This is a genomic window from Spirillospora sp. CA-128828, from assembly GCF_050945415.1.
In the GTDB taxonomy this organism is placed as follows: Bacteria; Actinomycetota; Actinomycetes; order Streptosporangiales; family Streptosporangiaceae; genus Spirillospora.
Genome location: NZ_CP191986.1, coordinates 4,806,015 through 4,860,643, shown reverse-complemented (window position 1 = coordinate 4,860,643; position 54,629 = coordinate 4,806,015). Strand labels below are relative to the sequence as shown.

At 75.8% G+C, this 54,629-nt stretch carries 57 protein-coding genes (2 of these 57 cut by a window edge); 34 read left to right on the top strand and 23 right to left on the bottom strand.

The annotated features are described in order from the left end of the window. The 7 genes from ACQPXG_RS23895 to ACQPXG_RS23865 form a co-directional block, all read left to right on the top strand. Positions 1-494, top strand: the 3' portion of a protein-coding gene (locus tag ACQPXG_RS23895) for a response regulator transcription factor (RefSeq protein WP_433461335.1). It extends 247 nt beyond the left edge of the window; 494 of the gene's 741 nt are visible here — the last part of the coding sequence; its start codon lies beyond the left edge, outside the window; it ends in the stop codon at positions 492-494. Next, complete coding sequence (locus ACQPXG_RS23890) at positions 491-1,966, top strand: sensor histidine kinase (RefSeq protein ID WP_433461334.1); 1,476 nt, start codon at positions 491-493, stop codon at positions 1,964-1,966. Before ACQPXG_RS23895 ends, ACQPXG_RS23890 begins: the two co-directional genes overlap by 4 nt. 118 nt (positions 1,967-2,084) lie before the next feature. Continuing rightward, on the top strand, positions 2,085-3,380 hold the full coding sequence (locus ACQPXG_RS23885) for a glycosyltransferase (protein WP_433461333.1): 1,296 nt from the start codon (positions 2,085-2,087) through the stop codon (positions 3,378-3,380). After that, on the top strand, positions 3,377-5,533 hold the full coding sequence (locus tag ACQPXG_RS23880) for a glycosyltransferase family 39 protein (protein ID WP_433461332.1): 2,157 nt from the start codon (positions 3,377-3,379) through the stop codon (positions 5,531-5,533). The genes ACQPXG_RS23885 and ACQPXG_RS23880 overlap by 4 nt, the downstream gene beginning before the upstream one ends. Positions 5,534-5,551: 18 nt before the next feature. Further along, positions 5,552-7,624 carry an ArnT family glycosyltransferase gene (locus tag ACQPXG_RS23875; RefSeq protein WP_433461331.1) on the top strand — a complete coding sequence of 691 codons (2,073 nt, stop codon included), beginning with the start codon at positions 5,552-5,554 and terminating at the stop codon, positions 7,622-7,624. A 75-nt stretch (positions 7,625-7,699) separates the two neighbouring features. Further along, a complete protein-coding gene (locus ACQPXG_RS23870) occupies positions 7,700-7,999 on the top strand; it encodes a 4a-hydroxytetrahydrobiopterin dehydratase (RefSeq protein ID WP_433461330.1) in 300 nt (99 codons plus the stop codon). A gap of 7 nt (positions 8,000-8,006) precedes the next feature. Then, positions 8,007-8,489 carry a TIGR00725 family protein gene (locus ACQPXG_RS23865; RefSeq protein ID WP_433461329.1) on the top strand — a complete coding sequence of 161 codons (483 nt, stop codon included), beginning with the start codon at positions 8,007-8,009 and terminating at the stop codon, positions 8,487-8,489. Positions 8,490-8,502: 13 nt separating this feature from the next. Here ACQPXG_RS23865 and ACQPXG_RS23860 read toward each other — a convergent pair whose 3' ends face one another. From ACQPXG_RS23860 to ACQPXG_RS23850, 3 genes are all read right to left on the bottom strand, one after another. Then, entirely contained in the window at positions 8,503-9,294 is a 792-nt protein-coding gene (locus ACQPXG_RS23860) for an SDR family NAD(P)-dependent oxidoreductase (protein ID WP_433461328.1), read from the bottom strand. A gap of 11 nt (positions 9,295-9,305) precedes the next feature. Beyond that, the gene (locus ACQPXG_RS23855; RefSeq protein ID WP_433461327.1) at positions 9,306-10,235 is read right to left on the bottom strand and encodes a hypothetical protein; all 930 of its coding nucleotides are present in this window, start codon (positions 10,233-10,235) and stop codon (positions 9,306-9,308) included. Between the two features lie 87 nt (positions 10,236-10,322). Then, a complete protein-coding gene (locus ACQPXG_RS23850; RefSeq protein ID WP_433461326.1) occupies positions 10,323-10,847 on the bottom strand; it encodes a pyridoxamine 5'-phosphate oxidase family protein in 525 nt (174 codons plus the stop codon). Between the two features lie 99 nt (positions 10,848-10,946). On the opposite strand from ACQPXG_RS23850, the gene ACQPXG_RS23845 reads away from it, so the two are divergent. Further along, positions 10,947-11,417, top strand: a complete 471-nt coding sequence (locus ACQPXG_RS23845) for a PPOX class F420-dependent oxidoreductase (protein ID WP_433461325.1) — start codon at positions 10,947-10,949, stop codon at positions 11,415-11,417. A gap of 11 nt (positions 11,418-11,428) precedes the next feature. Here ACQPXG_RS23845 and ACQPXG_RS23840 read toward each other — a convergent pair whose 3' ends face one another. Continuing rightward, a complete protein-coding gene (locus ACQPXG_RS23840) occupies positions 11,429-13,738 on the bottom strand; it encodes an ATP-binding cassette domain-containing protein (RefSeq protein ID WP_433461324.1) in 2,310 nt (769 codons plus the stop codon). Positions 13,739-13,800: 62 nt separating this feature from the next. Between ACQPXG_RS23840 and ACQPXG_RS23835 the strand changes: the two genes are divergently transcribed. From ACQPXG_RS23835 to ACQPXG_RS23825, 3 genes are all read left to right on the top strand, one after another. Further along, a complete protein-coding gene (locus ACQPXG_RS23835) occupies positions 13,801-14,769 on the top strand; it encodes a helix-turn-helix transcriptional regulator (protein ID WP_433461323.1) in 969 nt (322 codons plus the stop codon). A 70-nt stretch (positions 14,770-14,839) separates the two neighbouring features. Then, on the top strand, positions 14,840-15,175 hold the full coding sequence (locus ACQPXG_RS23830) for a hypothetical protein (RefSeq protein WP_433461322.1): 336 nt from the start codon (positions 14,840-14,842) through the stop codon (positions 15,173-15,175). 58 nt (positions 15,176-15,233) lie between these two features. Continuing rightward, on the top strand, positions 15,234-15,605 hold the full coding sequence (locus ACQPXG_RS23825; protein WP_433461321.1) for a VOC family protein: 372 nt from the start codon (positions 15,234-15,236) through the stop codon (positions 15,603-15,605). A 16-nt stretch (positions 15,606-15,621) separates the two neighbouring features. Here ACQPXG_RS23825 and ACQPXG_RS23820 read toward each other — a convergent pair whose 3' ends face one another. Further along, positions 15,622-16,983 carry a cytochrome P450 gene (locus ACQPXG_RS23820; protein ID WP_433461320.1) on the bottom strand — a complete coding sequence of 454 codons (1,362 nt, stop codon included), beginning with the start codon at positions 16,981-16,983 and terminating at the stop codon, positions 15,622-15,624. A 32-nt stretch (positions 16,984-17,015) separates the two neighbouring features. Continuing rightward, positions 17,016-17,900, bottom strand: a complete 885-nt coding sequence (locus tag ACQPXG_RS23815; RefSeq protein ID WP_433461319.1) for a LysR family transcriptional regulator — start codon at positions 17,898-17,900, stop codon at positions 17,016-17,018. A gap of 84 nt (positions 17,901-17,984) precedes the next feature. Between ACQPXG_RS23815 and ACQPXG_RS23810 the strand changes: the two genes are divergently transcribed. From ACQPXG_RS23810 to ACQPXG_RS23770, 9 genes are all read left to right on the top strand, one after another. After that, positions 17,985-19,067 (top strand): aminotransferase class V-fold PLP-dependent enzyme, encoded by a 1,083-nt coding sequence (locus tag ACQPXG_RS23810; protein ID WP_433461318.1) that lies wholly within the window; start codon positions 17,985-17,987, stop codon positions 19,065-19,067. Between the two features lie 83 nt (positions 19,068-19,150). Next, positions 19,151-20,176 (top strand): NAD-dependent epimerase/dehydratase family protein, encoded by a 1,026-nt coding sequence (locus ACQPXG_RS23805; RefSeq protein ID WP_433461317.1) that lies wholly within the window; start codon positions 19,151-19,153, stop codon positions 20,174-20,176. A 37-nt stretch (positions 20,177-20,213) separates the two neighbouring features. Next, positions 20,214-20,882: a glycosyltransferase family 2 protein gene (locus ACQPXG_RS23800; RefSeq protein WP_433461316.1), complete on the top strand. Its 669-nt coding sequence runs from the start codon at positions 20,214-20,216 to the stop codon at positions 20,880-20,882. After that, the gene (locus ACQPXG_RS23795) at positions 20,879-21,529 is read left to right on the top strand and encodes a TIGR04282 family arsenosugar biosynthesis glycosyltransferase (protein WP_433461315.1); all 651 of its coding nucleotides are present in this window, start codon (positions 20,879-20,881) and stop codon (positions 21,527-21,529) included. The genes ACQPXG_RS23800 and ACQPXG_RS23795 overlap by 4 nt, the downstream gene beginning before the upstream one ends. Beyond that, positions 21,526-22,143 (top strand): class I SAM-dependent methyltransferase, encoded by a 618-nt coding sequence (locus ACQPXG_RS23790; protein ID WP_433461314.1) that lies wholly within the window; start codon positions 21,526-21,528, stop codon positions 22,141-22,143. Before ACQPXG_RS23795 ends, ACQPXG_RS23790 begins: the two co-directional genes overlap by 4 nt. Beyond that, positions 22,119-23,279 (top strand): molybdopterin-dependent oxidoreductase, encoded by a 1,161-nt coding sequence (locus ACQPXG_RS23785; protein ID WP_433461313.1) that lies wholly within the window; start codon positions 22,119-22,121, stop codon positions 23,277-23,279. The genes ACQPXG_RS23790 and ACQPXG_RS23785 overlap by 25 nt, the downstream gene beginning before the upstream one ends. Next, the gene (locus ACQPXG_RS23780) at positions 23,276-23,743 is read left to right on the top strand and encodes a hypothetical protein (protein WP_433461312.1); all 468 of its coding nucleotides are present in this window, start codon (positions 23,276-23,278) and stop codon (positions 23,741-23,743) included. Before ACQPXG_RS23785 ends, ACQPXG_RS23780 begins: the two co-directional genes overlap by 4 nt. Next, positions 23,740-25,110 (top strand): hypothetical protein, encoded by a 1,371-nt coding sequence (locus ACQPXG_RS23775; protein WP_433461311.1) that lies wholly within the window; start codon positions 23,740-23,742, stop codon positions 25,108-25,110. The genes ACQPXG_RS23780 and ACQPXG_RS23775 overlap by 4 nt, the downstream gene beginning before the upstream one ends. 53 nt (positions 25,111-25,163) lie before the next feature. Next, on the top strand, positions 25,164-25,766 hold the full coding sequence (locus tag ACQPXG_RS23770) for a DUF6058 family natural product biosynthesis protein (RefSeq protein WP_433461310.1): 603 nt from the start codon (positions 25,164-25,166) through the stop codon (positions 25,764-25,766). Between the two features lie 33 nt (positions 25,767-25,799). On the opposite strand, the gene ACQPXG_RS23765 is transcribed toward ACQPXG_RS23770, so the two are convergent. Next, entirely contained in the window at positions 25,800-26,552 is a 753-nt protein-coding gene (locus ACQPXG_RS23765; protein WP_433461309.1) for an SDR family oxidoreductase, read from the bottom strand. A 70-nt stretch (positions 26,553-26,622) separates the two neighbouring features. On the opposite strand from ACQPXG_RS23765, the gene ACQPXG_RS23760 reads away from it, so the two are divergent. Both ACQPXG_RS23760 and ACQPXG_RS23755 read left to right on the top strand, forming a co-directional pair. Next, a complete protein-coding gene (locus ACQPXG_RS23760; RefSeq protein ID WP_433461308.1) occupies positions 26,623-27,504 on the top strand; it encodes a LysR family transcriptional regulator in 882 nt (293 codons plus the stop codon). 113 nt (positions 27,505-27,617) lie between these two features. Further along, complete coding sequence (locus ACQPXG_RS23755; protein ID WP_433461307.1) at positions 27,618-28,055, top strand: DoxX family protein; 438 nt, start codon at positions 27,618-27,620, stop codon at positions 28,053-28,055. A gap of 98 nt (positions 28,056-28,153) precedes the next feature. Here the strand turns inward: ACQPXG_RS23755 and ACQPXG_RS23750 are convergent, their stop codons facing one another. Further along, a complete protein-coding gene (locus ACQPXG_RS23750; protein ID WP_433461306.1) occupies positions 28,154-29,113 on the bottom strand; it encodes an SgcJ/EcaC family oxidoreductase in 960 nt (319 codons plus the stop codon). A 136-nt stretch (positions 29,114-29,249) separates the two neighbouring features. After that, positions 29,250-30,275, bottom strand: coding sequence for a 3-oxoacyl-ACP synthase III family protein (locus tag ACQPXG_RS23745; RefSeq protein WP_433461305.1), 1,026 nt, complete (start codon positions 30,273-30,275; stop codon positions 29,250-29,252). Positions 30,276-30,430: 155 nt separating this feature from the next. Here ACQPXG_RS23745 and ACQPXG_RS23740 point away from each other — a divergent pair, with 155 nt between their 5' ends. The 3 genes from ACQPXG_RS23740 (at position 30,431) to ACQPXG_RS23730 (ending at position 34,010) form a co-directional block, all read left to right on the top strand. Next, positions 30,431-31,462 carry an ACP S-malonyltransferase gene (locus ACQPXG_RS23740; RefSeq protein ID WP_433461304.1) on the top strand — a complete coding sequence of 344 codons (1,032 nt, stop codon included), beginning with the start codon at positions 30,431-30,433 and terminating at the stop codon, positions 31,460-31,462. Further along, complete coding sequence (locus ACQPXG_RS23735; protein ID WP_433461303.1) at positions 31,459-33,264, top strand: acyl-CoA dehydrogenase family protein; 1,806 nt, start codon at positions 31,459-31,461, stop codon at positions 33,262-33,264. Before ACQPXG_RS23740 ends, ACQPXG_RS23735 begins: the two co-directional genes overlap by 4 nt. Before the next feature lie 170 nt (positions 33,265-33,434). Further along, entirely contained in the window at positions 33,435-34,010 is a 576-nt protein-coding gene (locus ACQPXG_RS23730) for a TerD family protein (RefSeq protein ID WP_433461302.1), read from the top strand. An 84-nt stretch (positions 34,011-34,094) separates the two neighbouring features. Here the strand turns inward: ACQPXG_RS23730 and ACQPXG_RS23725 are convergent, their stop codons facing one another. Then, the gene (locus ACQPXG_RS23725; protein ID WP_433461301.1) at positions 34,095-34,517 is read right to left on the bottom strand and encodes a RidA family protein; all 423 of its coding nucleotides are present in this window, start codon (positions 34,515-34,517) and stop codon (positions 34,095-34,097) included. 72 nt (positions 34,518-34,589) lie between these two features. Further along, a complete protein-coding gene (locus ACQPXG_RS23720) occupies positions 34,590-36,323 on the bottom strand; it encodes a class I adenylate-forming enzyme family protein (protein ID WP_433461300.1) in 1,734 nt (577 codons plus the stop codon). A 166-nt stretch (positions 36,324-36,489) separates the two neighbouring features. Here ACQPXG_RS23720 and ACQPXG_RS23715 point away from each other — a divergent pair, with 166 nt between their 5' ends. Beyond that, positions 36,490-37,269 carry an HAD-IIA family hydrolase gene (locus ACQPXG_RS23715; protein ID WP_433461299.1) on the top strand — a complete coding sequence of 260 codons (780 nt, stop codon included), beginning with the start codon at positions 36,490-36,492 and terminating at the stop codon, positions 37,267-37,269. A 40-nt stretch (positions 37,270-37,309) separates the two neighbouring features. Further along, on the top strand, positions 37,310-37,933 hold the full coding sequence (locus tag ACQPXG_RS23710; RefSeq protein ID WP_433461298.1) for an IMPACT family protein: 624 nt from the start codon (positions 37,310-37,312) through the stop codon (positions 37,931-37,933). Positions 37,934-37,993: 60 nt separating this feature from the next. Here ACQPXG_RS23710 and ACQPXG_RS23705 read toward each other — a convergent pair whose 3' ends face one another. Next, on the bottom strand, positions 37,994-38,785 hold the full coding sequence (locus ACQPXG_RS23705; protein ID WP_433461297.1) for an alpha/beta fold hydrolase: 792 nt from the start codon (positions 38,783-38,785) through the stop codon (positions 37,994-37,996). Between the two features lie 122 nt (positions 38,786-38,907). Continuing rightward, complete coding sequence (locus tag ACQPXG_RS23700; protein ID WP_433461296.1) at positions 38,908-39,258, bottom strand: YciI family protein; 351 nt, start codon at positions 39,256-39,258, stop codon at positions 38,908-38,910. 193 nt (positions 39,259-39,451) lie between these two features. Between ACQPXG_RS23700 and ACQPXG_RS23695 the strand changes: the two genes are divergently transcribed. Continuing rightward, positions 39,452-40,216, top strand: coding sequence for a sulfite exporter TauE/SafE family protein (locus tag ACQPXG_RS23695; RefSeq protein ID WP_433461295.1), 765 nt, complete (start codon positions 39,452-39,454; stop codon positions 40,214-40,216). A 47-nt stretch (positions 40,217-40,263) separates the two neighbouring features. Here the strand turns inward: ACQPXG_RS23695 and ACQPXG_RS23690 are convergent, their stop codons facing one another. Next, entirely contained in the window at positions 40,264-41,199 is a 936-nt protein-coding gene (locus tag ACQPXG_RS23690; RefSeq protein ID WP_433461294.1) for a GlxA family transcriptional regulator, read from the bottom strand. A 12-nt stretch (positions 41,200-41,211) separates the two neighbouring features. Further along, a complete protein-coding gene (locus ACQPXG_RS23685) occupies positions 41,212-41,811 on the bottom strand; it encodes a cysteine hydrolase family protein (protein WP_433461293.1) in 600 nt (199 codons plus the stop codon). Positions 41,812-41,987: 176 nt separating this feature from the next. On the opposite strand from ACQPXG_RS23685, the gene ACQPXG_RS23680 reads away from it, so the two are divergent. Genes ACQPXG_RS23680 through ACQPXG_RS23665 form a run of 4 tightly spaced genes read left to right on the top strand, consistent with a single transcriptional unit; the run spans position 41,988 to position 45,385 of the window. Continuing rightward, positions 41,988-43,277, top strand: coding sequence for a carboxylate-amine ligase (locus tag ACQPXG_RS23680; protein ID WP_433461292.1), 1,290 nt, complete (start codon positions 41,988-41,990; stop codon positions 43,275-43,277). Positions 43,278-43,290: 13 nt separating this feature from the next. Next, positions 43,291-44,442, top strand: a complete 1,152-nt coding sequence (locus ACQPXG_RS23675; RefSeq protein ID WP_433461291.1) for an iron-containing redox enzyme family protein — start codon at positions 43,291-43,293, stop codon at positions 44,440-44,442. Positions 44,443-44,457: 15 nt separating this feature from the next. Beyond that, entirely contained in the window at positions 44,458-45,171 is a 714-nt protein-coding gene (locus ACQPXG_RS23670) for a HemK2/MTQ2 family protein methyltransferase (protein ID WP_433461290.1), read from the top strand. Beyond that, a complete protein-coding gene (locus ACQPXG_RS23665; RefSeq protein WP_433461289.1) occupies positions 45,146-45,385 on the top strand; it encodes a CDGSH iron-sulfur domain-containing protein in 240 nt (79 codons plus the stop codon). Before ACQPXG_RS23670 ends, ACQPXG_RS23665 begins: the two co-directional genes overlap by 26 nt. 2 nt (positions 45,386-45,387) lie before the next feature. On the opposite strand, the gene ACQPXG_RS23660 is transcribed toward ACQPXG_RS23665, so the two are convergent. The 6 genes from ACQPXG_RS23660 to ACQPXG_RS23635 form a co-directional block, all read right to left on the bottom strand. Next, positions 45,388-45,636: a hypothetical protein gene (locus ACQPXG_RS23660; RefSeq protein ID WP_433461288.1), complete on the bottom strand. Its 249-nt coding sequence runs from the start codon at positions 45,634-45,636 to the stop codon at positions 45,388-45,390. A 97-nt stretch (positions 45,637-45,733) separates the two neighbouring features. Beyond that, the gene (locus tag ACQPXG_RS23655; RefSeq protein WP_433461287.1) at positions 45,734-46,810 is read right to left on the bottom strand and encodes an NAD-dependent epimerase/dehydratase family protein; all 1,077 of its coding nucleotides are present in this window, start codon (positions 46,808-46,810) and stop codon (positions 45,734-45,736) included. 90 nt (positions 46,811-46,900) lie between these two features. Next, the gene (locus ACQPXG_RS23650) at positions 46,901-47,680 is read right to left on the bottom strand and encodes a methylated-DNA--[protein]-cysteine S-methyltransferase (RefSeq protein WP_433461286.1); all 780 of its coding nucleotides are present in this window, start codon (positions 47,678-47,680) and stop codon (positions 46,901-46,903) included. Further along, positions 47,677-48,351 carry an RNA polymerase sigma factor gene (locus tag ACQPXG_RS23645; RefSeq protein ID WP_433461285.1) on the bottom strand — a complete coding sequence of 225 codons (675 nt, stop codon included), beginning with the start codon at positions 48,349-48,351 and terminating at the stop codon, positions 47,677-47,679. The genes ACQPXG_RS23650 and ACQPXG_RS23645 overlap by 4 nt, the downstream gene beginning before the upstream one ends. A gap of 83 nt (positions 48,352-48,434) precedes the next feature. After that, positions 48,435-49,100, bottom strand: coding sequence for a response regulator (locus ACQPXG_RS23640; protein ID WP_433461284.1), 666 nt, complete (start codon positions 49,098-49,100; stop codon positions 48,435-48,437). After that, complete coding sequence (locus ACQPXG_RS23635) at positions 49,097-50,392, bottom strand: sensor histidine kinase (RefSeq protein WP_433461283.1); 1,296 nt, start codon at positions 50,390-50,392, stop codon at positions 49,097-49,099. The genes ACQPXG_RS23640 and ACQPXG_RS23635 overlap by 4 nt, the downstream gene beginning before the upstream one ends. A 126-nt stretch (positions 50,393-50,518) precedes the next feature. Between ACQPXG_RS23635 and ACQPXG_RS23630 the strand changes: the two genes are divergently transcribed. Together ACQPXG_RS23630 and ACQPXG_RS23625 are read left to right on the top strand one after the other, a co-directional pair. Continuing rightward, positions 50,519-52,276: a histidine kinase gene (locus ACQPXG_RS23630; RefSeq protein ID WP_433461282.1), complete on the top strand. Its 1,758-nt coding sequence runs from the start codon at positions 50,519-50,521 to the stop codon at positions 52,274-52,276. Then, the gene (locus ACQPXG_RS23625) at positions 52,273-52,941 is read left to right on the top strand and encodes a response regulator (RefSeq protein ID WP_433461281.1); all 669 of its coding nucleotides are present in this window, start codon (positions 52,273-52,275) and stop codon (positions 52,939-52,941) included. Before ACQPXG_RS23630 ends, ACQPXG_RS23625 begins: the two co-directional genes overlap by 4 nt. 40 nt (positions 52,942-52,981) lie before the next feature. Here ACQPXG_RS23625 and ACQPXG_RS23620 read toward each other — a convergent pair whose 3' ends face one another. Beyond that, complete coding sequence (locus ACQPXG_RS23620) at positions 52,982-53,791, bottom strand: ABC transporter permease (protein ID WP_433461280.1); 810 nt, start codon at positions 53,789-53,791, stop codon at positions 52,982-52,984. Between the two features lie 3 nt (positions 53,792-53,794). Beyond that, positions 53,795-54,629: the 3' portion of an ATP-binding cassette domain-containing protein gene (locus ACQPXG_RS23615; RefSeq protein WP_433461279.1), read on the bottom strand. The gene runs 83 nt beyond the window's last position; the window shows 835 of its 918 coding nt (coding positions 84-918); its start codon lies off the right edge, out of view; its stop codon occupies positions 53,795-53,797.

Sequence of the window (54,629 nt, the reverse complement as noted above, 5' to 3'; positions counted from 1 at the left end):
TGCCCGTCCTCATGCTCACCGCCCGCGACATGGTCGGCGACCGCGTCACCGGGCTGGACGCCGGCGCCGACGACTACCTCGCCAAGCCGTTCGAGCTGGACGAGCTCCTCGCCCGCGTCCGCGCCCTGCTGCGCCGCGCCGCCATGAGCGGCACCGCCGCCGACACCGGCGACACCCCCGGCGAGGACGTCCTGTCCTTCGACGACCTGCGCATGAACACCCTCACCCGCGAGGTCACCCGCGCCGGGAAACCCGTCGAACTGACCCGCACCGAGTACATGCTGCTGGAGATGTTCCTCGCCCACCCCCGCCAGGTCCTCACCCGCGAGCAGATCCTGGAGACCGTCTGGGGCTTCGACTTCGAACCCGCGTCCAACTCCCTGGACGTGTACGTGATGTACCTGCGGCGCAAGACCGAGGCGGGCGGGCTGCCGCGGCTCGTGCACACCGTCCGGGGCGTCGGGTACGTGCTGCGCACGGCGGCGTCCCCGTGACCACCCGGGCACCGGTCACGCGGCGGCTCACGCTGCGCGCCCGCATGGCGCTGCTGACCGCCGCGGCCGTCGCGCTCGCCGTCGCCGCCTGCGCCAGCGCCGGATGGCTCCTCACCCGCAACCAGCTGTACCACGAGCTCGACCGCCGGCTCGGCGCCGTGTCCGGCGGCCCGCCCCCCGGCCAGGACCGCGACCGCGACGGCGCGCCGCCGTTCCACGGGCGCATGGCCTGGCAGGTCGAGACCGCCCTGGCCGCCTGCACCCAGGACCCCACCGGGACCGGCAGCGAGAACCGGCCCCCCGGCCCCTACGAGATCATGCAGCTGGTCAACGCCGAGGGGCGGCGCTGCACCGTCCCCGGCACCGGCGCCCTGCAGGTCACCTCCGAGGACGTGCAGGTCGCCCGCGGGGAACGCGACCACGTCTACCACGACGGCACCGGTGTCACCTCCTCCGGGACCAAGGGCGACGTCCGGATCCTCACCCGGTCCTTCCGCACCGCGGACGGCACCCCCGCCGCGGTGTCCTTCGCGATCTCCCTGGACGAGGTCGAGGGGCCCCTGGACAACCTCGCGCTGCTGCTCACCGCCGTCACCGCCCTCGGCGTCCTGGTCTCCGCCGCCGCCGGGCTCATGATCGCGCGCGCGTCGCTGCGGCCCGTGGACGAGCTGACCGGCGCCGTCGAGCACATCGCCCGCACCGAGGACCTCGGCACCCGCATCCCCGAGGAGGGCACCGACGAGATCGCCCGCCTCAGCCGCTCCTTCAACAGCATGACCGCCGCCCTGGCCGCGTCCCGGGAACGGCAGCAGCAGCTCATCGCCGACGCCGGGCACGAACTGCGCACCCCCCTGACCAGCCTGCGCACCAACATCGACCTGCTGCTGCGCTCGGAGGCCACCGGACGCGATCTGCCGCAGGCCACCCGCCACAACCTCCTCGCCAGCGTCAAGGCGCAGATGCAGGAACTGTCCAGCCTCGTCGGCGACCTCCTCGAACTCGCCCGGCCCGCCGAGGCCGAACCCGTCCGCGAGACCGTCGCCCTCCACGACGTCGTCGCCCGCGCCGTGGAACGCGCCCGGCTGCGCGGACCCGGCCTCACCGTCGAATCCGACACCCAGCCCTGGCATGTGCTGGGCGACCCGGCGTCCCTGGAACGCGCCGTGGTCAACCTGCTCGACAACGCCGTCAAGTTCAGCCCGCCCGGCGGGACCGTCACCGTCCGACTCAAGGCCGGCGAGCTGACCGTCCGCGACCACGGCCCCGGCATCCCCGCCGACGACCTCCCGCACGTGTTCGAACGGTTCTGGCGGTCCCCGTCCGCGCGGAGCCTGCCCGGATCCGGGCTCGGGCTGTCCATCGTCGCCCGCGTCGTCGCCGAATGCGGCGGGGACGTCGCCCTCGAACCCGCACCCGGCGGCGGCACCCTCGCCCGCGTCCGCCTCCCCGGCACCGCCACCCCCGGCGACTGACCGCCCCTCCCGGCGGCCCTGCCGGGCGGCGCGGGCGGCCGGTCCGAGGCCGCGATTCTCATGTTGCGTTAATGGACGGCTCACGGCCTTCCCACACCCGCCCCCGAACCTCGGTCTCATGAGTCACCTTGTCACCGAACGGGGCACGCCCGCCGCGCCGCCCCCGCCCTCGCACGACCACGGGGGGCGGGGCAGGCTCGTCGAGGTGGTCGTCCCCGTGTACAACGAGGAACGCGTCCTGGCGGCGAGCGTGGAACGCCTGCACGCCTACCTCGCCGGCACCTTCCCCTACCCGTTCCGCATCACCGTCGCCGACAACGCCAGCACCGACACCACCTGGCGGATCGCCCAGGACCTGGCGGCGCGGCACCCGCGCGTCCACGCCGTGCGGCTGGAGGCCAAGGGCCGGGGCCGCGCCCTGCGGCACGTGTGGGGCACCAGCGACGCCGACGTCGTCGCCTACATGGACGTCGACCTGTCCACCGACCTGGACGCGTTCCTGCCGCTGGTCGCGCCGCTCATCTCCGGGCACAGCGACCTGGCCATCGGCTCCCGCCTCACCCGCGGCTCCGCCGTGGTCCGCGGCCCCCGCCGCGAGGTCATCTCCCGCTGCTACAACCTGCTCCTGCGCACGGCCCTCGCCGCCCGGTTCACCGACGCCCAGTGCGGCTTCAAGGCCGCCCGCACCGAGATCGTGCAGGCGCTGCTGCCGTCCGTCGAGGACGAGGAGTGGTTCTTCGACACCGAGCTGCTGCTGCTCGCCGAACGCAACGGGCTGCGCATCCACGAGGTCCCCGTCGACTGGGTCGACGACCCCGACAGCCGCGTCGACGTCCTGCGCACAGCCCGCGACGACCTGCGCGGCATGGCCCGCGTCGCCCGCCGCATGCTCACCGGCGCGTTCCGCGCCCCCGTCGGCGGACGCCCCCGCCTCGACCAGGCCGCGCTCCCCGCCGGAATGGCCCGCCAGCTCCCCGCCTTCGCCGTCATCGGCGTCATCAGCACCCTCGCCCAGCTCGTCCTGTTCGTCCTGCTGCGCCTGATCATGGGGCCGCTGTGGGCGAACGCGGTCTCCCTGGTCATCACCACGATCGGGAACACCGCCGCCAACCGCCGCTTCACCTTCGGCGTCACCGGCCCCCGCCGCGCGTTCCGGCAGCAGCTCGAAGGCGGCCTGACGTTCCTGCTCGGCCTCGCCCTCAGCAGCGGCGGCCTGGCGCTCCTGCACGCCGCCGCGCCCGGCGCGTCCCGGGCCGTCGAGGTCGCCGCGCTCGTCACCGCCAACGCCGCCGCCACCCTGGTGCGGTTCCTGCTGATGCGCGCCTGGATCTTCCACCCGCGCCGCCTCGGCGGCCGCCCCGCCGCCGGGGACCGCCTCCCCGCGGCCGAGGAGACCGGAGGAACCCAGTCATGACCTCGACCATCACACCGCCCGCCGCCGCCGAACCCGCCTCCCCGGCGGGACGTGCCCGCAGGCTGCTCCTCGGACCGGACGGCGACCCCCGCTGGGCCCGGCCCGCGCTGTGGGCCATCCTGATCGCGGCGTGCGTCCTGTACGCGTGGGGACTGTCGAAGGCCGGATACGCCAACTCCTACTACTCCGCCGCCGTCAAGAGCGGCACCCAGAGCTGGAAGGCGTTCTTCTTCGGCTCCCTGGACGCCGGCTCCTACATCACCGTCGACAAGCCGCCCATGGCCCTGTGGGCCATGGAGCTGTCCGCGCGCGTCTTCGGGTTCTCCACCTGGAGCCTGCTGCTCCCGCAGGTCGCCGAAGGCGTCGCCGCCGTCGCCGTGCTGTACGCCACGGTGCGGCGCGCGTTCGGGCCCGCCGCCGCGGTCACCGCCGCCGCCGTGCTCGCCCTCACCCCGATCACCGTCGCCATCAACCGCGACAACAACCCCGACACGCTGCTGGTCCTGCTGCTGGTCGCCGCCGCCTGGGCCTGCCAGCGCGCCATCGACACCGGGCGGCTGAGGCCCCTGCTGCTCGCGGCGTTCCTCGTCGGCTGCGGCTTCAACACCAAGATGCTGCAGGCGCTCCTCGTCGTCCCGGCGCTCGGCCTGGCCTACCTCGTCGCCGCCCGGCCCGGGCCGCTGCGCCGCGCCGGGCACCTGCTCGCCGCCGGCGCCGTCCTCGCCGCGTCCTCGTTCTGGTGGGTGCTGACCGTGGACGCCGTCCCCGCCGGCTCCCGCCCCTACATCGGCGGCAGCACCGACGGCACCGCCTGGGACCTGGTCATCGGCTACAACGGCCTCGGCCGCATCTTCGGCGAGAACGGCGGACGCGGCGGCCCCGGGGGCGGCGGCCCGGGCGGCGGTGGCGGCTTCGGCGGCCAGTCCGGCGCCGGGCGCCTGTTCAACGACATCCTCGGCGGGCAGATCTCCTGGCTCATCCCGTTCGCCGTCCTCGCCCTCGCCGCCGGGCTGATCCTGCTGCGGCGCAGGCCCCGCACCGACACCGCCCGCGCCGCGCTGCTGCTGTGGGGCGGCTGGCTCGCCGTCCACTACGTCATCTTCAGCTTCGCCAAAGGCACCTTCCACCCCTACTACTCCACCGCCATGGCGCCCGCGGTCGCCGCGCTCACCGGCGCCGGCGCCGTCCTGCTGACCGGCGCCTACCGGCGGTCGGCCAGGTGGGCGTGGGTGCCGCCGGCCGGTGTCGCCGCCACCGGCGCGTGGGCGTTCGCGCTGCTGGACCGCACACCGTCCTGGCACCCGTGGCTGCGGTGGGCCGTCGCCGCCGCCACCGTCCTGGCCGTGCTCGCCCTCCTCGGCGGACGGTTCGTCCCCCGCGCCGGGACGCGCGCCGCCATCGCCGGCCTGGTGCTCGCCGTGATCGCGGGTCTCGCCGGGCCCGCCGCGTACGCCGTGTCGGCCGCGTCCACCACCTCCAACGGCTCCAACCCGCTGGCCGGGCCGTCCTCCGGGAACGGGTTCGGCGGACCCGGCGGCTTCCCCGGAGGCCGCGGCATTGCCGGACGCGGCGCACCCCCCGGGATGCCGGGCGGTGCGGGCCTGCCGGGTGGTGCGGGCCCGCCCGGCGGATCGGCACAGGACGGGCAGCGGCCTGCTGGGCGGGCACCGGGCGGGGCCCAGGCCGGGCAGGCACCGGACGGGCGCGGGCAGCGCCCCGGAGGGGGCGGCTTCGGCGGCTTCGGCGGGGGGCCAGGCGGGCGGGTCGACTCGCAGATGATCGCCTACCTGGAGAAGAACCAAGGCGGCGCCACCTGGCTCGTCGCGGTCTCCAGCGCCCAGGAGGCGTCCTCGATCATCCTGCAGACCGGGCGTCCCGTCATCGCCATGGGCGGCTTCACCGGAAGCGACCCCGCCATGACCGTCGCCAAGCTCCAGCAGTACGTCAAGGACGGCAAGCTGCGCTACATCCTGCTCGGCGGCCGCATGGGCCCCGGAGGCGGCGGCGACTCCGGCGTCACCGCATGGGTCCAGAAGAACGGGACCCTCGTCGACGCCGGCGAATACGGCGGCACGTCCACCGGCACGTCCACCGGCTCGCCGGACGCCTCGTCCGGCGGCTCCACCGGCACCCAGCTGTACAAGCTCGGCTGAACCCGCAGGGAAGACGACATGACCTCCACGATCCAGGCCGCCCCGCCCGCGCCCCGCACCCCGCACGGGTGGGGCGGCCTCCCGCGAAAACTGCTGCGCGGCCCCGCCGCCGACCCCGCCTGGGCCCGCCCCGCGCTGCTGGCACTGCTGGCCGCGACCGGCCTGCTGTACATCTGGGGGCTCGGCGCGTCCGGATGGGCCAACGCGTTCTACTCCGCCGCCGTCCAGGCCGGCGCCACCAGCTGGAAGGCGTTCTTCTTCGGCTCCTCCGACGCCGCCAACGCCATCACCGTCGACAAGACGCCCGCCGCGCTGTGGCCGATGGCGCTCACCGCCCGCGTGTTCGGCGTCAACACCTGGAGCATCCTCGTCCCGCAGGCGCTGATGGGCGTCGCGACCGTCGGCGTCCTGCACGCGGCCGTCCGGCGCCGGTTCCCGGCCTGGGCGGCGCTGCTCGCCGGCGCCGTGCTCGCGCTGACCCCGGTCGCGGCGCTGATGTTCCGGTTCAACAACCCCGACGCGCTGCTGGTGCTGCTGCTGACGCTCGGCGCCTATGCGACGGTCCGGGCGCAGGAGACCGCGAGCACCCGCTGGCTGCTGCTGGCGGCCGCCTGCGTCGGCACCGGATTCCTGGCCAAGATGCTGCAGGCGTTCCTGGTCGTCCCGGTGTTCGCGCTGGTCTACCTCGTCACCGCCCCCACATCCGTCCGGCGCAGGCTGTGGCAGCTGGCCGCCGCCGCGGGAGCGCTGCTGGTGTCGGCCGGATGGTGGGTCGCGGCGGTCGCGCTGGTGCCCGCCTCGTCCCGCCCCTACATCGGCGGATCGCAGCACAACTCCGTGCTGGAACTGGCGCTCGGCTACAACGGGCTCGGCCGCCTCAACGGCGACGAGACCGGCGGCCTCGGCAACCTCGACCAGGACGCCGGATGGGGCCGCATGTTCGGGACCGTGATCGGCGGCCAGATCTCCTGGCTGCTGCCCGCCGCCCTCATGCTGCTGGCCGCGGGCCTGTGGGCGACCCGCCGCGCGCCCCGCACCGACCCCGCCCGCGCCGCGCTCGCGCTGTGGGGCGGATGGCTGCTGGTCACCGCCGCCGTCTTCAGCTGGATGCAGGGGATCTTCCACGAGTACTACACCGTCGCGCTGGCCCCCGCGATCGCCGCGCTCACCGGCATGGGCGCCGCGCTGCTGTGGGAACGGCGCCGCACCCCCGAGGCCGCCGCGATCCTGTCGGCGGCCGTCGCGGTCACGGCCGTGTGGGCGTACGTGCTGCTCGGGCGGTCCCCGGACTGGCAGCCCTGGCTCGCTCCGGTGATCGTCGCCGCCGGCCTCATCGCCGCCGCGGGCCTGGCCGCCGTGCGGGTGCTGCGCGGGCGCGTCCTCGGCGGCGTCGTCGTCCTGGCGGTGCTGGCGTCCCTCGCCGGGCCCGCCGCCTACGCGGCCGAGACCGCCGCGACCCCGCACACCGGCGCCATCGTCACCGCGGGCCCGGCGACGTCCGGCGGGTTCGGCCCCGGGCGCGGCGGCCCGGGCGGACGTCCCGGGCGCGGCGGGCCCGGCGGATGGAACCGGGGCCAGGCCGGTGCGCCGCCCCAGGGTGCCGGGCAGGGCGCCGGGCAGGGGTTCGGGCCGGGGGCGGGCATGTTCGGCGGCCCCAGCGGCGGACGACCAGGCGGCGGCCGGACCGGTGGCGGGCCCGGGGGCGGCGGGCCCGGCGGGATCCTGGGCGCCACCACCCCGAGCGCGGCGGTGACGGCCGCGCTCAAGGCCCGCGCCTCCTCCTACAACTGGGTCGCCGCGGCCGTCGGATCCAACACCGCCGCCGGCTACCAGCTCGCCACCGGCGAGCCGGTGATGGCCGTCGGCGGGTTCAACGGCACCGACCCCGCGCCCACCCTCGCCGGGTTCCAGAGCCTCGTCCGGCAGGGGAAGATCCACTACTTCGTCGGGGGAGGGGGCGGCGGCATGTCCATGCGCGCCGGCAGCGGCAGCGACGCCGCCCAGAAGATCAGCGCATGGGTCGCCGCGAACTACACCGCCACCACCGTCGGCGGCACCGTCCTGTACGACCTGACCTCCGCCGCCGGGTGACCGCCGCCTGAGTGGAAGGGGGGCCGGAGTGGGAAGGAGGAAGGGCATCAGCGCCGACGAACAGGAAGTGACCCGATGCCCGACACGCTCGACGACACCGCCGTCGCCGGCCGCCTGCGCGACCTGCCCGCCTGGAGCCGGGACGGGAACCAGATCCGCCGGCGGGTGAAGGCGCCCTCGTTCCCGGCCGGGATCGACGTGGTCACCGACGTCGCCCGCGCCGCCGAGGACGCCGATCACCATCCCGACATCGACATCCGCTGGCGCACCCTGACGTTCGCGCTGTCCACCCACAGCGCGGGCGGGCTCACCGCCAAGGACTTCGACCTCGCCGCGACGATCGACCGGATCGCGGCCCGGCACGGCGCGGAGTAGCCCGGTCATGGCGCTCCAGGTGGCGGTGTGCGGGCCGGGCGAGTGCACCGAGGCCGAATGGGACCACGCCTACGAGACCGGCCGGCTCCTCGCCGGGCACGGCGCCGTGGTCGTCTGCGGCGGGCACGGCGGCGTGATGGCCGCCGCGGCGGCCGGTGCCCGCACCGGCGGCGGCGTCGTGGTCGGCGTGCTGCCCGCCGCCGACCGCGCCGCCGCCGGCCCGGACCTGACCGTCGCCGTCCCCACCGGCCTCGGCCAGGCCCGCAACAACGTCATCGTCAACGCCGCCGACGCCGTCATCGCCGTCGGCGGATCCTGGGGGACGCTGTCGGAGATCGCCCTGGCCATGCGTGCGGGACGGGTCCCGGTCGTCCAGCTCGGCGGATGGCGCGTCCACGACAAGCACGGCCGGCCCGTCGGGGGCATCGTGCACGCCGCCGACCCGGCCGCCGCCGTCCAGGCCACCGGCCTGTTCGACCGGACCGGCTGACCGCGGGGGCGGGCTAGTGGGCGGAGAAACCGCCGTCCACGAAGATCGACTGGCCGGTGACGTAGGCCGCCGACGGCGACGCCAGGAACACCGCCGCGCCCGCGAAGTCCTCCGCCACGCCGTTGCGGCCGGAAAGGGTCCGCTCGGCGAGCGCCTTCACCTTCACCGGGTCCGACGACAGGTGGGCGTTGAGCGGCGTCATCACGAACCCCGGCACCAGGGTGTTGGCGGTGACGCCGCGGCCCGACCACGCCTCGGCCTGCGACCGGGCCAGCGCGGCCAGGCCCGCCTTGGACACCCCGTAGGCGCCGCTGGCCAGCGACGCCCGGAACGCCTGCTGCGAGGTGATGTGGATCATCCGGCCGAACCCGCGCCCGGCCATCCCCGGGCCGAACCGCTGCCCGAGCAGGAACGGCGCGTCCAGGTTCACCGCCATCGTGGTGTCCCACACCTCGGCGCCGAGACCGTCCATCGGCGGGCGCAGGTTGACCGCCGCCGCGTTGACCAGGATGTCCGGCTCGCCGAACGCCGCCGCCGCCTCGTCGGCCGCCTTGGCGACCACGTCCCGCGACCCGAGGTCGGCGCTGACGGACGCGGCCCGGCCGCCGTGCCCCTCCAGGTCCCGGACCGTCGCGGCCAGCTCCGCCTCCCGCCGCGCCACGACGACCACGGACGCGCCGGCGCGGGCGAGCGCCTCGGCGATCGCCCGGCCGATCCCCGAGCTGCCGCCCGTCACCACCGCGACCCTGCCCTCCAGGGAGAACAGCTCGGACAGGTACGAGTGGGGAGACGGCCGGTCGCTCATGATCAGAAAGTCTACGCAGCTCCCGGGCGATCCGGCCCATCGCCCGGCGCGGGCTCGGCCCCCGGCCGACCGGCCAGGACCCGCCCGCGCCGCCCGGACGGTTCGCCGCCTCCCTGATCGCGATCCTCCCCGGCTCCGCCGGCCCGGTCCTGCGCGGCCGGCCGCCCGTCGCCGCCGCCAGTGCCGCCGTCATCGTCGCCCTCACCTGCGCCGGACCGGTCGCCCCGCCGGGAGGCCGACCGCTTGCGCCGCTCGACCTCCTTGACCGCGACGCCGATCGCGATCACGATCGGGACCGCGAACTTCGCCGCCGCCAGGAGCGCGCGCACCCACGGCGGCACCGAGAAGTCCGGCAGGTCGGGCCAGGGCACGTCCGGCCAGGGGATGTCCGGCCACGGGATCGACGGCGGGTCGATGTCGGGGAGCCGCACCTCCGGCCACGGACCCCGGTCCAGCAGCACCTTCACCAGCGCGCCCAGCCCCAGCAGCGGGAACAGCACCTGCCCGGTCGCCACCGCCACATGCCGGGACGCGTACAGCGCCGAATGCGCCCGCGCGAACGCCTCCCGCCGCGCGGCGCGCGTCCCCTCCGGCGGCTCGAACGCGACCGGCTCGAACCCGGCGCGCTCACTCTCGGGCTCACCGTCGGGCTCGTCGTCGCGCTCTTCGTCCTTGGCGGGCTTGGGCGGGCGCAGCTCGCACCGTGCGGCCTGCCCGTCGGCCAGCCCCCGGAGGTCGAACCCGACCACCACGCTCAGTTCCCCGTAGGGGAGCGTGACCTTCGGGAAGTCCTTGCCCTCCTCCACGCGGTGACCGTCCACGTACAGGCGCGCGATGTGGTCCCAGCCGGCACGTTCGGTCTCGACCTCCAGCCGGCGGCCGTCGTGGACGAGCGTCCAGCGGCCCGCGGGCGCGCCGCTCAGTGAGATTCCCCCTGCCATGCCGCCAGTCTCGCCGGGCGGCACGGCCGCACCAACGCCCGATGGGCCACGGGCCCATAGACCAAAGTCGACACCCGCGCCCGACCCTCAGCGCGCGAAACTCCACCGCATCGCGCCATACGGCTCGACCGTGCCCACCACGAACACCGTGTGGAAGGTGATGCGGTAGAGGTGCCAGGGCGGCGGGCCCGCGCTCTGCGCGCTGTAGGGGGCGGTGAACGCGTCGCCGTCCACCTGCGCCGGCCAGCCTCCCTCCCGGTACCCGGCCGCGACCGGCTCCAGGACGCCCGGGTCGGTGACGCGCTCGGCCTCACCCTCCAGCACCACGTCCCCGACCGCCGTCCGGACCGAGATCGTGCACGCCGGATTCGCCGCCAGGTTCCGGGACTTGCGCGTGCCGGGCCCGCTGACGACGTACACGTCGCCCTCGTACCACGACGCGCCGACACCGGCCGAGTGCGGGCGGCCGTCCGGCCGGACCGTGCCGAGGTACACCGGCGTCTCGGCCTTCGGGAACGCCGCCGTCAGCGCGTCCCGGACGGTGTCCCAGGCCAGCTCGCCGCCTCCGTAGATGTCGAGGTTGCGGGCCTTGACGGGGTCGCGGTCGCTCATCGTCGTCCTCCTCGGTGAATCGTTGGTGAATCCGTTGTGATGGGTAGACGGCGCGGCGCACCCGAACTCATCGGTGCCCGGTTCCCTAAGGTGGCGTGCATGGCTCCTTCGATCGCCACCGCGAACCGCGTCGACCTTCCCGAACTGCTCGAGTTCCTGCGCCCCCGGCACCATGCGGTGCTGTCCACCGTCCGCGCCGACGGGCGGCCCCAGATGTCGCCGGTCACCTGCGGCGTCGACGACGGAGGCCGCCTCGTGATCTCCACATACCCCGAGCGGGCCAAGACCGGCAACGCCCGCCGCGACGCCCGCGTGTCGGTGTGCGTGCTGTCCGACGAGTTCAACGGCCCCTACGTCCAGGTCGACGGGACGGCCGAGGTCATCGACATGCCCGAGGCCGCCGACGCGCTCGTCGACTACTACCGCTGCATCGCCGGGGAGCACCCCGACTGGGACGAGTACCGGGAGGCGATGCGCCGCCAGGGCAAGTCCCTGATCCGCGTCACCATCGACCGGTGGGGGCCGATCGCCACCGGCGGGTTCCCCGCCCGCCTCGTCCCCGACAACTAGGCCTCCGGCGACTAGGCCGCGCGGTCCAGGTCACGGCGCAGGAACCCGGCCGTGCAGGTGGACGCGTCCAGCAGCGCGGCCGGGGTCCCGGCGAACACGATCTCGCCGCCGTGCCGGCCGCCGCCGGGGCCGACGTCGATCACCCAGTCCGCGTGCTTGACCACGTGCAGGTCGTGCTCGACGACGACGACGGTGTTGCCGGTGTCGACCAGCCGGTCCAGCAGGGTGAGGAGCGCGCCCACGTCGCAGGGGTGCAGGCCCGTCGTCGGCTCGTCCAGCACGTAGACCGAGCCGGTGCGGTGCAGCCGGGTCGCCAGCTTCAGGCGCTGCCGCTCGCCGCCCGACAGCGAGCCGAGCGGGCGCCCGAGCGTCAGGTAGCCGAGCCCCGCCTCGTTCAGGGCGCGCAGCCGGACGGCGATCGCACGCTCGGCCGGGCCGGTGGCGCGTTCGTCCGGGCCGGTGAAGAAGGCCAGGGCCTCCTCGGCGGTCATCGCCAGCAGGTCCACGACCGTCCGGCCCCGCAGGGTGTGCGTCAGCGCCTCGGGGCGGTACCGGCCGCCGCCGCACGCCTCGCACGTGGTCGTGACCGGGTCCATGAACGCCAGGTCGGTGACGATGACGCCGTTGCCGTCGCACTGCGGGCACGCGCCCGCGGAGTTGTGGCTGAACAGGGCGGCGTCGGCGCCGGTGGCCCGCGCGAGCAGGCGGCGCAGCGGGTCCATGATGCCGGTGAACGTGGCTGGGCTCGACCGGCGGGACGCCGCGATCGCCGACTGGTCCACCACGACCGTGCCGGGATGCCGGGCGGCGAACTCCTCCACGACCAGGGTGCTCTTGCCCGACCCCGCGACGCCGGTGACCGCCGTCAGCACGCCGGCGGGGAACCGCGCCGTCACGTCCTTCAGGTTGTTGGCGCGGGCGCCGGTGACCGTCAGCCACCCCAAGGGCTCGCGGAACCCGGCCTTGACCGGCACGGCCCGGCGCAGCGCGCGGCCGGTGGGGGTGGCGGCGTCGCGCAGCCGCGCGGTCGTCCCGGTGAACACCACGCGGCCGCCGTGCACGCCCGCTCCCGGCCCCATGTCGATCACGTGGTCGGCGGCGGCGATCACCGCGGGGTCGTGCTCGACCACCAGCACGGTGTTGCCCTTGTCGCGCAGCCGGAGCAGCAGCGCGTTGAGGCGGTCGACGTCGCGGGGGTGCATGCCGGCGCTGGGCTCGTCGAAGATGTAGGTCATCCCGGTCAGGGCGGACCCCAGGTGCCGGACGACCTTGAGCCGCTGCGCCTCCCCGCCCGACAGCGTGCGGGTCTCGCGGTCCAGGGTGAGGTAGGCCAGGCCGATGTCCTCCAGCCGCCGCAGCCGGGTGACCGCCGCGTCCGCGACCTCGGCGGCGTCCGGGCCGGGGCACGCGGCGGCCAGCTCGCCGAGCGTGGCGATCAGGTCGCCGATCTCCATCCGGGACAGGTCGGCGATGCCGTGCCCGCCGACGCGCGACGCCAGCGCCGCCGGGTTGAGGCGGGCGCCCCCGCAGGCGGGGCAGGTGTCCTCGCGGGTGACGCGGCGGGCCGCGTCCCGCACCTTCGGCGGCAGCGAGCCGATGTCGCGCCGGATGTAGAGGCGGTGGAACCGTTCCAGCACGCCCTCGTAGGCGTTGTGGCCCATCGACCCGGTGCGGTTGCGGCGCGGCACCCGGAAGCCCTTCCCGTGCAGGAACAGGTCCCATTCCTCGGGGGTGAAGTCGCGCAGCGGCTTGTCCGGGTCGAACAGGCCGGACTCGGCGTACAACTGCCACACGAACGTCCCGACGCCGAACGGCGGGAAGTCGACCGCGCCCTCGTTCAGCGACCGCCCGGTGTCCAGGAACCGGTCCAGGTCGACGCCGGCGACGCGGCCGAGGCCGGCGCACTCGGGGCACATGCCGCGCGGGTCGTTGAAGGAGTAGGTGAACGCCAAGCCTGCGCTGGGCGTCCCGTGCCGGGAGAACAGCACGCGCAGGACCGGGGAGATGTCGGTGACGGTGCCGACGGTGGAGCGCGCGTTCCCGCCGATCGGCCGCTGGTCGACCACGACGGCCGTGGTCAGGCGGTCGATGGCGTCGGCGTCCGGCCGTTCCCGCTTGGGCATCCGGTCGCGGGCGAACCAGCCGAGCGTCTCGTTCAGCTGCCGCTGCGCCTCGGCCGCGATCGTGCCGAACACGATCGACGACTTGCCCGACCCCGACACGCCGGTGAACACGACGAGCCGGTTCTTCGGGACGCGCAGTGAGACGTCCTTGAGGTTGTTGTGCCTGGCCCCGGCGATGACGATGTGGTCGGTGTTCATGGCCGCCACGCTAAGACGCAATGCGGTCAGGATCCGGCCTCCTTCGCGCGGATACTGGGGTCATGTCGTCGGAACGTCTGCTGCGGCTGCTGTCCCTACTGCAGGGCCGCCGCGAATGGAGCGGCCCGGAGCTGTGCGAGCGCCTCGGTGTCAGCCCCCGCACGGTCCGCCGCGACGTCGAGCGGCTGCGCGGCCTCGGCTACCCCGTGCACGCCACGCTCGGCGCGGCGGGCGGCTACGGGCTGGAGGCGGGCGCCGCGATGCCGCCGCTGCTGCTGGACGACGAGGAGGCCGTCGCGATCGCCGTCGGGCTGCGCGCCGCGACCGGGGGAGCGGTCGAGGGCATCGGGGAGGCGTCCGTCCGGGCGCTGGCCAAGCTCGAACAGGTCCTGCCCGCCCGGCTGCGGCGCCGCGTGACCGCCGTCCACGCCGCCACGACGCCGCTGACGGGGCCGCCCGCCGGGCCGGCCGTCGACCCCGAGACCCTGACCGTGCTGGCCGCCGCGTGCCGCGACCACGAGCGCGTCCGCTTCGCCTACCGGGACGCCGGCGACGGGGAGACCCGCCGCGTGGCCGAGCCGCACGGGCTGGTGTCGGCCGGGCGCCGCTGGTACCTGGTCGCGTTCGACATCGGCCGCGGGGACTGGCGGACGTTCCGCGTCGACCGGCTGTCCGGCCCGCGCCCGACCGGAGCCCGGTTCACGCCCCGCGAGCCGCCCGCCGCCGACGCCGCCGCGTTCGTCACCCGCTCGCTGGCTCGGCGGCGCCCGCTGCGGCGGGCGGTGCTGCTCGTGCACGCGTCCGCGGAGGAGCTGGCCGACCGGTTCCGGGTGACCGGCGCCGAGGTCGAACCCGTCGACGACCGCTCCTGCGTCCTGCGCACCGCCCCCGACTCCCTGGAATGGACGGCGCTGCGCATCGCCTACCTCGACATCGGGTTCGAGGTCCGCGAGCCGCCCGAGCTCCGCGAGCGCCTGGCCGCGATGGCGGCCCGCCTGTCACAGGCCGCGGAACCCGGCCCCTCGCGCTAGGACTCCCCGGGGTCCAGCGCCGCGGCAGCGCGGTGGATCTTGGTCAGGGCGCTCATCAGGTACTCGCGCTGTGTCCGTCCTGACCGAGGACGGACACGAGGGGCGGACCTACGCGCTCACCGGCGGCGAGCTGTTCACCCTCGCCGAGCAGGTCAAGATCATCGCCGCGGCGGCCGGGCGGGACATCGAGGTCCGGGAGGCCGCGACGCCCGAGGAGGCCGTCCGGGCGCGGTTCCCCGGCGGCGCCCCCCGCGAGTTCGCCGACGCCATCGTCGAGTGGTACGCCCTCATGCGCGCCGACACCGCGGGCGTCCGCACCGGCACCGTCGAACGGCTGCTCCGGCGCCCGCCCCGCACCTTCGCCGCCTGGTGCGAACGCAACGCCGAACTGTTCGCCCGTACCTGACAGAAGGTGTCAGGTACGGCTGGAAGCATGGAGGCGTACCGACCGAAGGAGCACATACATGTCCGGTTTCGCGGAGTTCATCGCCGTCAACATCGACTGCCCGGAGCCGCCGGCCCTCGCGGCGTTCTACGCGGCGGTGACCGGCGCAGAGGTCACCTACGACACCCCCGAGGCCGCCGCGGTGAAACTGCCGAACGGCCTGGACGTCTACTTCCAGGGCGTCTCCGGGCACCGGCCGCCGACGTGGCCCGAGGGGGAGCGGCCCCAGCAGTTCCACCTGGACTTCTACGTCGACGACCTCGACAAGGCCGAGGAGACCGTGATCGGCCTCGGCGGCGCGAGGCCGCAGTTCCAGCCCGGCGGGGACCGCTGGCGCGTCCTCACCGACCCGGCCGGGCACCCGTTCTGCGTGTGCCTGCGCCAGAGCTGAGAACCGGAGGGCGGGTCTACAGGACCCGGACGGGCAGGCCGCCGCGCGGGCGCATCGCGGTCACGCTCGTCGGGGTGGCGGCGGTGGACTCCAGGCGCAGCCGGGTGCGGCGCAGCAGGCACGCCAGCATCGTCTTGATCTCCACCGTCGCCAGCGTCGAGCCGATGCACCGGTGCGGGCCGCCGCCGAACGGCAGGAACGTCGCCGGCGTGGTGGGACGGTGCAGGTCCGAGGACGGGTCCCACCGGTCCGGGCGGAACCGTCCCGCCAGCGGCCACACCTCCGGCATCCGGTGGGTGACGAACGGCGAGTAGAACACCATCGCGCCCGCCGGGATCCGGTGCCCGGCGTACTCGATGTCCTCGACGGGGACGCGGGCGCTGAGCACGGCGGGCGGGAACAGCCGCAGCGTCTCGTTCACGACGCCGTCCAGGAAGGTCAGCGCGGGAAGGTCGGCGGCCTGCACGGGCCGGTCGCCGACCACCTCGGCGACCTCGCGCCGCGCCCGCGCCTCGGCGTCCGGATGCGCCAGCAGCGCGTACAACGCCCACGCCATCGCCGCGCTGGTGGTGTCGTATCCGGCGGAGATGAGGCTGATCACCTGGTCCTGCAGCTCCTGGCGGGTCAGGCCCGTCCCGTCCTCGTCGCGGGCCGCCAGCAGCATGCCGAGCACGTCGTCGTGCTCGCCGCCCTCGGCCAGCCGGCGGTCGATCTCCTCGTCCACCCGCCGGGCGACCAGCGCGCGGGACGCGGCGACCCGCCGCATGTACGGGTTGGGGACCGACCGCAGCATCATCTGCAGCACGAAGTTCTGGTCGATCGCGGCGAGCGCGACCTGCAGCCGCCGCCCGATCACCTCGCTGTCGGCGGCGAGCCGGTCGCCGAACAGCACCTCGACCGTGCTGCGGCGGATCACCGCCCGCAGCTCGGCGTAGGCGTCCAGCGTCCGGCCGGGCCGCCACGACTCCAGGGCCGCGTCGGTGTTGGCCGCCATCCGCGCCACATACCCGCCGACCCGGCGGTGATGGAACGCCGGCTGGACCAGCCGCCGTCTCCTGCGGTGGGCGCCGCCGTCGCTGACGATCAGCGCGGTCTCCCCGTTCACCGGCACCAGCAGGTCGAACGCCTCCCGCCAGCGGAACAGCCCCGAGTTGGCGAACACGAACGCGTTGGCGTCCGGGCCGAACAGGTGCACGAACGGCCTGCGGCGCGTCCCGACGACCGCGACCGGGCCCGCCTCGGCGTACAGGCGCAGCAGGCTCGCGCACGGGTTCATCGCGAACCCGATCCCGTGCCGGGCCGTCAGCGACGGCGACGGCCCCCGCTCCCTGCGGACACTGTGCGGACCGGTCGCGCGTACGGGGGTTTCGGGTGCCACGCGCCCACTATCGCACGCCCGCTGGGACGGGCCTATGAGATGGCGGCGAGCTCGTCCAGCAGTGCCGCCACCGCGGGCGGGCGCGGTCCCGCCGCGACGACCGCGCTGATGCGGCGGCCGCCGACGTCCGGCACCCCGGGCGCCGCGACGCCCGGCTCGGTGTGCAGGTCGAGCGCCAGCCCCGGCAGCGTCGTGACGGCCAGGCCCCGCGCGACCAGCCGCTGGATCGCGACGTGGTCCTCGGTGGCGAACGCGATGTCGGGGACGAAACCCGCCTTCCCGCACGCCCACCGCAGATGGTCGCGGCATCGCGCGCAGCCCGACGCCCACGTCTCACCGGCCAGGTCCGCCAGCCGCGGCCGCTTCGCCGACGCGACCGGGTGCGCCGCGGGGACCAGCAGCCGCAGCGGGTCGTCGCGCAGCACGACCTCGCGGAACCGGGCGTCGGTCTCCGGCGGCATGGACACGTGCCGGAACACCACCGCGATGTCGGTCTCCCCGGCCCGCAGCAGCGCCAGCGCCTCGGGCGGCTCGGCGTCCACCAGCGTGACCGACACCCCGGGCGCGCGGGCGCGCAGCCGGGTCAGCGCGTCGGGCAGCAGGGCGCCCGCCGCCGTCGGGAACGCCGCGACTCTGACCCGCCCCGCGCGCAGCCCGGCGATCGCGGCGATCTGCTCCTGCGCGTCGTCCAGGCGGGCCAGGACGTCCTCGACGTGCTCGACCAGGATCCGGCCCGCCTCGGTCAGCCGGACGCCGCGGCCGTGCCGGACCACCAGCGGGGTGCCGGCCTCGGCCTCCAGCCGCGCGATGTGATGGGACACCGCCGGCTGGGTGTAGGCGAGGGACTTGGCGGCGGCGGTCATCGAGCCGAGCCTGGCCACCTCGCGCAGGATCCGGCCCCGGTGCAGGTCCAGCATCCCCGCAAGGTATCAACCATGCTGATGGGTGCCCAAGAAAACCGTACTTTGTGCTATGGCAGGCGAGTGGCCGACCATCGGTGCATGAGCCTTTCCATCCAGGAGGCGCAGCGCCAGTTCAGTGCCGGCGTCGCCTTCCTCAACACCGCCACCTACGGGCTGCCGCCGCGCGCCGCGCACGAGACGATGCTGGCGGCCGAGCGGGACCGGGCCGCGGGGCTGCTGACGCCCGGCGCGCTGGACGAGGCGGTGACCCGGTGGCGGGAGGCGTTCGCGCGGCTGCTCGGCGTCCCCGCCGGCCGCGTCGCGTGCGGGCCGCAGGTGTCCTACTTCGTCGGGCTGGTCGCGGCGTCGCTGCCCGCCGGCGCCGAGGTCCTGGTCGCCGACGGCGACTTCACCTCGCTGCTGTTCCCGTTCGCGGCCCGGCCGGGCCTTTCCGTCCGGTCGGTCCCGCTGGAACGGATCGCCGACGAGGTCCGGCCCGGCACCGACGTGGTCGCGGTGTCGGCGGTCCAGTCCGCCGACGGCCGCATCGCCCCCATGGACGACCTGATCGGCGCCGCCCGCGCGCACGGCGCCCGCATCCTGCTGGACGCCACCCAGGCCGCCGGGTGGCTGCCCCTGCCGGCGGACCGGGTCGACTGGCTGGTCGCCGGCGGCTACAAGTGGCTGCTCGGCCCGCGCGGCACGTGCTTTCTCACCGGCACCCCCGAAGCGCTGGACGCCCTGCCCGCGATCGGCGCCGGATGGTACGCCGGCGCCGACATCTGGGACTCGGTCTACGGGCTGCCGCTGCGCCTGGCCGGCGACGCGCGCCGCCTCGACCTGTCCCCGGCATGGCAGTGCTGGGCCGGGCACGCCCCCGCCCTGGAACTGCTGGAACAGGTCGGGATCCCGGCGATCCACGACCACGACGTCGTGCTGGCGCGCCGGTTCCGCGCCGGGCTCGGCCTGCCGCCGGGCGACTCGGCGATCGTGTCGGTGCCCGTCCCGGACGGCACCGCCGGCCTGCTGCGCCGGGGCGGCGTGATCGCCGCCGTCCGGGCCGGGCGGCTGCGCTGCGCGTTCCACCTCACCACAACCGAGGCCGACGTCGACAAGGCCGCCGGCCTGCTCGCCCCGCTGGTGGCCCCGCCGCCCGACCCGCTGCCCGGCGGGGACGGGTGAAGTTCTTACAAGGTTCGAACAAGGTGCCTTGACGGTGCCTTTCGCGGCGACGGGAAGGCGACCCGCGTCCTACTTTCGTCCGCATGAACGTACTGCTCACCGGGTCGGCCGGATTCATCGGCTCGCACGTCGCCGAGGCCCTCACCGCCGCGGGCCACCGCGTCCGCGGGCTCGACCTGCGCCCGGACGCGCTCGGCGGCCCGCCCGCCGACGTCCGCGACCCCGCCGCCGTCGCGCGCCGCCTGGCCGGCGTCGACGCCGTCTGCCACCAGGCCGCCAAGGTCGGCCTCGGCGTCGACGTGTCCGACCTGCCCGGCTACACCTCCGTCAACGTGCAGGGCACCGCCGTGCTGCTGGCCGAGATGGCCCGCGCCGGCGTCGGCGTCCTGGTGCTGGCGTCCTCGATGGTGGTGTACGGGGAGGGCGCCTACACCTGCGAGACCCACGGTGCGGTCCGCCCTCGGCCCCGCCCCGAGGACGAGCTGCGCGCGGGACGGTTCGAGCCCGCCTGCCCTGCCTGCGGACGGCCGCTGGCACCCGGCGCCGTCGGCGAGGAGACCCCGCCCGGCCCCCGCAACGTCTACGCCGACACCAAGCTCGCCCAGGAGCACCTGGCCGCCTCGTGGGCGCGCTCGACCGGCGGGGCCGTCGCGGCGCTGCGGTACCACAACGTCTACGGGCCGCGGATGCCGCGCGACACCCCCTACGCCGGCGTCGCGGCGATCTTCCGGTCCCGGCTGCTGAGCGGCGAGGCGCCGCTGGTGTTCGAGGACGGCGCGCAGCGGCGCGACTTCGTCCACGTCCGCGACGTCGCGCGCGCCAACGTGCTGGCGCTGGAGCGGGTCGCGGCCGGGCCGCCCGAGTCGGGCGGGCTGCGCGCCTACAACATCGCCAGCGGCGAGCCCCGCACCATCGGCGACATGGCCGGCGCGCTCGCCGGGGTGTTCGGCGGCCCGGAGCCGCGGGTGACCGGCGGCTACCGGCTCGGCGACGTCCGCCACATCGTCGCCCGCCCCGACCGCGCCCGCCGCGAGCTGGGCTTCTCCCCCTCGGTGCCGTTCGCCGAGGGCATGGACGAGTTCGCGCGGCGGCCCGTCACCAGTTCGTAAGGGTCGTTCCCCTGTCACGGAAAGTAGCGTCTGAGCTGTGATCGATGTCGTTCTCCCGTGCCTCGACGAGGCCGAGGCACTGCCCTGGGTGCTGACGCGGATGCCCGGCGGCTTCCGGCCGCTGGTGGTCGACAACGCCTCCACCGACGACTCCGCGCGCGTGGCCGCCGAGCACGGCGCCCGCGTCGTCCCGGCGGGCGTCCGCGGCTTCGGCGCCGCCTGCCACGCCGGGATCCTGGCCGCCGAGACCGAGGTGGTGTGCGTCATGGACGCCGACGCCTCCCTCGACCCCGCCGAGCTGCCCCGGCTCGTCGCCGCGCTCGGCGACCTCGGCACCGCCGGGCGGCCCGGGCTGGTGCTCGGGCGGCGGCGGCCGTCCGGGCGGGGCGCGTGGCCGCCGCACGCCCGGCTCGGCAACGCCGTCCTGGCCCGCTCCCTGAACCGGCGCGCCGGCACCCGGCTGCGCGACCTCGGGCCGATGCGCGCCGCCCGCCGCGACGGGCTCCTCGCCCTCGGGATCGCCGACCGCCGGTTCGGCTACCCCCTGGAGATGGTGCTGCGCGCCGCGCACGCCGGGTGGCGCGTCGGGGAGATCGACGTCGCCTACCGCCCCCGCACCGGCACCTCGAAGGTGACCGGGACGCTCACCGGCACCGTCCGCGCCGTCCGCGACATGCGCCGCGTCCTGGCGGAGGTCACGCCATGACCGGCACACCCGCCGCCGACCTGATCGTCATCGCCAAGGAGCCCGTCCCCGGCCGGGTCAAGACCCGGCTGACGCCCGCCTACACCCCCGCCGAGGCCGCCGCGCTCGCCGAGGCGTCGCTGCGCGACACCCTCGCCGCCGTCGCCGCCGCACCGGCCGCGCGCCGGATCCTCGCGCTCGCCGGCACCCCCGGCCCGTGGCTGCCAGACGGGTTCACCGTCATCGCCCAGCGCGGCCGCGGCCTGGACGAACGCCTCGCCGCCGCCTTCGACGACGCCTGGCGCGGCCGCCCGCTCGTGCTGATCGGGATGGACACCCCGCAGGTCACACCCGACCTCCTGGGCCGCGCCGGCCGCGAGCTGGCACACCGCGACGCGGTGTTCGGCCCCGCCGCCGACGGCGGGTTCTGGCTGCTCGGCCTGCGCCGCCCCGACGCGCGGCTGCTGCGCGGCGTCCCGATGTCGCGGCCCGGCACCGGGGCGGTCCAGCTCGCGCGGCTGCGCGCCGCCGGGCTGGACGTCGGGCTGCTGCCCGAGCTGACCGACGTCGACACCCCCGCCGACGCCCGCGCCGTCGCCAAGGCCGCCGCGGGCGGCCGGTTCGCCGCCGCCGTGCGCGGCCTCGGAACCCGGACCGTCCCGGCATGATCGGCGCACTGTACGAGGAGGCCCTGCAGGGCGGCGCCGCCGTCGAGATCGAGCACGCCGACGGGCGCCGCCGCCCGCTGCCCGTCCGGGACTGGCTGGCCCTGCGCCCCGGCGACGGCGGGCTGCTGGACCGCTGCGCCGGCCCCACCCTGGACGTCGGCTCCGGGCCCGGCAGACTGACCGTGGCGCTCGCCCGGCGCGGTCTGCCGGTGCTCGGCATCGACGTGGCCCCCTCCGCGGTCGCTCTGACGGTCGCGGCGGGCGGCCCGGCCCTGTGCCGGGACGTGTTCGGCCGCGTGCCCGGCACCGGACGCTGGCGCACCGTCCTGCTCGCCGACGGCAACATCGGCATCGGCGGCGACCCCGCCGCGCTGCTGCGCCGCGTCCTGGCGCTGCCGGCGCCCGCCGGGCGGGTGCTGATGGAGGTCGAGCCGCCCGGCGCCGGGTCGCGGACCGAGCCGCTGCGGCTGCGGTCGGACCGGTCGGTCGGCGAATGGTTCCCCTGGGCGCACGTGTCCGCCGACGCCGTCGCCGGGCTGGCCGCCGAGTGCGCCGCGACCGTCACCGAATTCTGGGAGGAGGCGGACAGATGGTTCGTCGCCCTGCGCTCCTGAGACCCACGCTCCCGAAACCGCCGGCGGTACTGACGACGCTGCCGGGACGGTTCACCAGCCGCCTGCACGACGAGCGGGTCGCGTCCTGGCTCGGCATCGCCCTCGGCGTCAGCATCCTGGTCTCGTTCGGGACCGGCCTGGTCAGCCACTTCATGCAGCAGCCAGCCGGGTGGATGCTGTGGCCGTCGCGTCCGGTGAACCTGTACCGGGTCACCCAGGGCGTGCACGTCATCGGCGGGCTGGCGACGGTGCCGCTGCTGCTGGCCAAGCTGTGGACGGTCTACCCGAAGCTGTGGCAGTGGCCGCCGGTCCGCTCGATCGTCCACGGCGTGGAACGCGCACTGGTGTTCGTCCTGGTCGGCGCGGCGCTGTTCCAGTTCGTCACCGGAGTGCTGAACATCGGCTACTGGTACGCGTTCCGGTTCTACTTCACCACCGCGCACTACTGGACGGCCTACATCCTCTTCGGGGCGCTGCTCATCCACGTGGCCAACGAATGGTCCAAAGCGCGCCGGACCGTGATGACCAGGCCGCAGGACGCGGTGGGGCGCCGCGGCTTCCTGCTCACCGTCGCCGCCGCGAGCGGGGTCGTCGCCCTGACCACGGTGGGGGAGGCGTTCACCCCGCTGGCGCGGCTGGCGGTGCTGGCGCCCCGCCGCCCCGGAGACGGCCCACAGGGCGTCCCGGTCAACAAGTCGGCCGCCGCGACCGGCGTCACCTCCGCCGCCCGCGACCCCGGCTGGCGGCTCACGGTGACCGGCCGCGTCGCGCGGCCGGTCACGCTGTCCCTGGCCGACCTGCGCGCACTGCCGCAGCACACCGCGCGGCTGCCCATCTCCTGCGTGGAGGGCTGGAGCGTGGAGGCGAACTGGCGGGGCGTGCGGCTGCGGGACGTGCTGCGCATGGCCGGCGTCGCCGGCGACGCGCGGGTGCGGGTGGAGTCGCTGGAACCCTACGGGCTCTACCGCACCTCGCGCGTCGACGCCCCGCACTGGCGCGACCCGCTGACGCTGCTGGCGCTCGGCCTGAACGGCGAACCCCTCGACCTGGACCACGGCTACCCCTGCCGCCTGATCGCGCCGAACCGGCCGGGCGTCATGCAGACCAAGTGGGTGCACCGGCTGGTGGTCCTGTGAAGACGCGGATACTCGCCTACCTGGCGGGCCTGGGGTTCATCGCCCTGGGCGTCCGCGGGATCGTCGCGGAGGTGCCCGTCGCGCGGTGGGCCGCCTGGTTCGCGGGCGCGGCGATCCTGCACGACGGCGTCCTGGTCCCGGCGGTCCTGCTCGCGGGGCTGGTCACCGGGCTCGTGCCCGCCGGGAACCGGCGCATCGCGCGGGCCGCGCTCGTCATCGCCGCCTGCGTCACCGCGGTCGCGATCCCGCTCGTGCTCGGCTACGGGCGCCGCGCCGACGAGCCGTCCCGCCTTCCGCTGCCCTACGGCCGCAACCTGGCGATCGTGCTGGCCGTCATCGCCGCCACGGCCGTTTGCGCCGCCGTGGCCCGCGCCGTCATCGTCCGCCGCAGTGTCCGCGACGGTGCCCGGCACGGCGGGGCGACGCGCGCCCCGCGGCCCTCGGAGAAGGAGCGGCGCCGATGACGCTCACCCGGGCGCGCGGGCGCGCGAACGCCCCGGCGCCCCCGAGGCGGCGCGCCTGGCCGGGGTGGGTCGCGGTCGCGGTGTGGGCGGCCGCGATCGCGGCGGCGTTCACGCTGGGCTGGTCCCTGCGGCGCGCCGGCCTGGCGACCGAGGACCCGCTGCCTCCGCTGCACGCGCGGCTGCGGGAGCGGCCGCTGACCTGGCAGCTGCTTCCGGCGGCGGCGTTCGCGGCCCTGGCCGTGGCGGCGCTTCCCGTTCTCGCGGCCCGGCTGCCGTGGCGGTGGCTGCCGCCGGCCGCGTGGGCCGGCGCCGCCGTGTGGACGGTGACGCTGGCGGCCGGCGACGGCTGGCACGCGCTGGCCGCGCCGCTCGACGCGCCGACCGAATACCCGGCGGGCCTGGCGCAGCTGCGCTCCGACCCCCTCGAATGGCTGCGGACGTTCACCGAGCGGCTCGGCGGCTACACCACGCATGTGCGGGGTCATCCGCCGCTGCCGATGCTGCTGCTGTGGGCGCTGGAGAAGGCCGGGCTCGGCGGGACCGGGTGGGCGGCGGCGTTCGTCGTCGCGGCGGGGACGTCGTCGGCTGCCGCGATCGCCGTCACGGTGCGGTGCACGGCGGGGGAGCGGGCCGCGCGGGCCGCGGTGCCGTTCCTGGTGCCGGCTCCGCTGGCGGTGTGGGTCGCGACGTCGATGGACGCGGTGTTCCTGGCCGCGGGCGCGTGGGGGACGGCGCTGCTGGCGGTGGCCGCCCGCCGGGCCGGGGCGGGGGCGCCCGCGGCGGCCGTGGCGGGCGGACTGCTGCTCGGGTGCCTGCCGTATCTGAGCTACGGGCTGCTGCCGCTGTTCGCGGTGCCGCTGGCGGTGCTGCTGCTCGGGCGTCCCCGGGCGCGGGTCCTCGCGGCCGCCTGTGCCGGGCTGGTGGTGGTCCCGGCCGCCTTCACGCTGCTGGGGTTCTGGTGGCCCGACGGCGTCCGCGCCACCCTGGACACCTATCTGATCAGCCGCGGATCGGCGCAGCGCTCCTACCCCTACTTCCTGTTCGCGAACCTGGCCGTGCTGGGGCTGCTGACCGGCCCGGCGGTCGCGCACGCGCTGCCCCGCACGGCGGCGGCGCTGTGGCGGGGCGCCCGGGCGCGGGCGCTCTCGCCCGAGGCGGCCGTGGCGGCGACGGCCGGCGCGGCGCTGCTGGGCGTGCTCGTCCTGGACGTCTCCGGGGTCACCAAGGGCGAGGTCGAGCGGATCTGGCTGCCGTTCGCCGGCTGGATCATGGTCGCCGCCGCGCATCATCGCAGGCCGAGGGCGTGGCTGGCGGCGCAGGCGGCGACCGGGCTGGCCGTCCAGGCGCTCGTGCTGTCCCCCTGGTGAGCGCGGCCACGTTTCGGCGGGCGGCGAAACGATCTCGGGTTAGCGTCGGCGCCATGAGCGACCCCGAGTTGAAGGCGCGGCTGGCAGAGCGGTTCCGGGAGGTCAACGGCGACCACCCGATGACGGCCGCCGACGACGCCTACGTCACCGCGTGGTTCACCGACCTGGAGGACCTGTGCCGCGCCGCCGGCCGCGACACCGGCCGGGTGCGGCGGCTGATGCTGGACGGCAGGCTGCCGCTGCCCGGCTACCTGCGGTCCGACGGCGTGGAGATGGTGCCGTCCGACCTGTTCGACCTCGCCGACCAGGCGGGCGGCGTCGACGCGCTGGAGGAATGGTTCCTGGCGCACTGGGACGACCGGGCCACCGCCGAGCAGGAGTGGGGCTCCTACCTGGACGGGCAGTACGTGTGCCTGCGCTCTGTCACCCCCCGGACCATCCGGTACAAGGACGCGCTGGTGACCGCGATCGAGGCGGCACCGCAGGAGCCGGACGCCGGCAGCCCGGCCTGGAACCACCGGCTGCACGCCCTGATCGACGAACTCGACGCTCTGGAGCCGCCGTTCACCGCCTACGACCGGCTGCGGTTCGGCGGCCCGGTGTCGCGGGACCGCTGCATCGACGCCATGCGCGCCCGCTACCCCCGCCCCGCCTAGCCCGCTACCAGGAGGGCCGCGGCCCGCGGCGGGTCACCAGGGGACGGGGCCGTCGTCGTCGAAGAACCCGCCGGTCGGGCCGTCCTCGCCGAGGGTGGCGAGCCGGATCGCCACGGCCGCGCCTTGCTCGGCGGTCCGCTCGATGGTCCGGCCGGTCAGCCGGGTGAAGTCCAGCACGAAGTCGGTCGCGCAGGCGCCGGGCGCGGCGGCGTTGACCAGGATCCCCGTGTCCCGCAGCCGCTTGGCGTACTGGATCGTCAGCATGTTCAGCGCCGCCTTGGACGCCGGGTAGGCCGCCGAGGCGGGGGTGTCCCAGAAGTAGTGGCCGGGGTCGGTCATCGCGGCCATCGACGAGGTGCCGCTGGAGACGTTGACGATCCGTCCCGCGGGCGCCCGGCGCAGCAGCGGCAGCATCGCGTTGGTCACCCTGATCACGCCGTACAGGTTGGTGTCGAACACGCGGTGCACGACGTCCATGTCGGCCTCGTCCGGCAGGTGGCCGGCGCCGCCGGAGATGCCGGCGTTGTTGACCAGGACGTCCAGGCGGCCGGTGGCGGCCGCGACGTGCCGGGCGGCGTCCCGGACCGCGGCCGGGTCGGTGACGTCCAGGGGGACGGCGCGGGCGTCGTGCCCGGCGTCCCGCAGCGACGCGGCCGCCTTCTCGCCCAGGCCGGCGTCGCGGGCGCCGATCAGCACGGTCATCCCGCGCGCGGCGAGCCCCGCGGCGACGGCGTATCCGATGCCCTTGTTCGCCCCGGTCACCAGGGCGGTCGTGGTGTCGTCCATGCCTTCACTCCACCACCGGCGGCGCGGCCCGCTCCAACACCGATCGGACCGCGATCCATACCCTGGAGGTATGGACGTGGTGGAAACGCGTGAGCTCACCTACTTCCTTGCGGTGGCGCGGGAACTGCACTTCGGCCGGGCCGCCGCGAGCCTCGGCATCGCGCAGCCGCCGCTGTCGCGGGCGATCGGCCGGCTGGAGCGGCGCCTCGGCGTGACGCTGCTGGAGCGCACCAGCCGCCGCGTCGCCCTGACCCCGGCGGGCGAGACGCTGCTGGCCGAGGGCGGCGCCGCGCTGGACGCCGTCGCCGCCGCGGTCCGCCGCACGCGGCGCGCGGGCACCGGCGCTCCCCGGCTCGTCCTGGCGATGAAGCCCGGCGGCGACGGCGGCGGGCTGCTCCCGCTGCTCCTGGCCGCCTACGAACGCGAGCCCGGGGCGGTGCCGGTGGAGATGCTGTTCGGGTACGGGGCGGCGCAGGCCCTGCGGGACGGCCGCGCCGACGCCGCCCTGCTGTACGCGCCCCGGCAGGACTTCACCGGCCTCGCCGTCGAGGAGCTCCTGGAAGAGGCGCAGGTCGCCGTCCTGCCGAAGGGCCACCGGCTCGCCGACCGGGAGGAGGTGTCGATGGCCGACCTGGGCGGCGAGCCGCGGGCCCGCCCCGCCTACGGCCTCCCGCACGGCCTCCCGCACGGCTCCGATCCCGGCGGCGGGCCCGTGATCCACGACGCGGGACAGCTGATGCAGCTCATCGCGCTCGGCCGCGCGATCGCCGTGCTCCCGGCGTCCACCAGGCGGCTGCTGCGCGAGGACCTGACGGCGGTACCGGTCCGCGACGCCGAGCCGACCACGCTGGTGCTGGCGTGGCCCGAGGCGTCCCGGTCCCGCCCGCTGGCGGCGTTCGTGCGGTCCACCGCCGCTGCGGCGGCCGAATTCACCGCCTCCCACCAGGGCTGATACGGCGCCGGAAAAAATCTCGAAGAAAAATCCGGCGGGATGTCGATCCGGCGGCCGGCCGTGCGACGCGTCTGTGAAGGCCGATGAGACACCGCACGGAAGGACCCACGACCATGAGCACCCAGAGCGTGAGCACCCACACCCTCACCACCGCCCAGGCCGCCACCGGCGAGAGTCGCACGCTGCGCAAGGCGCTGTGGGCCGCGCAGATCCTGCTCGCCGCCTTCCTGCTCGTCGCGTCGGCGCTGCCGAAGTTCGCCGGGGAGGCCAACGCCGTCGAGACCTTCGCCAAGATCGGGTGGGGCCAGTGGCTCCGGTATGCGACCGGCGCCGTCGAGGCCGCCGGCGCGATCGGGCTGGTGGTCCCGCGGCTGGCCGGGCTCGCCGCGACCGGCCTGATCGGCCTGATGGGCGGCGCCGCCCTCACCCAGATCCTGGTGCTGGAGCCGGCGTGGGCGCTGCTGCCCGCCGCGTTCGCGGTCGTGTTCGCCGCGGTCGCCTGGGACCGCCGCGCCGAGTCCCGCGAGATCCTGCGCACGCTGAAGCGGTGAGCCGCGCACACTGAGCCGCCCACGCTGAGGCGCCGCGAGACGGCGGACGGCCCGAGGCCACCCGGCCCCGGGCCGTCCGCCGTCTCGCGCCTGGGCGGTCAGCCGTCCTCGGGAAGCAGGGCGCGCAGTTCGGCGGTGAGGGCCTCGGCGTCCCCGGGGCGCCCGTGGTAGGCGGCCGGGGTGTTCTGGAACAGCGCGACGCGCCACTCGCCCATGAGCTGGGACGCGGTGAGGGTCTGCACGGAGTTGACGGCCGGGTCGATGTCGGCGGAGCCGGGCGGAACCATGCCGGCGACGGCGCGCAGGACGGCGGCGCCGGGGCCGATCAGCCGCACGTCCCGCACCGCGGCGACGTAGCGGGCGGTCTGGTGGCCGGCGAAGATCCGGTCGAGCTGGGCGGCGATCCGCTCGCGGCCGGAGTGCAGGGTGCCGTCGAACCCGATCGTCTCGCCGTCGTCGCGGAACGGCGCGGCGAACGCGGCGCCGTCGCGGGCGTTCCAGCCGTCCAGGATCCGCCGGTACAGGGCGCGGACGGCGTCCAGCGCGCCGAGCCGTTCGGCGTAGCGGTCGTGGTGGACCTGCCAGCGGACGGTGGTCCAGTTGGCCCAGTCGACGCGGGCGCCGTCGAGGGCCTCGGCGAGGTAGTCCAAGTGGACGTGCCATCCGGCGAGGGTCTGGACCAGGTACTCGCCGGGCAGCCGGACGTCGCTGGTGAACACCAGATGCGTCCCTTCGGGGGCGGGCGCCAGTTCCCAGCGCAGCACGCCGTGGACGTCGGAGTCCAGTTCCAGCAGCCGCGGCGGGTCGAACGCGGTGACGGTGCCGCGGGCGGTGGTCTCCTCGGCGGCGTCGCCGGCGTTGAGCCAGCGCAGCTCGAACTTGCCGCCTACGGCGGGTTCCAGGACGGCCTCGGCGAGCCATGCCGACAGTTTCGCGGGGTCGGTGAGGGCCCGCCAGACCCGTTCGGGCGGGTGCCGCAGGCGGCGCTCGAAGCGCAGCAGGGTGCGGCCGTCCCGCTGGGTGGCCGTTCCGTCGGGGTACTGCTCGCCGGTGCTCATCTCGCCCTGCCTCTCCTCGGTCGCGTTCTGCCCGGACGGCGGTGGAGCACACGCATGTCCCGCTCCCGCGCGGCCCACCGCAAACGAACATAACTCCTTTCGCATATAACTGGCAAGGCATGTAAATCGCGGCCGGTCAGGGCGGCGGCCAGGTGATGAGGGTATGAGCCCAGGTCAGTCCCGCGCCGAAGCCGGCGAGCAGCACCGGATCCCCGGGGCCGATCCGGCCCGTCCGCACGGCCCGGTCCAGGGCGTAGGGGATGCTCGCGGCGCCGATGTTGCCGACCTCCTGCCCGACGATCGCCAGCTGCCCCGGTTCGAGCCCGGCGGCCGGCGCCAGGGAGGCGACCAGCCGCGGGTTGGGCTGGTGCGGGACGACCAGGGCCAGGTCGGCCGGCTTGATCCCGGCGGCCTCGGTCGCCTCGGCCACCAGCCGCGGGAAGATCGCGGTGATGAAGTCCCGGACGGCACGGCCGTCCATGTGGATGGTGTGACCGGACGCCGCGAGCGTCTCGGCGCTGGCGGGCCGCCGGCTGCCGCCGGCGGGGATCAGCACGTCCCCGGCGCCCGAACCGTCCGAGCCGAGGGTGACCGGGCCGATCCCGTAGGGCGCCGGGGCGGGCCCGACGACCGCGGCGGCGGCGCCGTCGCCGAACAGGGCGGCGGTGGCCCGGTCGTGGCGGTTGAGGAAGCGGGAGTACACCTCGACCCCGATGACCAGCGCGTGCGGGGCGGGGTCGCGCTGGGCGGCCAGCCAGCCGATCGCGGCCTGCAGCCCGAACACGAACCCCGAGCAGGCGGCGGAGATGTCGAACGCGGCGGCGCGGCGTGCGCCCAGCACGGCCTGCACCCGGCAGGCGGTCGACGGGGCGATGACGTCGGGCGTCGAGGTGCCGAGCACGATCAGCCCGACGTCGGCGGCGGCCAGCCCGGCGGCGGCCAGCGCCTGTTCCGCGGCGGCCGCGGCCAGGTCGGAGGCGGCCTCGCCGGACGCGGCGACGTGCCGGCGCAGGATCCCGGTGCGCCGCTCGATCCAGGACGGGTCCAGGCCCAGCTCGCGGGACAGCTCGTCGCTCGGCACGAAGTCGCGGGGCAGGTGGGCCCCGGTTCCGCGGATCGCCCAGCCTCGCCCGCCGTCCGGCAGTGTCCCCGGCAATGTCATTGCGCGTGCCTCCCGCTTCTCACCGCACCGACGGTTGTCAGCCCCATCCCTTAAGTGAATAATCCCATTTCAGGACTTGTGTTCCATAACTCATTGCTAAGCGGCCGTTGTCCAAAAAGAAAAGAGAGCCTTCCTTTGAGGTAAGGAGACCCCGCGTGCCGTCCTCCCGATTCCGTCCGGCCGGGGAACTCAAGCCCGACGACATCTGCGCCTTCCTGTTCCCGGGCACCGGCTCGGCGGGGGTGCCCGACCTGCCCGGCCTCGCCGCCACGGGCCGCGCCGCCGCCCGCGCCGTCGGCGATGTCCTGGACGCCGTCCAGGAGGGCCTCCCGCGCCCCGGATGGCCGTCGCTGCGGTCGATCCTGCTGGAGGAACCGGCCGAATACCGCGCCGCGGCCCGCACCCCCGGCGTCGCGCAGCTCGCCTCCTACGCCGCCTCCGTCGCCGTCGACCGGGCCCTGCGCACGCACGGCGTCCACCCCGGCTTCGCGGTCGGGCAGAGCTTCGGGGAGATCGCCGCACTGGTGTGCGCGGGCGCGTTCGCGATCACCGACGGCGCCCGCATGGCCGTCTCCGTCGTCGGCGTCCTGGCCCGGCGCGGCGGAGGAGGCGGGATGGGACTGCTGGAGGCCGGCGAGGACGACGCCCGCGCCGTCATCGAGACGGCCGGCGCCCCGGAGGTGGTCGTCGCCTGCCTGAACGCACCATCGGTGACCGTCGTGTCGGGGCCCGAGAAACCTCTGGAGGCCGTCCTGGACGCCGCGCGCGGCCGCGGGGTCAACGCCGTGCGGCTCGCCGTCCCCTACCTGTCGCACCACCCGGCGATGGCCGGCGCCGACGACGAGTGGTACGCCATGATCCGCGGCTTCCCGCAGCGCCCGCTGGAGCTGCCGGTGCACTCGCCGGTCCGGGGCCGCGCCTACCACGACGGAGACGACCTGCACCGCGCCCTGGCCGACTGCATCGTGCGGCCCGTCCGGCTGCCCGACACGCTGCGCGCCGTGCACGAGGCCGGCGCGACCGTGTTCACCGAGGCCGGCACCGGCAACGCGCTGTGCCAGTGCGCGCGGCTGGCCGTCCCCGGCGCCCGGACGCTGGCGCCGCTGCGCGACCACCCCCGCCACGGGCTGACCGGCAAGGCCGCCTCGGGCATCACGCCCGCACGCGACGGAAGGGACGGCTCATGACCACGTTCCCCACCGAGGCCGACGACCTCGCCGGCTTCGTGCTCGGCACCTCCCTGGACGCCAAGACCCGGGCCCGGCTGGAGGAGGCCGTCCCGGAGGAGTTCTTCACCGTCCCCGGCGGGCTCACCGCGCCGCAGCGGCACGCGCTCACCTACGAGCGGCTGCGGCGGGCCGGGCTCGCCGCGCCGCCCGCCGGCGAACTGCTGGAGGACCCGCCGGCGCTGTGCGCGCTGCTGGAGCGCGCCGCGATCGCCGACCCGCCGCTGTTCCACCTGATGCTGCTGCACTACACCCTGGCGCTCGGCCCCATCCTGCGGTTCGGCGCCGGGCAGGACGGCACGCGCGGGGTCCGCGACTCGCTGGAGTCGATGACCTCGTTCGGGGCGCTGCTGATGACCGAGGCGGGACGCAGCAACAGCCACCTGTCGCCCCGCACCGTCGCCCGCCACGACCCCGATACCGGCGGGTTCGTGCTGAGCACCCCCGACGCCCAGGCCGCCAAGTTCCCCACCAACACCGCCCACCCCGACGTCCCCAAGACCGCCGCCGTGTACGCCACCCTCGTCCACGGCGGCCACGAGCAAGGGGTGTTCGTGTTCGCGGTCCCGCTGCGCGGGCCCGACGGCGCCGTCCCGCCCGGCGTCCGGATCGTGCCGGCGCCCGAGACGTCCGGCCTGCAGATCGACTACGCCGCCGTCCTGCTGGACGAGGTGCGCGTCCCCTTCGAGGCGTGGCTGCGCGACGGCGCCCGCATCGACGCCGGCGGGGAGTTCCACGACCCGGCCGGGACGGCGGCGGCGCGCCTGACCCGCTCGATGGGCATCGCGCCGCCGGTGTGGCGGGCGGTGGTGTCGGCGTCCGCGGCGGTCACCCGGGCGTCGGCGGGGATGCTGCTGGCCCACTCGGCGGGACGCTCCACCCTCGGGCGGCTCGCGCCGCGCCGGCCGCTGACCGACTACCGCAACCAGCAGGAGGCGGTGCTGGGCGCGCTCGCGTCCGGCTACGCCCTCACCGCCGTCGCCGCGCACGTCACCGCGCCCCGCCCCGCCGCGGCCGCGGCGGGAGACGGGGCGGCGGGCGGCCCGGCGACCGCGTGGGCGCCGTGGTCGGCGGTCGACCGGGACCTGGCGCTGCTGAAGGCGGCCGCGACCGCCCAGGCGCAGGAGACGGTGTCGGCGTGCCGGGTGCACAGCGGCGCGCCCGGCTTCGCCGCCGTCGAGCGCCTCAACGCCTACCGGGGCCTGACGCACGCCTACCAGAACGCCGGCGGCGACAACGAGCTGATCCTCTACGACACCGCCCGCGCCATGGCCGACCTGGACCGCTACGTCCCGCCCGAACCGGAGGCCGGTCCGCCCGACGACGGTGACCTGGAGTCCCCGCGCGTGTGGCTGTTCCTGGCCCGCGACACCGAACGCCGGATGCGCGACCGGCTCGCCGGGAGGGTGGAGGAGGCGCTGCGCGCCGGCGACGACCCCTTCACCGCCTGGAACGGCAACCTCGTGCTGGCCGCGCGGACCGCCACGGCCTGCGCCGACCGCGTCGTCCTGGAGATCCTCGCCTCCGCCCTGGACACCGGACCGCGCGCGCTGGGCCCGGTCCTGCGCCTGCACGCGCTGAACCGGCTGGAGCACCGCGCCTCCGACCTGCTCAACGAGGGGGTGGCGCCGCCCGGCATCCTCGACGAGGTGTGGGCGGCGCGCCGCCGCACCTGCGACGAGCTCGCGCCCCGCGCGGCGGAGCTGGCCGCGGGGTTCGGCCTGCCCGCCCCGCTCACCGCGCCCACCGCGTTCCTCACCTGACGGGCCCGCTCCGCACCCGGCCCGCGTGCGGACATGTCCGGACGAAACGGCACGCCACGCCGCGAATTCGCCAAGGAGGCGGGGGAACCAGTGCGAGGTGGCTACCGTTCTCGTAAGACAGACCGCACGCGGGTGGTCCTCACCCGCAGGCCGATACGGAGGTAGACACAGTGGGAGTCAGTCTGAGCAAGGGCGGCAACGTCTCGCTGACCAAGGAGGCCCCCGGACTGACCGCCGTCGTGGTTGGTCTGGGCTGGGACGTGCGGACCACGACCGGGACCGACTTCGACCTGGACGCCAGCGCCCTGCTGTGCTCGGCGGAGAACAAGGTCCTGTCGGACAAGCACTTCATCTTCTTCAACAACCTCAAGAGCCCCGACGGCTCGGTCGAGCACACCGGCGACAACCTCACCGGCGAGGGCGAGGGCGACGACGAGGCGATCAAGGTGAACCTGGGCGCGGTCCCGGCCGAGATCACCAAGATCGTGTTCCCGGTGTCGATCTACGACGCCGACAGCCGGCAGCAGAGCTTCGGGCAGGTCCGCAACGCCTTCATCCGCGTGGTGAACCAGGCCGACAACAGCGAGATCGCGCGCTACGACCTGTCGGAGGACGCCTCGACCGAGACCGCGATGGTGTTCGGCGAGCTGTACCGCAACGGCGCCGAGTGGAAGTTCCGCGCGGTGGGCCAGGGCTACGCCTCCGGCCTGTCGGGCATCGCCTCCGACTTCGGCGTGAACGTCTGACCCGCGGCCGTGCCCCGGTGGGGCGTCCCCCTTTCGGCTGGGGGGCGCCCCGCCGCGCTTCTACGCGGCCGCGGGCCGAGGCGGTCAGGCGGCGGGGACGACGGCGAGGGCCTCGATCTCGACGAGCAGGTCGTCGCGGACCAGCCGCGACACCTCGATCAGCGACGCCGCGGGGGAGACGTGCGCGGGGACGAACTCGGCGCGCACCGCCCGCACGGCGCCGACGCCGCCGGCGTCGCGCAGGAAGTAGCCGAGCCGCACCACGTGCTCCCAGCGGGCGCCGGCCGCGGTGAGCGCGGCCTCCAGGTTGGCGAACACCTGCCGGGTCTGGGCCTCCAGGTCGCCGGGGCCGACGAGGTTCCCGGCGGCGTCCAGGGCGATCTGCCCGCTGATTACCACCAGCCGGCCCGGGAGGTCGACCGAGACGGCATGGCTGTAGCCGGGGCCCGGCGCGAGGCCGGGCGCGTCGATCTGGCGGATCGCGGGGCGCGGATCGTTGTTCGTCACAAGATCACGGTACTCGCGGCGCCCGGACGGGTGCCCAGGTGGCCGCGCGGGTGCCGCACGGGCGCGGCGCGGTCAGCCGAGGAGCTCCTCCCGCAGCCGGGTCTTGAGGATCTTGCCGCCGGGGTTGCGGGGCAGGCCCTCCGCCCGGAACCAGAAGCGGACGGGCACCTTGAACGCGGCGATCCTCCCGCCGAGGAACTCCTGGATCTCCCGCTCGGTGGCCGCGGCGTCCGGGCGCAGCACGATCACCGCGCCGACCTCCTCACCGAGGACCTGGTGCGGGACGCCGATCACGGCGCAGTCGGCGACGGCCGGATGCTCGTACAGGGCGGCCTCGACCTCGGCGCAGTAGATGTTCTCGCCGCCGCGGATCAGCATGTCCTTGGCGCGGTCGACGATGTAGACGAACCCGTCGCCGTCCAGGCGGGCCAGGTCGCCGCTGTGGAACCAGCCGTCCACGAACGCCTGCGCGGTCGCCTCGGGCTTGTTCCAGTAGCCCTTGATGACGTTGGGGCCCTTGATGAGCAGTTCGCCCACCTCGCCGGACGGCAGCTCGTTCCCGGCCGGGTCGACGACCTTGACGTCGCAGACCGCGACGGGCGGGCCGACGCTCTCGGGCCGCTCCAGGTAGTTCACGCCGCCGTTGTAGGTGGTGACCGAGGAGGTCTCGGTGAGGCCGTAGCCGTTGCCGGGCACCCGCTCGGGCAGCCGCTCCTTGATCTTGTCCACGAGGGCGGGCGCGGCCGGGGCGCCGCCGTAGCTGACCCCGGTGAGGCTGGAGGTGTCGTACTCGCCGAACTCGGGGGAGGTGAGCACCTGCCACGCCATGGTGGGGACGCCGCCGAACCCGGTGACCTTCTCCCGCTCGATCAGCTCCAGCGCCCTGCGGACGTCCCACTTGTACATCAGCACCACGGTCCCGCCCTGCAGGGCGCTGGCGACCAGCACCGAGTGGCAGCCGGTGGCGTGGAAGAACGGGACGCTCAGCAGCGTCACGCGGGGCTGCGGCGCGACGAGCTCCTCGACCGTCCGGCCGGCGCGGACCCCGGCCGACAGGATCCCGTAGGCGAGGCTGACGGGGTTGGTGGTGATGTTGCGGTGCGTGCCGAGGGCGCCCTTGGGACGCCCGGTGGTGCCGGAGGTGTAGAAGATCGTCGCCTCGTCGTCGGGGTCGAGCGGCACGTCCGGCAGCGCCGCGGCGGCCGGGTCGCCGACGTCGCCGAGGACGTCCTCCAGCGCCTCGGCGCCCTCGGGCGGGGCGTCGCCGGCCCGCGCGACCAGGCACGCGCCCCCCAGTTTCGGCACCACCCCGGCGAGCCGCTCCGCGCGCTCGGCGTCGGCGACGAGGACCTTGGCGCCGCTGTCGGCCAGCCCGTACTCCAGCTCCGCGGCGCTCCACCAGGCGTTCAGCGGCACCACGACGGCGCCGGCCGCGGCGGCGCCGAAGAACGCCACCGACCATTCGGGGTAGTTGCGCATCGCGATCGCGACCCGGTCGCCCTTGGCCACCCCGTACCGGTCGATGAGCAGCCGCGCGAACGCCGCCGCCCGCGCGTAGTGGCCGGCGAAGGTGAGCCGGTCGTCGCCGTAGACCAGGAAGTCCTTGCCGCCGTGGGCGCGGGAGATCTCCAGGATCTCGCGGAGGGTGGGAGGGGCGTTCTTCCACACGCGGGTCCGCACGCCCCGGATCTCGGTCTCGGCCATCTCGAACAGCTGCCCGGGCGCCGTCATGGCCGCCCTGACCTCGGCGATGCCCGGAAGCTCCCTGCCCTGCCCGTCCTGCCGCCGCTCGTCCTGGTCCTGCACGTCGCGCCTCCCGCGGGGTCGTCTCGGCGCACCGCCGCGCGAGCCGTCCGCCGAACACGATTCGGCGCGCCGTGCCCGAGAATCTATGATCCGCGTCACGCGCAGGTCAACGCCGCCGCCGGGCCGGATGGTCCGGGCAAAGATCCCTGCCTGCGACAATGGGGGCATGACCGAGCGCAAGCCGATCGAGTACTGGCTGTCGGACATGGACGGGGTCCTGGTGCACGAGGGCCGGCCCGTCCCCGGCGCCGAGGAGTTCGTCCGCCGCCTGGCGGCATCCGGAAAGCCGTTTCTAATCCTGACCAACAACTCGATCTACACCCGCCGGGACCTGTCGGCCCGGCTGGCGGCGGCGGGCCTCGCCGTACCGGCCGAGTCGATCTGGACGTCGGCGCTGGCCACCGCCCGGTTCCTGGCCGACCAGCGGCCCGAGGGATCGGCGTACGTGATCGGGGAGGCGGGACTGACGACGGCGCTGCACGAGTCGGAGTTCGTCCTGACCGACATCGACCCCGACTATGTGGTGCTCGGCGAGACCCGCACCTACAGCTTCTCCCAGATCACCCGCGCGATCCGGCTGATCGAGGGCGGCGCGCGGTTCGTGGCGACCAACCCCGACCCGGTCGGCCCGTCCCCGGAGGGTTCGCTGCCGGCCTGCGGCGCGGTCGCCGCGATGATCACCCGGGCGACGGGTGTGGAGCCCTACTTCGTCGGCAAGCCGAACCCGCTGATGATGCGGACGGCGCTGAACGTGGTCGGCGGGCACAGCGAGAGCACCGCGATGGTCGGCGACCGTATGGACACCGACATCGTCGCCGGCGTCGAGGCGGGGCTGGAGACGATCCTGGTGCTGACCGGCGTGACCCGCAAGGACGAGATCGCCAGGTTCCCGTTCCGGCCGCACCGCGTCGTCCCGTCCATCGCCGACCTCATCGAGCTGGTCTGACCCGCGGCCCCTGGGGCCGCGACCCTGGACCGGGGACGCCATGCGCATGATCAGACAGGGCGGTTCGCGGGAGCTGGAGGTCCGCAGGTCCCGGTTCGTGTGCACGCTCGCCCGCGCCGCCGACGAGGCCGAGGCGGCGGCGTTCATCGGCGGGCACCGGCGCGCGCACCGCGACGCCACCCACAACTGCACCGCCTACGTCGTCGGCGAGCACGGTGAGATCACCAGGAGCAGCGACGACGGCGAACCGGCCGGGACCGCGGGGATCCCGATGCTGGAGGTGCTGGTGCGGCGCGGGCTGACCGGCACGGTCGCGGTCGTCACCCGCTACTTCGGCGGGGTCAAGCTCGGCACCGGCGGTCTGGCGCGCGCCTACGCCCAAGCGGTCGCCGACACCGTCGACACCGTCGGGGTGGTGGAGCTGCGCCCGGTGGTGACGGTCACCGTGGGCGTGGACCACGCGCTGGCGGGACGGTTCCTCGGCGACCTGCACGCCCGCGGGCACCAGCCCGGCGACGTCCGCTACGGGGCCGGTGTGGAGGCCGACGTGGCGGTGCCCGTCACCGACCTGGAGGCGTTCGAGGCGTGGGCCGCCGAGGTCACCGCCGGGCGCGCGTCGGTGCGGCGCGGCGCACCCGGCCACGTCGAGGTACCGGTGCCGTGACCCGCCGCTGTGACCCGCCGCTGTGACCCGCCCCCGTGACCTGCGCTGCGAGCTGCGGGGTCAGCCGGTGAGGAACTCCTCCAGGGCGGGGGCGAGCGCGGCGGGGTCGACGTCGTGGGTCTGGCCGTCCAGGGTGCGGTGCGTCCCGGCGGGCAGGAGCGCGGCGGTGCGGCGGGCGATGTCGCGCATCCAGGCGGGGCTGTCGCCGCCGTCCAGGACGAGCGCCGGGACGGCGACCCGGCCGAGGAGGTCCTCGGGCAGCTCGGCGCCGGTGGCGGCGTCGTCCATGACGGCCGAGTCGTAGGCGAGGGTGGGCGCCAGCGCCTCCAGCGCCGGCCACATCGGCGCGCCCCGCATCTGCCGGACCATCTCGGCGGGCATGCCGACGTTCGTCATGAACAGGGCGAGGGCGTCGCCGCGGTGGCCGTCGGCCAGCAGCGCGGTCAGTTCGGTGTTGTAGGCGCGGGCGCGGGTGACCCGGTCGTCGTGGGCGGGGACGAAGGGCGGCTCGAACAGCGCGAGCCGGGTGATGGGCAGCCCGTGCGCGGCCGCGCGCAGCGCCAGCACGGCCCCGGAGGACATCCCGTACACGGCGGCGGATCCGCCGGCGGTCTCGATGACGGCGGCCAGGTCCTCGATCTCGCGTTCGACGGCGTAGGGCGGGGCGTCGCCGCTGTCGCCGCGTCCCCGGCGGTCGTAGCTGAGGACGGTGTGGCGCGGGGCCAGCAGCCCGGCGAGCGCGGCGCCCGAGCCGCGGTCGTTCAGGGCCCCTCCCACGTGGACCAGGGCGGGTCCTTCGCCGATCCCGTCGAAGGCGATTTCAGTGCCGTCCTTGGAGTGCACGGTTTCCATGATGGTTTCCTTCCCATGCCGCCCGCGTTGGTGCGGCTCTCACCCCACCCGACGAGCACGGAACCGCGGAATCGACACCCAGGCCCCCGACGGCGCAGGTTTTTCTGCGCCCGGATCGCCGGTCAGCCCGTCCCGGGGGCCGGTTCGTCGACCGGGCGGATCTCGATCTGGCCGAGCGCGGCCCACGGGTGGCGGGCGGCGATCTCGATCGCCTCGTCGAGCCCGGCGCACTCGATCACGCTGAACCCGCCGATCTGGTCCTTGGTCTCGGCGAACGGGCCGTCGGTCAGCAGCACCTCCTCGCCGCGCACCTTCACGGTGGTGGCCCGGTCGGGCGGCGCGAGCCCGGCGCCGCCGCGGATGACGCCGCGGCGGGTCATCTCCTCCGACCAGCCGCCGCAGCCGGTGGCGGCGGCCAGCTCGGGGTCGGTCCCGGCGGTCTCGTCGCTGCAGATCATCAGCACGTAGCGCACGGTTCCTCCCCTGGCCCGGCGTCCCGCAGGCGGAGGCCCCGCCCGGGCAGCAGGATCTCAGACGCGCCGGTACTTCCCAACCGCTCCCGCACCGGGCCTCCCGGGCGGGCGCGGCCTAGCATGAGCGGCGGAACATCAACGCGACAGCGGCGGAACCGGGGCGGTCGGGCGTGGACGGGTCACGGGCGGTGCGGTGACGGGGCTGGAGCCGGGCGTGGTGGCCGCGCTGGTCCTGGTGGGGCTGGCCGCCGGGGTCGGGATCACCGCGGTCGGGCCGGGCGGGGTGCTGATCACGGTGGGGCTGTTCGCGCTGACGGGGCTGCCGCCCGCGCGGGTGGCGGGGACGGCGATCGTCACCAACGTCGCGACCGGTGTGCTGGCGACGGCCGCCTACACGCGGTCGGGGGAGTTGCGCGAGCCGCGGACGCGGCGGACGGCGGGGCTGCTGTGCGCGGGCGCGGTGGCCGGGACGCCGGTGGGGGTGCTATTGAACGGCCTGGTGACGGGCCGGGTGTTCGGTGTGCTGCTGGGGGTGCTGGTCGCGCTGACCGCGCTGCTGGTGCTGTGCCGCCGCCCGCAGGAGTCGGGGCCGGCCGCTGCCGGGCCGGGGCGGCCGGCGGCCCTGGGAGTGGGTGCGGTCGTGGCGGCGGCGGGCGCGATGTTCGGGGTCGGGGGGCCGATGCTGAGCGTCCCGCTGCTGGTGGCGCTGGGGGTGCCGGTACTGTCGGCGCTGGCGGCGGCGCAGGCCCAGTCGGTGGTGATCGCCGGTGCCGCGACCGCCGGGTACGTCGCGGCGGGCGCGGTCGACTGGCCGCTGGCGGCGCTGGTGGGCGTCCCGGAGCTGGCGGGGGTGCTGGCGGGCTGGGTGATCGCCCGGGCGGTGCCGGCGCGGGCGCTGAAGGCGGCGCTGGTGGTGAGCCTGCTGGTGCTCGCGCCGTATGTGGCGCTGCACGGCTGACGGCCCGCGACCGGGCGCGGGCTGGGGTGCGAAGGGTTTGCGCGGGGTCAGGTGCGGGCGCGCAGGCGGCGGAGCATGCGGGCGTCGGTGAATCCGACGGCGCGGGCGGCGGCGTCGGCGGTGGTGCCCTGCCCGATCAGGTGCTCGGCGCGTTCGACGCGCAGTTCCTGCTGGTAGCGCAGCGGGGTGAGCCCGGTCGCGGCGGTGAAGCGGCGGGTGAGGGTGCGTTCGCTGACACCGGCCTCGGCGGCCAGGGCGTGCAGGGGGAGGGTGCGGGTGTAGCGGGCGTCGATGAGGTCCTGGGCGCGGTGGACGGCGTCGGACACGTGGGCGCGGTGCCGGAGCATGGCGCTGGCCTGGGGTTCGTCGCCGTTGCGGCGCGCGTACACGACCATGGCGCGGGCGGTGCGGGCGGCGGCGCCGGGGCCGTGCCGGGCGGCGACCAGGTGCAGGGCCAGGTCGATGCCGGAGGCGATGCCGGCGGAGGTGACGACGCGGCGGTCGGTGATGTAGAGGACGTCGCGGACGACGGCGGCGCGGGGGTGGCGGCGGGCGAGGGCGTCCTGGAGTTCGTGGTGGGTGGTGCAGCGGCGGCCGTCCAGGAGCCCGGCATGGGCGAGGGCGAACGCGCCGGCGCAGACGCTGGCGACGGTGCCGCCGGCGGCGTGGTGGGCGGTCAGGCGGCGGGCGGCGTGCCCGGAGATCGGCGGTGCGTGGGGTTCGCCGGTGCCCCAGCGCCATCCGGGCACCAGGACGATGTCGCCGGGGGTGAGGCCGGGCCATGCGGTGGGCGCCTGCAGGGGGAGGCCCTGCGCGGTGGGCACGCCTTCCTGCCCGTCCCCGTCCCCGGGTGCGGGGCGGTCGGCGACGTAGGCGAGCCGGTAGGGCAGGCCGTTGTCGGCGGCCGTGGAGAACACCTGGGCGGGGCCGGCGAGGTCGAGCAGGTGCAGCCCGGGGACGAGCAGGAAGACGATGCGTGTCACGATCCGGTCAGCCTACCCGGCGGCGGCGCCGACGGGGGCGAGGTCGTCGATGGAGGCGATGGAGGCGAACCGCCCCGCCAGGGCGTACTCGGTGCGGGCGATGATCCGGCCGGTGTCCAGGGTGGCGGGGTCGGCGAGGATCTCGGCGAGGGGACGGCCGGGCGGGGCGTCGCGGTGCTCGATGGGGAAGGTGGCGGTGGCGTCGGTGACGAAGGTGACCCGGTAGCCGAGGTCGGCGGCCAGGCGCGCGGTGGTCTCGCAGCACTGCTCGGTCTGGATGCCGCAGATCGTCACCTCGCCGATGCCGCGGGCGGTGAGCAGCTGTTGCAGGCCGGTGGTGGTGAAGGCGTTGCGGGAGGTCTTGGTCAGGACGGGTTCCCCGGCGGCGGGGGCCAGGCCGTCCATGAGGCGGACGTGGCCGAGGGCGGGGTCGAACACCTCGCCGGAGCCGGGTTCGGCGTGCAGGACCCACACGACCAGGTCGCCGGCGGCGCGCGCGGCGTCGGCCAGGCGGGCGGCGCGGGCGGCGATGTCGGGGGCCGAGACCGCGGCCCAGTTGGGGCGGCGGCGGAAGGACTCTTGGACGTCGATGACGAGGAGCGCTCGGTTCATGGGGTCGATCCTGGCCGTGCGCGGCGGTCCGCGGCAGGCATCATCGCGGCGTGAGGCGGAACGATCCGGTCACCGGCCTGCGGACGGCGGAAAGGATCTTGGCGGGGGAGGGGAGGGGGCGTCCAGGACGGGCATCCCCCGGGTGACGCGGTCTGCGCGAGCGAGGGGGACTCGGCATGGGCGCACACGACATCACCCGCGGCACCGCGGCGGCGGGTGTGAGCCTCGGGGTGGAGGAGGAGTTCCTGCTGGTGGACGCGGTGTCGGGCGAGTGCGTCCCGCACGCCGACGACGTCCTTGGGCGGGCGAGTCCGCACCGGTGGGAGGGGTCGGGCGGCTCGTTCCACGCCGAGCTGCTGGCCTCGCAGGTGGAGGCGGCGACCGGGGTGTGCCATGACCTGGCGGGCCTGCGGGCGCAGCTGCGGTACGGGCGGGCGCGGCTGGCGGAGGCGGCGCGGGCGGGCGGCGCGCTGCTGGTGGCGTCGGGGACGCCGGTGCTGGACGGCCGCCCGCCGCCCGTCGCCCGGGGCGAGCGGTTCGCCGCGATCGTCGCGGCCTACGGGGACGTGGTGGAGGACTACCAGGCGTGCGGCTGCCACGTCCACGTCGGGGTCCCCGACCGCGACACCGCGGTGGCGGTGGTGAACCATCTGCGGCCGTGGCTGCCGGTGCTGCTGGCGCTGTCGGTGAACTCGCCGTTCGACCACGGCCGCCGCACCCGGTACGCCGGCCGCCGCATGGTGGAGATGGCGCGGTTCCCGGGCGCGGGGGTGCCGCCGTGGTCGGCGTCGGCGGCCGACTACGACGCGCGGGTCGCCACGCTGGTGGAGTCGGGCGTGCTGGTGGACGCGGCGATGACGTTCTGGCTGGCGCGGCCGTCGCCGCGGTGGCCGACGGTGGAGGTGCGGGCGGCGGACACGGCGGCGACCGCGGACGAGGCGGTGCTGCAGGCCGCGCTGGTGCGGGGCCTGGTCGCCGCCGCGCTGGAGGATCTGGCGGCGGGCCGGGAGGCGCCGCGGGTGGACGGGCAGGTGTGCGCGGCGGCGCTGTGGAACGCGGCCCGGCACGGCCTGGACGGCCCGATGGCGGATCCGGTCACGCGGCGGGCCGTGCCCGCGTGGCGGATGGTGGACGCCCTGATCGCCCGTGCGGGCCCGGCGCTGGCGAGGGCCGGTGACCTGGACGCGGTGTTCGCGCTGGTGGAGGGCGTCCGGCGGGCCGGGACGGGCACGGACCGGCAGCGCCGCGCGGCGCGGCGGGACGGCCCGCGCGCGGTGGTGGAGGCGCTGGCCCGGCAGACCGAGTCCGGCGGCCTGACCGCCCCGGCGGCTGACGCACTGGCGGATGCGGCGGGTGACGTTGCGGGAGTGCTGGGCGGCGCAGCGGCGGACCTGAGCCCGGCATATGGGGAGGAACCGGGCGTATGGGATGCGGGTGAGCGGGTACCTGAGCCGGACGTCCCGTGACGACGGAGGAGACATGACCGTTCAGCAGGACCGGCCCGCCGGGCACGGCCCCGCGCCCGGGCCCGTGCGGGCGCCGGCCGGTGAGCCGGTGCTGCCGGCGCCGCGCGGGCCGCTGTCGCGGGCCGTCGCCGCCGCCGTGGCGTCGGGCCCGCCGGCCCGTCCCACGGCCGCCGGCAAGGCGCGCACCGGGACCGTGTTCGCCGCACCCGTGTTCGCCGCACCCCTGGTGACCGAGGCGGGGGACGCCGACCCCTACGGGGAGGACCTGCAGCTGGCCCTGCACATCTGTTACGAGCTGCACTACCGGGGTTTCGCGGGCGTGGATCCGGACTGGGAGTGGGACCCGGGGCTGCTGCGGCTGCGCGGCGCGATGGAGGAGGTGTTCCTGTCGGCCCTGCGCCGCGACACCCCGGGCGGCGGCGTGGCAGAGGCGCTGGGGGAACTGCTGGCCGAACCGGCGGACGCGCGGGGCGTCTCCCGTCACCTGCGCGACGACGGCGAGTGGTGGCAGCTGTGCGAGCACGCGGCGCTGCGGTCGGTGTACCACCTGAAGGAGGCCGACCCGCACGCCTGGGTGATCCCGAGGTTGCGGGGCCGGGCGAAGACGGCGCTGGTGGCGGTGGAGAACGACGAGTTCGGCGGCGGCCGCCCGGAGATGGTCCATCAGGGCCTGTACGCCGGCCTGCTGGCCGACCTGGGCCTGGACGCCTCCTACGGCGCGTACGTGGAGGCGGCGCCGGCGGTGATGCTGGCGACGGTGAACATGATGTCGCTGTTCGGGCTGCGGCGGTCGCTGCGGGCGGCGCTCGTGGGGCATTTCGCCGCGGCGGAGACCACCACGGCGCCGGCGGCCAGGCGGATTGCGGCGGCGCTGGAGCGGCTGGGGGCGGGCCCGCGGGCACTGCTGTTCTACACCGAGCACATCGAGGCCGACGCCGTCCACGAGCAGGTGCTGCGCCACGACGTGATCGGCGGGCTGCTGGAGGCCGAGCCGGGCCTGGCCGGGGACGTGGTGCTGGGCGTGCGGGCGACGAGCCTGCTGGAGGACCGGCTTGGTGCCCATCTGCTGGCGTGCTGGCAGGCGGGCCGCTCGGCGCTGCGGAACCCGCTGCCGGACGCCCCGCCTGACGCTGCGCCGGACACCGCACCGGCGGCGGCCGGGTGAGCGGGGCGGCGGGCGATGCTGCTGTTCAGGCCGCCGGGGGTGTACCGACCCCAGTCCGACACCGCGCTGCTGGCCGGCGCGCTGCTGCGGGCGCTCGGCCGGGCGGGGGCGCCGCCGGGCGCGCGGGTCCTGGAGCTCGGCACCGGGACGGGCGCGGTGGCGCTGGCCGCGGCGCGGGCGGGCTGCGACGTCGTCGCGGTGGACGTCTCGGCGCAGGCGGTGCTGGCCGCGCGGGTGAACGCGCGGATGCGGGGGCTGCCGCTGCGGGTGCTGCGCGGTGACCTGTTCGCGCCGGTCGCGGGCGAGGTGTTCGACGTGATCGTCGCCAACCCCCCGTATGTGGCGGGGGACGCCGACCCGGCGGCGGTGCGGGGCCGCGCCCGTGCCTTCGAGGCGGGGCCCGAAGGCCGCGCGCTGCTGGACCGGATCTGCGCGCGGGCCCCGCGGCATCTGGGCCCGGCGGGGACGCTGCTGATGGTGCACTCGTCGCTGAACGGGGTGGCCGCCACGCTGGTGGCGCTGCGCAGCGCGGGACTGCGCGCGTCGGTGGTGGCACGGCACCGGGAGCCGTTCGGGCCGGTGATGCGGCGCCGCGCGGGCGGGCTGCGGGCGCGGGGCGTGCTCGGGCCTGGGCAGCGGCACGAGGACCTGGTGGTGGTGCGCGCCGACCGGATCGAGGACGGGGAGGAACAGGGGGAGGGACATGGGCGCGACCGGCGGGCCGCCTGAGGCCGCCGCCTCCGGCGGCCGGGACCGGCGGCGGGTCCGGATGGTGCCGGGCGGCCCGGTGCTGGTGGAGGGACCGGTCGAGGTCGTCTTGGAGGACGGCACGACGGTGATGTCGGACCGGTGGCTGGTGGCGCTGTGCGCGTGCCGCCGCAGCCGCTCCTACCCGTTCTGCGACACCAGCCACCGCCGGCGCCGCCGCGACCCGCCGGCCTGACGTCAGCCGCCGAGGCTTTCCAACGCGGTGTCCAGGCGCTGGGCGAGCGCCTCGATCTGCTCCTCGTTGGCGCCGGTGTCGAGTTCGGCGATGACGGCGTCCCGCGTGGTGATCACCATGGCGTCCTCGGGCCCGTCGCCGCGGCCGGGGCCGGCGGGGACCACGGCGGCCTTCCCGGCGACGACGACCAGCGCCGCGCCGCGTCCGGAGGCCAGCAGGGTGTGCAGGTGGTCGGGTGTGATCGTCGGCATCGGGTGACCTCCGGATTCGTGTCGGCGAGTGCGGACGGGGCTGTGCGATCGGGCTGTGCGAACAGGGGTGCGCGCGTGTCGCGGGCGGCCGGCGCGGTCAGGGTCTGCGGCCGATGCCGGTGGCGAACTCGCGTGCGCGGCCGGGGCCGCCGGCGCCGGGCGCGAGCGGCGGGGTGCCGCGGCCGGACCCCGCGCGCAGGCCCTCCAGGAACTCGGTGATCGCCTCGCGGGCGGTGTGCCGGGGCGTCCACCCGAGTTCGGTCCGGGCCCGCACGGTGTCCATCAGCGGGACCTGCAGGGCGAGGTCGAACAGTCCGGGGGAGGCGGGGACCAGGTGCAGGCCCCACGCGGCGGCCAGCGCCGCCCGCACACCCCGGGCGGGCAGCCGGACGGTGCGGGCGCCGAGGAGGTCGGCGAGTTCGGCGGCGTCCAGGACGGGTTCGGCGGCGATGTTGAAGGGGCCGCGGGCGTCGCCGGTGGCGGCGAGCCGGAACGCCTGCCCCGCGTCGGCGGAGTGCAGGACCTGTAGCCGCAGACCGGGCAGATCCGGCACGACCGGGATGAGTCCGGGGCGGGCGAGCCGCCCGGGCAGCAGCGGCCCGGCGAACAGGCGCCGCTGCTCGGCGGCGGTCTGCCGCTCGAAGATGAACCCAGGCCGGATCCGCACCACGCGGCAGCGCGGGTTGGCGGCCTCGAAGGCGTCCAGGAGCCGTTCGACGTAGGCCTTCTCGCGGCTGTAGGCGGCGCCGGGCCAACCGTGGGTCGGCCAGGACTCGTCGACGGCGCGGTCCTTCGGGCCGGGGGAGTAGGCGCCGATGGACGAGGAGTACACCAGCGCGGGCACTTCGGCCCGCGCGGCGGCGTCGAACACGCGGGCGCTGCCGACGACGTTGGCGTCCCAGGTCACCGCGGGACGGTGGGTGGGCTGGAACAGCCAGGCCAGGTGGATCACGACGTCGGCGCCGCGCATCAGCGGGACCAGGTCGGTGTCGGTGACGTCGGCCTGCGCCCACTCGAGTTTGCCGGTCCCGGACGGATCGGCCTCGCGGCCGGCCTCGGGCCCGGGCTCGCGGCGCGCCAGCCCGGTGACGGCGGTGACGGCCGGGTCCTCGGTGAGCGCGCGGACGGTGCCGGTCCCGATGTTGCCGGTGGCGCCGGTGACGACGACGCGCATGGCGATCTCCCCCTCGTCGGCGGTGCCCGCGGGTTCGTCCCCGCAGGTGGACGGCCCATTCCCGTCCCGCGCCGTTCTATGCCCGCGCTCTCAGGCGGGACGGGGGCCGCCGGGGCCGCAGTGCAGGCACGGCCGGTACCCGGCGGCCTCGGCGGCGGCCAGGTCCCGGAACACGCGCCGGTGCTCCGGCGTGATCCGGCGCGCGTCACCGCAGGTCGGGTAGCACACGATCCCGGTGGTGTCGGAGCCGACGAGGCGGATCCCGCGCCGCGCCAGCTCGGCGGCCTCGTCGACGTCGACGTCCTCGGCGCGCAGCAGCCGCTCCTTGGCGTCCTCGCCGAACACGTAGTCGCCGAGCGTCCCGTCCGACCGGGTCACCCGGTGGCAGGGGATCAGCAGCGGGACGGGGTTGCGGCCCAGCGCCGACCCCACCGCGCGGACCGCCTTGGGCCGCCCCGCGCGCCGCGCCACCCACGCGTACGGGCGGGTCTGCCCGCGCGGGATCTGCGCGGCGGCGCGCAGCACCGCGGCCTCGAAGTCGCTGAGGCCCCGCAGATCCAGCGCGAGGCCGCCGAGCCGCCCGGTGCGCAGCGCGGGAACCAGCCCGGCCGGGGGACGGCCGGCGGGCAGCAGCGGCCGCGCGAACCGGGCGCGGAACGCCGCCGCGAACTCCCGGTCGTCCATCCCGGCGCGCAGGTAGGCGACGCCGTGGTCGGTGAAGGCGACCTGCAGGCCGGGCAGGGGCCCGGGGACGTGGACGCGGCGGGCGGCGATGCGGTCCAGCAGCGTGGGGGGCGCGTCGGCGGCCAGGCCGGCCAGTTCCCGGGCCAGCGGGTCGGGTGCCCCTTCGGCGGGGCCGGTGCGGGTCATCGGATGCCCCCTTTCTGCCGTCGCAGGTCGCGATCGTGCGGTTCGGGCCGTGATTCGTGCGGTGGTTCGTGTCGTGGTTCGGTGCGGAGCCTGCGCAGGCGGGCCAGGCCGCGGGAGATGTGCGATTTGACGGTGCCCTCGGGCAGGTCCAGGACGGACGCGATCTCGGCGACGGGAAGGTCGGTGACGTGCCGCAGCACGACCGCGGCGCGCTGGGTCTCGGGCAGCTCGGCCAGCAGCGCGCCGAGTTCGCGTCCGGTCTCGTGCCGCGCGGCGGCGTCCTCGACGCCTTCGCCAGGGTCGGGCGGGTCGGGTGCGTCCTCGATCGGGCCCGGCGGCGGATGCCGCACCGCCGACCGCACGCTGTTGCGCCACACGTTCGTCAGGATCGTCAGCAGCCACGCCCGCGGGCGCAGCTCCGCGATCCGCGCCGCCTCATATCCGGCCAGCGCCCGGTAGGCGCGCAGGAAGGCCTCGGCGGACAGGTCCTCGGCCTCGGCCCACCGCCCGCACAGCCGCAGCGCCGTGGAGAACACCGCGCCCCGGTACGCCTCGTACAGGACGACGAACCCGGCGTCCAGGTCATCGACCAGCGCCGCGGCGACCTCACCGCCCGCGGTCTCGCCGGTGCCGGGCGGGGCGTGGGGAAGAGCTTCGTCCGTAACCGTCACATCCGTTCAACACTGCCGCCCCGGGCCCGGTTGCACCGGCCCGCTCGAACCGGCGGGCCGCGCCGGCCAAGGCAGGGCAGGGGTCAGCCGAGCCAGCCGGGACGGATCATCCCCGTCTCGTACGCCAGCACCACCAGCTGCGCCCGGTCCCGCGCCCCCAGTTTGGCCAGGATACGGCTCACGTGCGTCTTGGCGGTGGCGGGCGACAGCACCAGCCGCCCGGCGATCTCCTCGTTCGACAGTCCCGCCGCGACCAGCTCCAGCACCTCGGTCTCCCGGTCGGTGAGGGCGCTCAGCTCAGCGGCGGGCGGCGGCGCGGTGATCCGGGACGCGAACTCGGCGATCAGCCGCCGCGTCACCGTCGGCGCCAGCAGCGCGTCGCCGCGCGCCACCACCCGCACCCCGTGGATCAGCTCCGGCGGCTCGGTGTCCTTGACCAGGAACCCGCTGGCCCCGGCCTTGATCGCACCGTAGACGTAGTCGTCCAGGTCGAACGTCGTCAAGATCACCACCCGGACGCCGGACAGCCGCGGGTCGGCGATGATCCGGCGGGTGGCCTCCAGCCCGTCCAGGACGGGCATCCGGATGTCCATCAGCACCACATCGGGCCGCAGCTCACCCGCCCGCGCCACCGCCTGCTCCCCGTCCCCGGCCTCGGCGACGATCTCGATGTCGTCCTCGCCCTCCAGGATCGACCGGAACCCCGCCCGCACCAGCGTCTGGTCGTCGGCCAGCAACACCCGGATCACGCGCTCTCCTCCAGCTCGTTCGCTCCACCGGCGCCGTCCAGCGGCAGCCGCGCCCACACCCGGAACCCGCCCGCCGGGCCGGGCCCCGCGGTCAGCTCCCCGCCGACCGACGCCGCCCGCTCCCGCATGCCCCGCACCCCGTTCCCGTGCGGCCCGTCCCGGCCCGCCGCGGCGGCGGGTCCCGTACCGTCGTCGTCCACCCGCACGATCACCTCGCCCGGCAGGCGCCGCACCTCGACCGTCACCGCCGCCGCCCCCGAGTGCCGGACCGCGTTGGTCAGCGCCTCCTGCACGATCCGGTACCCGGCCAGCCCGACCGGCGCCGGCAGCCCGGCGAGCCGCTCCACCGCCGCCTCACCACCGGCCATGACACCGGCCAGGTCGCCGGCGCGGCGGACCGACAGCCCGGCCGCGGTGGTCCGCTCCAGCAGCTCACCGACCCGCGCCAGCGTCGGCGGCGGCGCCACCGGCCCGCCCGGCTCCTCGGCGTCGACCTGCCGCAGCACGCCCAGCACCCCGCGCAGCTCCCGCAGCGTCTCCTTGCTCGCCGCCTTGATCGCCTCCAGCGCCGCGTACGCGCGGTCGGCGTCGTCGCGGCGGTGCAGCGCCGCCCCCGCCTGCACGTTGATCAGCGAGATCTGGTGCGCCAGCACGTCGTGCAACTCCCGCGCGATCCGCAGCCGCTCGGCGACGGCGCGGCGCCGCGCCTCCTCCTCACGGTCCCGCTCGGCCGCCGCCGCGCGCCGCTCGGCCGCCTCGGCCCGGTCCCGGCGGCTGCGCACGTACTGCCCGACCGCCACCGTGACCAGCAGCCCCATCGACAGCGACGCCACGCCCCGCGCGTCCACGATCGCGTCCGGGTCCCCGCCCCCGCCCCCGCCGCGCGCCTCCGACACGGCCAGGAAACCGGCGTTGACGGCGATCACCGCGCCCAGCGACACCACCAGCCGGCACTCCACCGCCGCGGTGAACAGCGCCACCCACAGCACCACCGCGACCGGCCCGTCCGGATACCCCAGCGGGTAGTACAGCGGCGGCACCGCCACCGCGACCGCCAGCACCACCGCCGGATACCGCCGCCGCCACGCCAGCGCGGCCACCGCGACCGTGATCAGCACCAGCCCGCCCGGCCACAGCGGACGATCCCCGGGCTTGGCCGCCATGACGCTCATCGCCACCGTGACCACCAGCACCGCCGCCGCCAGCACCGCGTCGGCCGCCCGCCCGCGCGGCCACCACACCCGGCCCGCCCGCCCGGGCGGCCGCCGGCGGGGGTCCGGGGGCGCTGTCACGCGCCAACCGTAGCCCAGCCCGTCCCGTCCCGCGCCACACCGTGATCACCCCAGCCCGGCGGCGCCGCCCGCACCCCTGACTTTCGTCAGTAACACCCCACTTCACCGGCCAGTAGCGTGGGGCGCGTGAACGACTCCGCGGCTCCCGCCCCCGCCGCGCCGCGCACGCCGGGCAGCCTGGGCGCACTGGTCCGGCGCCCCTCCCGCGCCGCGCTGGTCAAGGACGTCCTGCTCTACGCGGCCCTGGCGTCCCCGGTGACCGTCGACATGATCTCCCCGCTGCAGCCCCACCGGCCCGCCTGGTGGCTGGAGCCGGCCGGGCTCGCCGTCCTCGCAGCCGCCGTCGCGGTGTGCCGCGCCCGGCCCACCGCGGCGCTGCTCACCGCCATCGCCCTGATCGCCGTCCACGGCAACTTCGTGTTCGCCATGCCGGTCCTGTCCTACCTGACCGGCCGCCGGACCGTCCGCGCGCAGCCCCTGCTGTGGGGGTTCGCCGCCGTGCTGGCCGGCGGGATCCTGCTGGCCGCCGTCCGCGGCATCGCCGTCACCACCTGGTTCCCCTCCACCGTCTGGCTCGTCCTGCTCGGCGTCCTGCCGTGGCTGGTCGGCCGCTACTGGCGCCAGTACCAGGAACTGCTCAGCGCCGGCTGGGAACGCGCCGAACACCTCGAACACGAGCAGCGCATCACCGCCGAACGCGAACGGCTCCGCGAACGCGCCCGCATCGCCCGGGACATGCACGACTCCCTCGGCCACGAACTCGCCCTCATCGCCGTCCGCGCCGGCGCCCTGGAGGTCGCCCCCGGCCTGGACGACCGGCACCGCACCGCCGCCGCCGAACTGCGCGCCGGCGCGGCCGACGCCACCGACCACCTCCGCGAGATCATCGGTGTCCTCCGCGACGACGCCACCGAGCCCGACACCGGCGCCGACACCGGCGCCGCCCCCACCCCGGCCGGCGGCGAAAGCATCCCCGGCCTCGTCGCCCGCGCCCGCGCGTCCGGCGTCCCCGTCCACCTCACCGGCGCCGACACCGCACTGCCCGGCCTGGCGCCACTCGCCGCGGTCACCGCCCACCGCATCGTCCAAGAGGCCATCACCAACGCCGCCAAGCACGCCCCGGGCGCCGCCGTCACCGTCACCCTCACCCGCACCGGCACGCCCTCCCCGGAGATCACGGTGACGGTCGTCAACGAACCGCCGCCCGGCGGGCCGCCGCTGCTGCCCTCCGGCGGGCGCGGGCTGACCGGCCTCACCGAACGCGTCCGCACCCTCGGCGGCACCCTGCACGCCGCCCCCACCCCGGCCGGCGGCTTCCACGTCACCGCGACCCTCCCCGGCACCCCGTCCCCGCCCTCCAGCACCCGGCCCCCCGCCACCCGGCCCGGGCCGACCGCCGGGGACGCCCTGCGCGCCGCACTCGGCCTCACCGCCCCCGCCACCGGCACGGGGGAGTGGCCCTCCGAATCGGCCCTGCACCTGGCCCGCGAACGCCGCCAGGTCCGCCGCGGACTCGTCACCGCGATCGCCGTCCCCGCCGCGCTCATGGCCCTCCTCGGCGCCATCATGGCCGGCTACTACGTCTACGCCGCCCTCAACTCCGTCCTCCCGCCCGCCGACTACGCCGCCCTGCGCGTCGGCGCCCCCCAGGACCGCGTCGAACAGACCCTCCCGCCCATGCAGACCACCGACGCCGGCGTCGTCCGCGCCGCCGTCCCCGAACCCGCCCACGCCGACTGCCGCTACTACCGGCCCGACGCCAACCTGCTCGGCGTCACCCGCATCTACCGGCTCTGCTTCACCGGCGGCCGCCTCACCGGCAAGAACTCCTACGACACCCACCAGCTCAGCGACCAGAACCACAACGACCAGGAGGACGAGTGATCCGGGCACTGCTCGCCGACGACGAGGCGATGATCCGCGCGGGCGTCCGCGCGATCCTCACCGCCGACCCCGGCATCGAGGTGGTCGCCGAGGCCGCCGATGGGCACGAGGCCATCGACCTCACCCTCCGGCACCGCCCCGAGGTCACCCTCCTCGACATCCGCATGCCCCGCCTGGACGGCCTCGCCGCCGCCGCCGAACTGCGCCGCGTCGCCCCCGCCACCGGCATCATCATGCTCACCACCTTCGGCGAGGACGAGTACATCGCCCGCGCCCTGTCCGGCGGCGCCAGCGGCTTCCTGCTCAAATCCGGCGACCCCCGCGAGCTCATCGCCGGCGTCCGCGCCGTCGCCGGCGGCGCCGCCTACCTGTCCCCGAAGGTCGCCCACCGCGTCATCACCGAGATCGGCGGCGGCCGCCTCGCCGGCGGCGCCCGCGCCCGCCGCCGCACCGCCCCCCTCACCCCACGCGAACGCGACGTCCTCGCCCTGCTCGGCGCCGGCCTGTCCAACGCCGAGATCGCCACCCGCCTCCACGTCGTCGAAGGCACCGTCAAGGCCTACGTCAGCGCCATCCTCACCCGCCTCGACGTCCGCAACCGCGTCCAGGCCGCCGTCATCGCCTACGAAGCCGGTCTCGTCGACGGCACCGACGAGACCGGCTGACCCGCCACGACCCGGCCCGTCCCGGCGCGGTGAGGCCCGGTCAGGCGTCGCGGCGGCGCAGCACCAGCACACCGCCGCACAGCACCGCCACCGTCCACGCCACCAGGATCCCCAGCCCGGCCACCTCCGGGTACGGGCCGTCCCCGGACATGAAATACCGGCCGGCGCTGCTGGGCAGCGCGTCCGACACCCGCCGCGGCAGACCCGACTCGTCCCCGCCGCCCAGCAGCATCGGCACCACCAGCAGGAACAGGAACGCCGTCGTCAACGCCACCGCCGTACTGCGCACCATCGCCCCGACCCCCAGGATCAGCACGCTCACCAACGCCAGGTAAACCCCCGACTGGAGCGCATCGGCAGCGAACCCCGCCGCCGCCAGCCGCCCCCACCGGCCGAGGACCGGGCCGGCGACCACGGTGCCCACAACGTTCAAAGCGACCCCGGCAGGGAACGTCACCGCCGCCACGACCACCGCCTTCGACCCCAGCATCCGGCCCCGCGGCGGCACCCACTGCAACGTCGCCCGGACGCTCCCGGTCGCGTACTCACCCGTGACCACCAGGATCGCCATCGCCAGCACCACGAACTGGACCATGTCCAGCGCACCGACCGCCACCCCGCTCACCGACACCACCCCCATGTCGTCGCCCGGCACCGCGTTGGTGTTATTCGACACCGTCGACGTGGCCAGCGTGAACGACATCACCGCCATCAGCGCCACCGCCGACGCCAGACCCCACCACGTCGACCGCACCGACCACAGCTTCGTCCACTCCGCGGCGACCGCACCGCGCAGACCACCACCCCCGACGCCGTGCCGCGCCCCCGCCCCGAACCCGAAGACCGCCACCGCTCAGACCCCCGTCCCCGACGGCGCACCGTATTCCACGCTCGCACCCGTCAACTCCATGTACGCCTCCTCCAACGACGCCCCCACGGCGCCCAGCTCCAGCACCGGAACCCCCGCCTCGAAAGCGATCAGCCCGACCCGCTCCGCGTCCAACCCCACCACCCGCAACTCCTCCTCACCGGCGCGCCGCACCTCCGCGCCGACGGCCGTCAGCCGCCCCGCCAGCACCCCCGCGCCGGAAGTGCGAACCCGCACCGCGCTCCCGGAACCCGCCGCGATCACCTCCGCCATCGGCGCGTCCGCCAGCAGCCGCCCCTTCCCGATCACCACCAGCCGGTCGGCCGTCAGCTGCATCTCGCTCATCAGATGCGACGACACGAACACCGTCCGGCCCTCCGCCGCCAGCGACCGCATCAGCCGCCGCACCCACAGCACCCCGTCCGGATCGAGCCCGTTCACCGGCTCGTCGAACATCAGCACCCCCGGATCACCCAGCAGCGCACCCGCGATCCCCAACCGCTGCCGCATCCCCAGCGAGAACGCCCCCGCCCGCCGCCCCGCGACCGCCTCCAGCCCCACCAGCGCAAGAACCTCCTCCACCCGGCCCCGCGCGATCCCGTTGCTGCGCGCCATCGCCACCAGATGCGCCCGCGCCGACCGCCCCGGATGCACCGCCCCCGCGTCCAGCAGCGCCCCCACCTCACGCAGCGGATGCCGCAACGCCCCGTACCGGCGGCCCCCGACCAGCGCCACACCCGCGCTCGGACGATCCAAACCCACGATCATCCGCATCGTCGTCGACTTCCCGGCCCCGTTCGGCCCCAGAAACCCCGTCACC

Bases quoted from the DNA above. Each gene is read 5' to 3' on its own strand.
- ACQPXG_RS23675 (WP_433461291.1), top strand. From the start codon at position 43,291: ATGACCGTTCAGCAGGACCGGCCCGCCGGGCACGGCCCCGCGCCCGGG.
- ACQPXG_RS23815 (WP_433461319.1), bottom strand. From the start codon at position 17,900: ATGCTGGACCTGCACCGGGGCCGGATCCTGCGCGAGGTGGCCAGGCTC.
- ACQPXG_RS23805 (WP_433461317.1), top strand. From the start codon at position 19,151: ATGAACGTACTGCTCACCGGGTCGGCCGGATTCATCGGCTCGCACGTC.
- ACQPXG_RS23810 (WP_433461318.1), top strand. From the start codon at position 17,985: ATGAGCCTTTCCATCCAGGAGGCGCAGCGCCAGTTCAGTGCCGGCGTC.
- ACQPXG_RS23680 (WP_433461292.1), top strand. From the start codon at position 41,988: ATGGGCGCACACGACATCACCCGCGGCACCGCGGCGGCGGGTGTGAGC.
- ACQPXG_RS23745 (WP_433461305.1), bottom strand. From the start codon at position 30,275: ATGACATTGCCGGGGACACTGCCGGACGGCGGGCGAGGCTGGGCGATC.
- ACQPXG_RS23865 (WP_433461329.1), top strand. From the start codon at position 8,007: ATGGCGCTCCAGGTGGCGGTGTGCGGGCCGGGCGAGTGCACCGAGGCC.
- ACQPXG_RS23880 (WP_433461332.1), top strand. From the start codon at position 3,377: ATGACCTCGACCATCACACCGCCCGCCGCCGCCGAACCCGCCTCCCCG.
- ACQPXG_RS23770 (WP_433461310.1), top strand. From the start codon at position 25,164: ATGAGCGACCCCGAGTTGAAGGCGCGGCTGGCAGAGCGGTTCCGGGAG.
- ACQPXG_RS23825 (WP_433461321.1), top strand. From the start codon at position 15,234: ATGTCCGGTTTCGCGGAGTTCATCGCCGTCAACATCGACTGCCCGGAG.
- ACQPXG_RS23660 (WP_433461288.1), bottom strand. From the start codon at position 45,636: ATGCCGACGATCACACCCGACCACCTGCACACCCTGCTGGCCTCCGGA.
- ACQPXG_RS23750 (WP_433461306.1), bottom strand. From the start codon at position 29,113: ATGAGCACCGGCGAGCAGTACCCCGACGGAACGGCCACCCAGCGGGAC.
- ACQPXG_RS23685 (WP_433461293.1), bottom strand. From the start codon at position 41,811: ATGAACCGAGCGCTCCTCGTCATCGACGTCCAAGAGTCCTTCCGCCGC.
- ACQPXG_RS23715 (WP_433461299.1), top strand. From the start codon at position 36,490: ATGACCGAGCGCAAGCCGATCGAGTACTGGCTGTCGGACATGGACGGG.
- ACQPXG_RS23790 (WP_433461314.1), top strand. From the start codon at position 21,526: ATGATCGGCGCACTGTACGAGGAGGCCCTGCAGGGCGGCGCCGCCGTC.
- ACQPXG_RS23870 (WP_433461330.1), top strand. From the start codon at position 7,700: ATGCCCGACACGCTCGACGACACCGCCGTCGCCGGCCGCCTGCGCGAC.
- ACQPXG_RS23760 (WP_433461308.1), top strand. From the start codon at position 26,623: ATGGACGTGGTGGAAACGCGTGAGCTCACCTACTTCCTTGCGGTGGCG.
- ACQPXG_RS23710 (WP_433461298.1), top strand. From the start codon at position 37,310: ATGCGCATGATCAGACAGGGCGGTTCGCGGGAGCTGGAGGTCCGCAGG.
- ACQPXG_RS23845 (WP_433461325.1), top strand. From the start codon at position 10,947: ATGGCTCCTTCGATCGCCACCGCGAACCGCGTCGACCTTCCCGAACTG.
- ACQPXG_RS23670 (WP_433461290.1), top strand. From the start codon at position 44,458: ATGCTGCTGTTCAGGCCGCCGGGGGTGTACCGACCCCAGTCCGACACC.
- ACQPXG_RS23665 (WP_433461289.1), top strand. From the start codon at position 45,146: ATGGGCGCGACCGGCGGGCCGCCTGAGGCCGCCGCCTCCGGCGGCCGG.
- ACQPXG_RS23840 (WP_433461324.1), bottom strand. From the start codon at position 13,738: ATGAACACCGACCACATCGTCATCGCCGGGGCCAGGCACAACAACCTC.
- ACQPXG_RS23755 (WP_433461307.1), top strand. From the start codon at position 27,618: ATGAGCACCCAGAGCGTGAGCACCCACACCCTCACCACCGCCCAGGCC.
- ACQPXG_RS23850 (WP_433461326.1), bottom strand. From the start codon at position 10,847: ATGAGCGACCGCGACCCCGTCAAGGCCCGCAACCTCGACATCTACGGA.
- ACQPXG_RS23860 (WP_433461328.1), bottom strand. From the start codon at position 9,294: ATGAGCGACCGGCCGTCTCCCCACTCGTACCTGTCCGAGCTGTTCTCC.
- ACQPXG_RS23735 (WP_433461303.1), top strand. From the start codon at position 31,459: ATGACCACGTTCCCCACCGAGGCCGACGACCTCGCCGGCTTCGTGCTC.
- ACQPXG_RS23875 (WP_433461331.1), top strand. From the start codon at position 5,552: ATGACCTCCACGATCCAGGCCGCCCCGCCCGCGCCCCGCACCCCGCAC.
- ACQPXG_RS23775 (WP_433461311.1), top strand. From the start codon at position 23,740: ATGACGCTCACCCGGGCGCGCGGGCGCGCGAACGCCCCGGCGCCCCCG.
- ACQPXG_RS23655 (WP_433461287.1), bottom strand. From the start codon at position 46,810: ATGCGCGTCGTCGTCACCGGCGCCACCGGCAACATCGGGACCGGCACC.
- ACQPXG_RS23785 (WP_433461313.1), top strand. From the start codon at position 22,119: ATGGTTCGTCGCCCTGCGCTCCTGAGACCCACGCTCCCGAAACCGCCG.
- ACQPXG_RS23835 (WP_433461323.1), top strand. From the start codon at position 13,801: ATGTCGTCGGAACGTCTGCTGCGGCTGCTGTCCCTACTGCAGGGCCGC.
- ACQPXG_RS23765 (WP_433461309.1), bottom strand. From the start codon at position 26,552: ATGGACGACACCACGACCGCCCTGGTGACCGGGGCGAACAAGGGCATC.
- ACQPXG_RS23650 (WP_433461286.1), bottom strand. From the start codon at position 47,680: ATGACCCGCACCGGCCCCGCCGAAGGGGCACCCGACCCGCTGGCCCGG.
- ACQPXG_RS23795 (WP_433461315.1), top strand. From the start codon at position 20,879: ATGACCGGCACACCCGCCGCCGACCTGATCGTCATCGCCAAGGAGCCC.
- ACQPXG_RS23705 (WP_433461297.1), bottom strand. From the start codon at position 38,785: ATGGAAACCGTGCACTCCAAGGACGGCACTGAAATCGCCTTCGACGGG.
- ACQPXG_RS23885 (WP_433461333.1), top strand. From the start codon at position 2,085: ATGAGTCACCTTGTCACCGAACGGGGCACGCCCGCCGCGCCGCCCCCG.
- ACQPXG_RS23855 (WP_433461327.1), bottom strand. From the start codon at position 10,235: ATGGCAGGGGGAATCTCACTGAGCGGCGCGCCCGCGGGCCGCTGGACG.